Source organism: Kitasatospora sp. NPDC001683 (assembly GCF_053596495.1).
In genome coordinates, this window is sequence record NZ_JBSFGK010000053.1 from 1 (window position 1) to 55,075 (window position 55,075).

Genomic DNA, 55,075 nt, shown 5'->3' on the forward strand with positions numbered 1-55,075 from the left:
GGGGGCCGGGGGCTCCCGTCCGGGCGGCGGCCCCGACAGCAAGGGTCGGGGTTGGCGCTGGAACCGGTGACCGCGCCGTGCGGCGCCGGACCGGGATGCCCGTGGTGGGCGGCCCGGTCCTGGGGGTGCCGGGCCCGGCCCGAGGAGTGCTCGGGCCGGGGCCGGCGGTGCCGGGTCTAGATGGTGACCGATTCCCGGGCCGGGGCCGGTTCGGGGGCGGCGGTGTGCAGCTTGCTGCCCTCGACGTCGACGTCCGGTATCAGCCGGTCGAGCCAGCGCGGGAGCCACCAGGCGCGGCGGTCGAGCAGGGCGAGGACGGCCGGGACGATCGTCATCCGGACCATGAAGGCGTCGAAGGCGACGGCGGCGGCGAGGCCCAGGCCCATCATCTTGATCATCGGCTCGCTCATCCCGATGAAGCCCGCGAAGACGGCGATCATGATGAAGGCGGCCGCGGTGACCACCCGGGCGTTGTGTCGGAAGCCGGTGACGATGGCCTCGCCGGGCTGCTCGCCGTGGACGAAGCCCTCGCGGATCCGGGTGACCAGGAACACCTCGTAGTCCATCGCGAGGCCGAAGACCACGCCGATCATGAAGATCGGCATCATGCTCATCACCGGGCCGGTCTGCTCCACGCCGATCAGCTTGGCCAGCCAGCCCCACTGGAAGACCGCGACGACCGCGCCGAGCGCGGCGGCCACCGAGAGCAGGAAGCCGAGCGCGGCCTTGAGCGGGACGAGGACGGAGCGGAAGACCACCATCAGCAGCAGGACCGCCAGGCCGACGACCACCGCGAGGTAGGGCAGCAGCGCGTCGGTGAGCTTCTGCGAGACGTCGATGTTCATCGCCGTCGTACCGCTGACCAGGACCGTCGCCCCGGTGGATTTCTTGAGTCCGGCGGCCTGGCCGCGGATGGTGTGGACCAGGTCCTTGGTCGCGGCCTCGGCCGGGCCGGTCGCCGGGATGGCGTTGAGCAGGGCGGTGTCCCCCGCCTTGTTGAACATCGGCGGCGTCACGGTGGCCACCCCGGGCACGCCGGAGACGGCCTTGGCGACCTCGCCTGCGGCGGCCTTCGGGTCCGCTGTGCCCTTGACGTCCACCAGGACGCTCAGCGGGCCGTTGAAGCCGGGGCCGAAGCCCTCGGACAGCAGGTCGTAGGCGCGGCGCTGGGTGGTGGAGGTGGGCTTGGCCTCGTCGCCGGGCAGGCCGAGCCGCAGGTCGAGCGCGGGGGCGGCGAGCACGCCGAGGCCGACCACGCCGAGCAGCAGCACCGCGAGCGGGCGGCGGGTCACGAACCGGGCCCAGCGGGCGCCGCCGTTCTCCTTCGCCCCGGCCGGCTGGACCGCGACGCCGGCCTTCTCGGCCTTGCGGACCTTGCGGGGCAGCACCTTGCGGCCGAGGAAGCCGAGTAGGGCGGGCACCAGGGTGAGCGCGACCAGCACGGCGATGACGACCGTCCCGGCGGCGGCCATGCCCATCTTGGCGAGCATCGGGATGCCGACCACGGAGAGCCCGGCGAGGGCGATCACCACGGTGAGCCCGGCGAAGACCACTGCGGAGCCGGCGGTGCCGACGGCCCGGCCGGCCGCCTCCTGCGGGGTGCGGCCCTCGGAGAGCTCGGCCCGGTAGCGGGAGACGATGAACACGGCGTAGTCGATGCCGACGGCGAGGCCGAGCATCATGGCCAGCGTGCCGGTGGTCGAGGAGAGGCCGAGCGTGCTGCCGAGTGCGGTGATCAGCGACATGCCGAGGCCGACGCCGATCACGGCGGTGAGCAGCGGCAGGCCGGCGGCGACCAACGAGCCGAAGGTGATCATCAGGACGACCGCGGACAGCGCCATGCCGATCGCCTCGCTGCTGCCGCCCGCCTCGGGCTTGGCCATCAGCGCGTTGCCGCCGATCTCGACCTTGAGCCCGGCGTCGCGTCCGTGCTGGGCGGCCTGCTGGAGCGCGTCGGTGGCGCCCTTGGACACCTCGCCCGCCTTGGCGGAGTAGCTGACGGTGGCGTAGGCCGTCGTCCCGTCCTTGGAGACGGCGCCCTTCGTCTTGAACGGGTCCACCGCGCTGGTGACCTGCTCGCCGTGGGCGAGTTCGCCGACCGTCTTCTCCACGATCTGCTGGTTCGGCGCGGCGGTGATCTTCTGGCCGGAGGGCGCGACGAACACCAGGCGGGCCGAGGCGCCGTCGGCGTGGCCGCCGGGGAAGCGCTCGTTCATCAGGTCGAAGGCCTTCTGCGCCTCCGTTCCGGGCATCGAGAAGCCGTCGTCGGGTGCGGCGGGCGCCTTGGCCGCCAGGACTCCGCCGACCGCCAGCACGGCGACCCACAGGAGGGCCACCAGCCAGCGCCGGGCGAAGGCCCCTCGGCCCAGGCGGTAGAGGAACGTTGCCACGGGAGAACGGACTCCTTCGGATCGGGAAGCAGGTGCCGACGGGGACGGATGCGGGTGCGGATCCACGAAGGCGGTCCGCTCGCAGCATGACCAATCCTCGATCGCCGACCCCTGCTCCGTCGTCGTCCCTGCGCAGGCAGTTTGCGTACTGCGGACGCAGTACGGCCCTCCTCCGTGCGGCGGAGCGCACGCCCTGCGCCGGGAGCAGCCGGGGGCGGCCCGGTGGCCTGCGGCGGGAGTAGTGGCGGGTCACCCGTGCGGAGGTGACGACGGGCCGCGACCGCCCGGGCGAAGTAGCGTGATGGACCTCTGGCCCGACCGTTTCCACCCGGTTCGGGCTAACCCGTCCCGATCGGTGCTGATCCCAGCCCGCCGCCGGAGGTGCCCCATGGGCGTTCCAGCCGCCCGCATCGTGTTCGACGAGAACGACCGCGCGGCCGTCGCCGACGCGGTGACCGAGATGCTCACCACCGGTGCCCTGACCCTCGGCCCGTGGACCGAGCGCTTCGAGCAGGCCTTCGCCGCCGAGCACGGCGCCTCGCACGCCGTCGCGGTGAGCAGCGGCACGGCGGCGCTGGAGGTGATCCTGCGCACCGTCGACGTCCGCGGCCGGGACGTGGTCGTCCCCGCCGTCACCTTCTACGCGACGGCCGGCGCGGTGCTCCACGCGGGCGGCCGTCCGGTGTTCGCCGACGTCGACCCGGCCACCCTCGCGCTCTCCCCCGAGACCCTCGCGGCGGCCCTCACCCCGGATACCGCGGCCGTCGTACTCGTCCACATCGGTGGACTGGTCACCCCGCAGGTGGGCGCGCTGCGCGCGCTCTGCGACCGGCACGGCGTCCCGCTGATCGAGGACGCCGCGCACGCCCACGGCAGCAGCCACGACGGCCGCGCCGCCGGGACCTTCGGCCTGGCCGGGGCCTTCTCCTTCTACCCGACCAAGGTCACCACCAGCGGCGAGGGCGGGATGATCCTCACCGAGTCGCCGGAGCTGCGCGACGAGGCCCGGATCTTCCGTGACCAGGGCAAGGGCTCCTTCACCACCAACCACCACGTCCGGCTCGGCTACGCCTGGCGGATGAGCGAGCTGCACGCGGCCGTCGGCACCGTGCACCTGCGCCGGCTCAAGGAGTTCATCGAGACCCGCCGGGCCGTCGCCCGCCGGTACGACACGGCACTGGCCGCACTGGACGGACTGGAGCCGGTGCTCGAACCGCCCGGCTGCCGCGGCAACTACTACAAGTACGTGGCGTTGCTCCCCCGCGGCGTGGACCGTGCCGCCTTCAAGCGGGCGGTGGCCGAGGAGCACGGGGTGCGGCTGTCCGGCGAGGTCTACGACCTGCCGCTGCACCTGCAGCCGGTCCTCGCCCCGTACCGGCGCGGGCCGCTGCCGGCGGCCGAGGACGTCTGCGCCCGGCAGATCTGCCTGCCGGTGCACTCCGACATGACCGAGGACGAGACCGAGCAGGTGATCGAGGCCGTCTCGGCCGTGCACCGGCGGCTGGCCGGGTAGCGGAGCGAAGGGAGCAAGACCGTGCGGATAGCCGTCACCGGGGGCTGCGGGTTCATCGGCTCACACGTCGTGGACCACCTGATCGCGGCCGGTCACGAGGTCCTCGCCGTGGACACCACCGACAAGTACCTCAACCCCGATGCCGAACACGCCCGGATCGACGTCCTCGACCTGCCGGCGCTGACCTCCGCGCTGACCGGCTGCGAGGTCGTCTACCACCTCGCCGCGATGGCCGACGTCGAACAGGTCTCCGCCGACCCGGTCGGGGCCGTGCGGACCAACATCGACGGCACCGAGGCCGTCCTGGAGGCCGCCCGGCGCGGCGGGCTCAGCCGCACCGTCCTGGCGAGCACCGTGTGGGTCTACGGCGCCGCAATCGCCGACGGGCAACTCGACGGCGAGGAACAGGAGTTGGACGAACACGTGCCGATCGAGCTGGAACACAGCGGGCACCTGTACGTGACCACCAAGCTGGCCGCCGAGATGCTGGTGCACAGCTACCGCGAGCTGTACGAGCAGCACTTCACCATCCTGCGCTTCGGCATCCCGTACGGTCCGCGGATGCGCGACGAGCTGGTCGTCGCCCGGTTCGTCCAGGCGGCGCTCGCCGGACGGCCGATCACCATCGCCGGGGACGGCCGGCAGAGCCGCAACTTCGTGTACGTCGAGGACCTCGCCGACGCCCACGTCCGGGCCCTGTCCCCCGCCGCCGAGGACCGGACCTTCGCCCTGCAGGGCTCCACGGCCGTCTCGGTGCGCGACATCGCCGACACCGTCGACCGGCTGTTCGGGCCGATCAGCATCGAGCACATCGACGGCCGCAAGGCCGACTACACCGGGCGGCGGATCTCCTCCGCCCAGGCCAAGCGACTGCTCGGCTGGTCGCCGCGGACCAACTTCGCCGACGGCGTGCGCCGCTACGCCGACTGGTACCGGGCCACCGCCGGCACCCCGACCGCCGGCTGACCGGGACCGCCCGATGCCGCACGCCCTGCTGGTCTCCGGCTCGCTCGGCCAGGGCCACGACGTGATGGCCCAGGCCTGCGCCGACACCCTGCGGGAACGCGGCTGGACCACCTGCACGGTGGACGCCATGGCCCTGCTCGGGCAGCACTCCGGCGCCGCCGGCGAGGCCGTCTTCCGCCGGCTGCTCGACCTCCCCGGGGTCTACGACGCCTTCCACTTCTCGGCGCTGCGCCCGGGCGCGCGGATCGCGCTGCTCGCCGACGCGGCGGCCCGCAGGCGGCTCGTACCGGCGCTGCGCGAGCTGGTCGCGGCGCAGCGGCCGCAGCTGGTGGTCTCGGTGTTCGCCACCGCCACCTCGGCGGTCAACCGGTTGCCGCGGCGCGGCTTCCGGCACCTCGTGTTCTGCACCGACGTGACGCCGCACCGGCTCTGGGTGCAGCAGGGCACGGACCTGTTCCTGGTCACCTCCGAGGTCGCCGCCTGCGCCGTGCGCCGCTACCGGCCGGACGCCGAGGTCGCCGTCCTGCCCGCCCCGCTGCGGCAGCCGTTCTACCGGCCGCCGGGCCGGGCCGAGGCCCGGGACGAGTTCGGCGTGCCACCGGACGGCCCGTGCGTGCTGCTGATGTCCGGCGCCTGGGGGCTCGGGCCGATCGCCCGCACCGCCGCCTCGCTGGCCGCCGCCGGCCCGCACGTGCTCGCCGTGGCCGGGCGCAACCGGGAGCTGGAACGGCGGCTGCGGGCGGCCGCCCGCCGGGAACCACGACTGCACCCCTTCGGCTACACCGACCGGATCCCGGCCCTGATGGCCGCCGCCGACCTGGTCGTCACCAGCTCCGGCGACACCTGCAACGAGGCCCGGGCGCTCGGGCGCCGGCTGCTGCTGCTCGACGTCGTCCAGGGCCACGGGCGGGACAACCTCCAGCACGAGCTGGAGCTCGGTCACGCCGACGTCGCCACCGCGCGGCCGCCCGAGGTGGTGCGCAACGCGCTGGCCGCCCTCGGCCGGCCGGAGCCCGAACCCTCGCTCGGCGCGGCTCCGGAGGCCTGGCAGAAGGGGTTCGGGGCGGCGCTGGAGCGGGTGGGGTTGGGGTAGGGCCGGTCCGGTGGATCTCGCCGGGCGCGCGAGGCCGGGCAGGCCCTGCCCGGGGCGACCTTCCGCCCTACCGTGCGGCGGAGGCGAGGGGCGGCACGGCGTGGTCGCGCAGCGGGCCGAGGGTGAGGGCGTGGGCCCGGCAGTGGGCGGCGATCAGCGGGAGGGCGGCGAGGGTGGCGCGCCAGGAGCCGGGGGCGGAGGCGCAGTCCGAGTCGTGCAGGAGGAGGGTGGCGCCGGCGGTGAGGCCGGGGCGGGCGGTCGCGTAGACGGAGTCGCCGGTGGCCTCGGCCGTCCAGTCGCGGCCCCAGGCGGTCCACAGCACGCTGCGCAGGCCGAGGCGGCGGGCGGCCAGCGCCGGACCGGCGGTGAGCACTCCGTACGGCGGGCGGTACCAGCGCGGGCGGGTGCCGCACAGGTCGGTCACCGCCTCGCTGGCGCGGCGCAGTTCGCGCAGGTCGCGGGCCGGGGCCGGGTACCACTGCGGCCGGTGGTGCCAGCCGTGCACGGCGACCTCGTGGCCGCGCAGCACCAGTTCGCGGCCGAGGCCGGGGGCGCGTTCCAGCATCGCGCCGAGCAGGAAGAAGGTGGCGCGGGCGCCGAGTTCGTCGAGGGCGTCCAGGACGTACGGGGTGCTGCGCGGGTCGGGGCCGTCGTCGAAGGTGAGGGCGAGGTGGCCCGGGGTGGTGCCGTACCCGGCGGTGCGGCGGGCCACGGTGCGGCGCAGCGGCCGCAGGCGGACCGCCGCCGGGGCGAGGTGCAGGAACTCGACGCCCGTCGCGAGGGCGAGCGCGGCCGCGGGTGTGCGGCTCACCCGGAGCCTTCGAGGGCTCACCCGAAGCGGGAGGCCATCCGGCGGAACACGCCGGGCGCGACCCCGTGGATCCGGGCCGGGAAGCCGAGCCAGTGCGGGACGTAGAGGCGGTCCCGCTCGGTGGTCATGGTGGCGACCACGGTCTCCGCGACCCGTTCCGCCGAGACCGGCCGCGGGCGTTCGCGCTGGTAGGGGGTGCCCCGACGGTCGAAGAACGGGGTGTCCACCGCGCCGGGCAGGACGAGCCGCACGCCGACGCCGGTGCCGCGCAGTTCGTACCAGAGGCTCTCGGCGAACATCGCCAGCCCGCCCTTGGTGGCCGAGTAGCCGGACTCGTCGCGCACGCCGACCTGACCGGCCATCGAGCCGAGCAGCACGATCCGGCCGTGGCGGCGCTCCAGCATGCCGGGCAGCAGCATCCGGACCAGGCGCAGCGGAGCAGCGAAGTTGACCTCGATCATCCGGTCGAGGGTGTCGGAGGGGGTCTCGGCGAACGGGCCGCGCCAGCCGAGGCCGGCGCTGGCGACCAGCGCGTCCACCCGGCCGGCGGCGGCGAGCGCGGCCTCGGCGAGGCGGGCGGGGCCGTCCGGTTTGCTCAGGTCCTCGGGCAGGGCGCGTCCGCCGGTGCGGTCGGCGAGGGCGTCGAGGCGGGTGCGGTCGGTGCCGGAGAGCAGGGTCTGCCAGCCGGCTTCGGCCAGCCGGGTGGCGGTGGCGAGGCCGATGCCCGAGGAGGCGCCGGTGATCAGTACGACGGGGCGGTCGTTCGGCCCTGACCGCCGGGACCGCGCCCGGGCTCGCTCAGCCATCGCGGCGTCCTCCGCCATCGCTCACCTGCCGCTCCGTGGGCGTCCTACCGTCCGATTTGTCCGGCAAGTCACCTTCGCACGGCAGATCCGTCCGGGCTACCGGGGCGGGCTCGGCACTCTCGTACGAGACCGACAGTTCGGCGGACTCGCCCTCCAGTTCGCCGAAGCGCGAGAGCAGGAACGTTCCGCCCACCGCGACCGCGAAGCCGGTCAGCGCGCACCAGGCGAACCCGGGGCGGGCGGAATCCCCCAGTGAGACCACCCCCACCAGGGCCGGACCGAAGGTCTCGGCCACCGTCCCGGCGGCGGTCGCCGCCGTCACCGTGCCGCGCTGGAGGGCGAGGGCGTACGCCAGATAGCCGCCCAGCCCGCCGAGTACCAGGGCGTAGGCGGCCGGGTCGGTGAAGACGGCGGCCAGGCCGGACGCGTCCAGCACGCGCACGGCCAGGCTGGTGATCCCGAAGCCCACGCCCGCGAGCAGGCCCAGACCGGCCGCGATGGCGGTGCCGTCCCGGCGCACCAGCACCAGCGTGGCCAGCAGCATCACGACGGTGGTGGCGAGCAGCGCCCAGTGGAACGCCTCCGGGGCGTACTCCCGGCCCTCCCGACCGGAACCCAGCGCCAGCAGGCTGAGGCCGACGACGACCGCGAGGATGCCCGCGGCGTCACCCCGGCGCAGCCGTGCCCCCAGCAGCCAGACGGCGGCCAGCGCGGTGACGGCGAGGCTGGAACTCGTGACGGCCTGCACGAGGAACAGCGGGAGGCTGCGCAGGGCGACGATGCTCAGCACGAAACCGAGGATGTCGAGGGCGGTGCCGAGGATGAACTGCCAGGACCGCAGCAGCGCGGCCAGCAGCCCCGCCCGCACCCGGTCCGTGCGCGGCGCCGAGCGCGCTCCGCGCGCCTGGAACACCGCCCCGAAGCCGAAGCAGACGGTGGCGAGCAGCGCGGTGGTGAGTCCCAGCAGCATGCGTCTCCCTCGCGGGGCGGCGTCGGTCCACCACCAGTCTGGGGCCGGGGCGGCGGGGGTGCATGGGTGGGAGGGGAGGGGCTGGGGCGGCGGGGGTTGGACGGGTGAGATGAGAGAGGCCGGGGCGGTGGGGTGCGCGCACGGGACGAGAGAGGTCGGGTCGGCGGGAGTGGACGGGGTCAGGGGCGGAGCGCCACGGCGGCGTAGCCGGCCGCGTCGGCGGCGGGGACGGGGGGCTCGTCGGGGTCGGGCCGCCAGTGCGGGAGGGGGACGACGCCGGGGTCGAGGAGGGTCCAGCCGTCGAAGAAGCGGGCGAACTCGGCCCGGGTGCGGGCCTGGAGGGCGGTGCCGGCGGCCTCGTAGATGCCGACGATGCGGCTGACCTCCTCGGGGGCGAAGTCTGGCGTGATGTGGGTCATCACCAGGGCGCTGCCGGGGGCGAGCACGGACTTGAGGAATTCGACCAGCTCGTAGGCGCCTCGGGCGTCGGGGACGAAGTGGAGCAGGGCGTTGAGGGAGAGGGCGACCGGGCGGGTGAGGTCGATGGTCCCGTGCAGCCCGGGTGCGGCGAGCAGGCCGCCGGGGTCGGTGACGTCGGCTTCGACGTACGCGGTGCGTCCCTCGGGGGAGCTGGTGAGCAGCGCCTGGGCGTGGGTGAGCACGATCGGGTCGTTGTCGGCGTAGACGACCCGGGCGCGGGGCCGGATGCTCTGGGCGACCTCGTGGAGGTTGGGCGAGGTGGGGATGCCGGTGCCGATGTCGAGGAACTGGTCGATGCCCGCCCGGGCGAGGGTGCGGGTCGAGCGGTGCATGAAGGCGCGGTTGGCGCGGGCCGCCTCGCGCACCCAGGAGGCGGAGGCGAGGACGTGGCCGGCGGCCTCGCGGTCGGCGGCGAAGTTGGTGAAGCCGCCGAGGTAGTAGTCGTACATCCGGGCCGAGTGCGGCACGTTCAGCCGCAGGTCGACCCCGTCGTAGCGGCTCATCCGACTCCCCCTCGGCCCCGTGCACACCGTCCGACTCGTGCCCAGCGTATCCGGCGGCCAATCCTCTCCCCCAGGCCCAAACCACCCTTTCATCACATGGAATGACAATCTGTATTTGCCGTGCGCCCTGGAGTGACGGGGCCGATGGAATGAGGATGGGCGCGGACAGCCCGACCCTCGGGTGGCCCGGCGCGCAGCCGACGGCCACGGAAAGCAGGCTCGATGACGATCGACAGGGGTGCCCCCGCGCGGACGGCGGTGCTGGTGGAGGAGGGCCTGCGCCTGGACCTCACCTACGCCGCGTTCTGTGAGACTCACGAACCCGCTTGGCACGCCCTCGCGTTGACCAGGATAGGCAGCCAGGCCGACGCCGCGCTGGTGGTCGAGGCGGTCAAGGCGGATCTCGCCCGCTGCTGGCCGCAGGTGCTGCGGTTCGAGGAACCGGCCGCGTACGCCTGGCGGTTGGCGAACCGGCACGTCGGGGACTGGGTGGCCGCCGACGAGCCCGTCGAGGTGGAGGCGGTCACCTTCGCGGCCGTGATCGGGGCGTTCAAGCAGGTCGCCGACGGGCTGCTGCACAGTGAGGCGGACGAGGTCCGGCTGTACGCGGCGATCCTCGAACTGCCGGACCGCCAGCGGGACGTGGTGATCCTGCGCTATCTGCTGGGCCTGCACGCCAAGGTGATCGCGGCCTATCTGGGACGGCCGGTGGCGACGGTGCACTCCAATCTGCGGCACGCCCGGGAGCGGCTGGCACGCCGGCTCGGGGTGGGCGAACTACCGGACCGGGAGGGCGAGTCGTGACCACCGACGAGAAGACCGGGGCGGTCGGCGGGGCGTGCACCACCGACGAGGGGCGCGCGGCAGTCCACGTGCCCCGACCCGAACGCGCCCACGCCGAGCGGATCGCGGCCCTGCGGCAGGCCCGGCTCACCGCCGCGCCGGCCCACCTGCCCTCGGAGCACGAGCAAGCCGCCTTCGAACTGGGCCTGGTGGTCGCCCTGGTGCTGGGCGCGCCGTGCGCCTCCCAGGGACTGGACCTGCTGGTCAACGCGCGCCGGATCCAGCCGGAGGGGGCGGAGGTGTTCGGCGCGCTGCTGTACGCCACCGGCAGGGAGGAGGCCGCCGAGTTCTGGTGGCGCTTCGCGGCGGGCTCGGGCAGCGGGACGGCCGCGTACTGCCTCCACCTGCACCATCTGAAGCTCGGCGAGACCGACGACGCCGACTACTGGCGGGCCTGGTCCGAACAGCTGTCGACGGCCGAACGCCCGCGCGGGCCACGGACGTTGCGGGTGAAACGACCGCTGCTGCCGGAGGACGTGCGGCGCGAAATCCTCTCCCGGGTGCACCGGGGGCTGGCGCCCCAGCTGCCGCCCGCGCTGGTCGCGGTGATCGACCGGCTGCCGCTGCAGGGCGGGGACGACGAGGAGACCCAGGAGGTGCCGAGTCCGTGGGGGCTCACCTCCGGGGCGACCTCGGCGTGCTCCTGGGACCTGCCGTGGACGTTCGACGGGGCGGACCGGGAGGACGGCGAGGACCCGTTGGGGTGAGCGCGTCCCGCCGGCCCTGCCGTCCCACGTTCAGGTGAGGGCCGCGAGCCGGGCGCCGGCCCCGGAAGCTCACCCGGTAGTGCCGCGTCGAGGCAGTGGTCCAGTCCAATGTGACCATCCGGAAAGGCCGTTCGCGCAGCACGAGGGCGAGGCCCGACGATAGAATGCGCTGCATGGGAGAGCGCCCCGGCGCACCCACCGCGCCGCCCCTCGTCCTGGTCACCGACCGCGACTCCCGGCTGATCGACCCGACCCGGGCCTACCACCTCGGCCGCGACCCGACCAGCGAGATCGTGCTGGACGACCCCCGGGTCTCCTGGCACCACGCGGTGCTGCGCACGGCCGAGGGCCACTGGCTGCTGGAGGACGTCGGCAGCACCAACGGCACCTACGACCAGGGCCGGCGGGTCGACCGCGAGGACGTCGGCCCGGGCACCAGCCTGCGCTTCGGCGACCCGGCCACCGGCCCGTCCGCGATCTTCGCCGGCCTGCCTTGCCCCGCCCCCGACGAGCGCCCGACCCTACTCGTCCCGCAGAGCTCGGGCGTCTTCCGCAGCCCGAGCTCGGTCCTGGAACTGCCCGGGGCCACCGTACGGATCGGCCGCTCGCAGGACAACGACCTGGTCCTGGACGACCTGCTGGTCTCCCGGCGCCACGCCGAACTGCGCGAACTGCCGGGCGGCGGGCACGAGATCGTCGACCTGGACAGCCACAACGGCACCTACCTCAACGGCCGCCCGGTGCGCCGCGCCCCGCTCGGCCCGGCCGACATCGTCGGCATCGGCCACTCCGCGCTCTGCCTGGTCGACGGCCGCTTGGTCGAGTACACCGACACCGGCGAGATCTCCCTGGACGTCCAGCACCTGGTGGTGCGGGTCGGCCCGGACCACCGGGTGCTGCTGGACGACGTCGGCTTCCCGCTCGCCGAGAAGGCGCTGCTCGCGGTGGCCGGCCCCAGCGGCGCCGGCAAGTCCACCCTGCTCAACGCGCTCACCGGGCTGCGCCCCGCCGACCAGGGCACCGTGCTGTACGACGGGCGCGACCTGTACCGCGACTACGCCGAGTTGCGCCGCCGGATCGGCCTCGTCCCCCAGGACGACATCCTGCACACCCAGCTGACCGTCCGCCGCGCCCTGTCCTACGCCGCCGAACTGCGCTTCCCCGGCGACACCGCGCCGCACGAGCGCGAGGCCCGGGTCTCCGAGGTGATCCACGAACTGGGTCTGGAGGAGCGGGACCAGCAGGTGATCGCCAGCCTCTCCGGCGGCCAGCGCAAACGGGTCAGCATCGCCCTGGAACTGCTCACCAAGCCGTCGCTGCTGTTCCTCGACGAGCCGACCTCCGGTCTGGACCCGGGCATGGAGCGCTCGGTGATGCGCATGCTGCGCGGGCTGGCCGACGACGGCCGGACCGTGGTCGTGGTGACGCACAGCGTGCTGAGCCTCAACGTGTGCGACCGCCTGCTGGTGCTCGCCCCCGGCGGCCGGACGGCCTACTACGGTCCGCCGACCGAGGCGCTGGCGTACTTCGGCCAGGAGGAGTGGCCGGAGGCCTTCGAGGCGTTCGAGAGCGACTCCGCGGGGGTCTGCCAGCAGCGGTTCCGCACCTCGCCGCAGTACCGGCGGTACGTGACGGCCGAAGCGGCGCACCCCGCACACCCACCGGCGCCGGCCGCTCCCGTGATCGGCCGGGAGAAGCCGCAGAGCTGGCTCTCCCAGCTGGGCACCCTGGTGCGCCGGTACGCCGCGGTGCTCGCCGCCGACCGGCTGTTCCTCACCGTGATGATCGCGCTGCCGTTCATCATCGGCGTGATGTGCCGGGTGATGGCCGGCTCGCGGCTCACCGACGAGAACTCCATCAACTGCCTGCTCACGCTCTGTCTCGGCGGTGTGCTGATCGGCTCGGCCAACGCGGTGCGCGAGGTGGTCAAGGAGCGCGCGATCTACCGGCGGGAACGCGTGGTCGGGCTGTCCAGATCGGCGTACCTGGTCTCGAAGGTGGTGGTGCTCGGCACGATCACGGTGGCCCAGTCCGCGGTGCTGACCGTGGTCGGCCTGGCCGGGGTGACGCTCTCCGCACAGCCACGGCCGAACGCCCCGCCGCCGGTGACCACCGGCGTGCTGATGCCCCAGGTGCCCGAGCTGATCATCGCGATCGCACTGCTCGCCTTCACCTCGATGACGCTGGGCCTGGTGGTCTCCGCGTTCGTCGACAAGGAGGAGACCACGATGCCGCTGCTGGTGCTCCTCGCGATCGTCCAGGTCGTCTTCAGCGGCCTGATGCTCAAGCTGCACGGCGTGCCCGGACTGGAGCAGTTCGCCTGGCTGATCCCGTCCCGGTGGGGCCTGTCCGCCATGGCCCGCACGGTCGACCTCAGCCGCCTCACCGTCCCGACCCCGATCACCGCCGACCCGATGTTCCGCCACGAGCGCGGCGGCTGGCTGCTCAGCATGGTCGCGCTGCCCGTCCTCGCGCTGGCGTACGGGCTGGCGGTGCTCGCCCTGCTGCGGCGGCACGAGCCGACGATCATGCGCAAGTAGCCGCCCCGGCCACCGCCGGTAGAGTGGAAACCGACCTGCGGTGACAGTGCCGCACGCAGCCCCGGCCCCTCGGCACCGGCCCCTCGGCTCCGACTCCCGGCTCCGGCTCGCGCGGCGGAGGGAATCCACCCGCCCATGGACGAGTTCGCGTTCCGCCCCACCCACGTCGCCCCACCGAACGGCATGGCGACCTGGACGGCCCCGGATCCCGCACGCCCGTCCGCCCGGCTCGACCCGCTGCTCCCGGTCCGGCTGATCGTGCGGCAGGGCGACTGGGCCCAGGTCCTCTGCTCCAACGGCTGGACCGCCTGGGTGGACGGCCGGCTGCTGGTCGCGCTCCCCCAGCCGCCGCCCGGTGCGAGCGGCCCGCCCGCCCGCACCGCCGACCCGCGCCCCGCGCTCGCCGAGGTCGAGGCCGCGCTCTCCCGGCACCGCGCCCTGCTGGAGGACCTCGCCGCGGGCACCCTGGACCTGGAGTCCTTCCGGGAGCGGACCCGCGGCCTGCGGATCGGCCTGCTGACGGACGGCGAGGCGCTCTGGGTGTTCGACCCGGTGCACGACCGCTGGTGCTACTGCGACGGGCTGCAGCTGCAGACGTACGCGGCCACCGACCGGCCGTCGCCCGCACCGGTGTCCACCCCGGTCTCCCCGGTGCCCCCGACGACGTCGCCGACGCCGACGCCGCCTCCGGCGGCGTCTCCGGCGGCGTCTCCGGTGCACAGCCCGTACGCGCCCACCCGGACCGGCGAGCCGTGATCCCCGACGAACCGCCCTCGGCGCCCAGCCTGCCGGCCGGCCTGGTCGGACGGAAGGTGGCCGGCTACCGGCTGGAGAAGGAGATCGGGCGCGGCGGGATGGCCGTGGTCTACCGGGCCAAGGACCTGCGGCTCGGCCGGACCGTCGCGGTCAAGCTGCTGGCCCCCGAGCTGGCCCGCAACGAGGTGTTCCGCCAGCGGTTCATGCACGAGTCCGAGGCCGCCGCGGGGATCGACCACCCGCACATCATCCCGGTGTTCGAGGCCGGGGAGCACGACGGCATCCTGTACCTGGCGATGCGCTTCGTCGAGGGCGGCGACCTGCGGGCCCTGATCAACCGGGACGGCCCGGTGCCGATCGAGCGCGCCACCCGGCTGGCGCTGCAGATCGCCTCCGCCCTGGACGCCGCGCACGACCACGAGCTGGTGCACCGGGACGTCAAGCCGGGCAACGTCCTGGTCGCCGCCGGTACCGACAGCGAGCACCCCGAGCACCTGTACCTGGCGGATTTCGGGCTGACCAAGAAGTCCCTCTCGCTCAGCGGGCTGACCAGCGTCGGCCAGATCGTCGGGACGCTGGACTACGCCGCGCCCGAGCAGATCTCCGGCAAGCCGCTGGACGGGCGCTGCGACCAGTACAGCCTCGGCTGCGTGGTCTACGAGCTGCTTGCGGGCACCCCGCCGTTCCGCCGGGAGAGCGACCTCGCCCTGCTCTGGGCGCACCTCAACGACCCGCCGCCCGGGCTGCTCGGGCCGCGGCCGGACCTCCCGGAGGCGGTCGAGGCGGTCGTCGCCCGGGCCCTCGCCAAGGAGCCCGGGGAGCGGTACCCCAGCTGCCTGCGGTTCGTCGACGAGCTGCGGGCGGCCATCGGGCCCGCTCCGTGGAGCGGGAGCGGGCCGCCCACCCGGGCCGTCCCGGCCGTCGCCCGGGCCCCCGGCGCCCCGGCCCCGGTACCGGAGCCGCCCGCCTGGGCCGGCCCGGTCGTCCACCCACCGTTCCGGGACTGACAGGGAGCCATCGACCATGAACGCCGTGAGCCAGGTCTTCGCCATGCTCGCCGCCGCGATCCACCTCGTGGTGTGGCCGCTGGAGAGCTACCTGTACGGGCACCCTCGGGTGCGCTACCTGCTCACCGGCAGCACGGCGGACGCCCCGGAGGTCCGGCTGTGGCGCTTCAACGTCGGCTTCTACAACCTGTTCCTGGCCCTCGGTCTGGTCGCGGGCCTGGTCCTGCTGCACACCGGGCACTCCGGATCGGGGCGGCCGGTGATCCTGTACGTCGCCGCGTTCATGGTGGCCGGCGGGATCACCCTGGTCGTCTCGGAGCCGAAGCTGTGGCGCGGCGCCCTCGGCCAGGCCGTCCCCGCGGCGGTCATCCTGATCGCCGAGGCGGTCTGAGGGCGTCCGGGGGCGGGGCCGTCCTCGGCCGGGCCCTCAGCCGCCCGCGTCCTGCGTGACCTCCCCGCGGCGCCGCACCCGCGAGGCGAGCAGCGCTCCGATCAGCCCGGTCACCAGCCCCCAACCCACCGCCAACGGCACCGCCGGCCACAGGGCCGGGCGCAGCGTCAGGCTGCCGCTGCCCAGCGTCGCCAGCGGATTGCTGCCGCCGAGGACCGCGCCGAGCAGGTCCCCCAGACCGCCCTGACCGAGCCCGACACCCAGGACGGACAGCCCGTAGTCGGCGTCCATCCGGGTCCACAGGCCGACCAGCAGCACGGTGACGGCGGTGGCCAGGGCGAAGCGGACGGCGTGCTGCCCGAGCCGGACGCTGCGCGGGGAGCGGTGGGCGGCGAGGAAGGCGGCGGCGAGCAGCATCACGGCGGCCACCGGCAGCAGCCACCAGCTGCGCGGGTCGTGGTCGGCCAGGGTGCCGAGGTCGATGGTCGCCTCCTTGCCGCCGGGCGCGCGCAGCACCGCGCTCAGCGGCTCCGGGACGGGCAGGCCGAGCCCGCCGACCAGCCGGCCGTGCCACGCGGCGCCGAGGCCGATGCCGAAGGCCAGCCAGACCAGGTCGGGCAGGGCGAGCAGCAGCACGGCCATGGTCCGCCGGGGGTCGTCGTGCGTGATCGCGATGATGATCCCGGCGACCGCGCCGATCACCACGTACGCCAGCAACACCAGCCAGAGGGCGAACGCGGCCGGGCGGACGGCGAGTTGGTAGGCCAGTAGACCGCGCGGCAGCGGTGCCCGCCGGGACACCGCGAAGGCCGCCGCGAGCACCAGCAGCAGCCAGGCCAGCCCGATGCCGATCGTGGTGGGGCCGTCCGCGTGGAAGCCGACCTCGGGGGTGAGCCCGAGCGCACCGCCGATGGTCTGCACCAGGCTGCCGCCGAGCTGGATCACGAAGGTGTGCTTGGCGGTGACGGTGATCACCACCAGGGCGATCAGCCAGAGCACCACCGTGCGGGCGATCCGGCCGAGCAGTTCACCGCCGCCGGCGACCGCGCGGAAGCGCAGTTGGCGCAGGAACACCTCGGCCATCACCACCGCGCCGACCAGTGAGACGGACAGCGGCATCGCATCGACCCCGGCGTCCACGGCGGCGAAGTTTCCCGCCCCGCCGTCGAGTTGGACGGATCCGCCGACGGCCAGCGCCAGCGTCGCGGCGAGCACGGGCGGGAAGCCGCCCTCCGGAAGGTCGTCGGCGCCGGCCAGCCAGAGGCCGAGCGCGGCCACCGCCGCCATCGCGACGAGCCCGGCCAGCACGACCGCGAGTGCGTCCAGCCAGCCGCGGACGGCGCCGGGCGGGCCGGCGGCCCCGGTGGTGGGCTGCTGCATGCCGCCTCCCTCTGTTCGAACGGGGCTGATCCGGTCCCAGGGTGTGATCCGCTCCTGGGGCTTGATCCGTTCCCGGGGTGTGATCCGTTCCAGGGGTGTGATCCGTTCCAGGGTGACCGACCGCCGCCGGACACGCTCGGCGACGGCGGTGGCACCTGCTGTTGCGGCGAACGGGGCACCGGGGGAGAAATGGAAGCCAGTGGCAGGAGTTTTCCCGTGCCGGCCGTTCGCGCCGGCCGCCTGCGAAACGGAGCCTCGATGAGTTCCCAACCGCCTCCCTCCGGGCCGCCGAGCGAACCGCCGTACGGCCCGCCGTCCGGTCCCCCTTCCGGCCCGCTGGCCCGCCCGCCCGCCGGTGGCGGCGCCGCCGGACCGCCGTCCGTGCCACCACCGCCCTCGGGCCCGTCCGGGTCGTCCGCCGGTGGTGCGGGCGGTGGCCCGCACAGGCCGTGGTGGCGCTCCAGGAGGGGCCTGTCGGTCGCCGCGGCGGTGGTGGTGGCGGCCGTGGTGGCCACCGTGCTGGTCGTCAACAACCAGGGCGGCAAGCACGAGGCCATCCCGAGCGCCGATGAGGTCGCCCTGCAGGCCCCGGCCGATCCCGGGCCCGCCCCGTTCACCCCTTCGGTGGAAACCCAGGGCGTGAGCGCTCCCGCGCCCACCACAGCACCGCCCACCACAGCATCGGCCACCACAGCACCGGCCACCACGGCGCCGGCCACCACGTCCACCACCGCGCGGACCCAGCCGGGCGGTTCACCGAAGAGCGGCTCCCCGGCCGTCCTGCACAGCGTGCAGGGCAGCTCGGCCGGGCTGTACGGCGGGACGATGAGCAAGCCCAGCTGTGACACCGAACGGCTGATCGGCATGGTGGGCAGCGGCGACGCCGGTCGGGCCTGGGCCTCGGCGGCGGGCATCGACCAGTCCGCCGTCCCGTCCTACCTGCGCTCGCTGACCTCGGCGTACCTGCGGGTGGACACCCGGGTGACCAACCACAGCTACAAGAGCGGCGCCGTGGTGCAGTACCAGTCGGCGCTGCAGGCTGGCACCGCCGTCCTGGTGGACTCCCAGGGCGTGCCCCGGGTGCGCTGTGCCTGCGGCAACCCGTTGAAGCCGGCGACACTGGTGAGCAACGCCAAGTACACCGGGAAGGCGTGGACGGGCTTCCAGCCGACCACGCTGATCGTGGTGGCGCCGGCCCCGCAGCCGGTGACCGAGATCATCCTGGTGAACATCGAGACGGGCGGCTGGTTCTCCCGGCTGACCGGGCGGATCGACGTGGTGGACAAGCACGTCGATCAGCCCAGGGGCCCGCTGGCGCCGGGCATCCCGCCGCCCGTCCCGTGGAAGCCGACCACTCCGACGGCGACGGCGTCGACGTCGGCGAAGGGATCCACCTCCGCGTCCGGGTCCACGTCGGCGAAGGGGTCCACCTCCGCATCAGGGTCCACGTCGGCGTCGGGGTCCACGTCGGCGGCCTCCTCCGGCGCGACCTCCTCGGGTGCGACCTCCTCCGGCGCGACCTCCTCGGGTGCGACCTCCTCCGGCGCGACCTCCTCGGGTGCGACCTCCTCGGGTGCGACGACGTCCGGGTCCACGACTTCCGGCTCGACGACATCGGGCTCGACAACCTCCTCGGGCACGCCGTCCGGAACGACCGCCTCGTCGAGCACGTCCACGTCGACCGGATCCGCGTCCGCGTCCGGGTCCTCGGCGAGCACCACGACCACCCGAGCCCCGACGGCAACGGAGACCACGACCACCCGAGCCCCGACGGCAACGGAGACCATGACCGCCAGGAGCCCGACGGCCACGGAGACCACCGCTTCCCGACCTCCGACGGCCACGGAGACCACCGTTTCCCGGCCTCCGACGACCACCGAGACCACGACCACCGGGACGGGCACGACCACCGGGACGCGCACGACACCCTGACCGCATGAACTCCTCGCTGCCACCGGCCATCGCGAACGCCGGTGGCAGCGGCGCGTCTCAGGCGCCCGCCCCGGGCAGCAGCACCTCGGCCTCCGCCGGACCGAGCACCCGTCCGTCCGCCGCGCGCACCTCCACGGGCGCGACCGGCGCGCCCGACGCGCGGTCGACCAGTCGGGCCCGGGGCTCTCCCTCGGCGAAGAACCACTGGTCACCCCACTGCCGCAGGGCGGTGATCACCGGGAACAGGGCACGCCCCTGCTCGGTGAGCAGGTACCCCTGGTACGGACCGCCGTCGGCGGCCGGGGCGAGTTCGAACACGCCGTTGGCGACCAGGTCGGCCAGCCGGGCCGACAGGATGTCCTTGGCCAGCCCCAGGTTCTTCTGGAACTGTCCGAAGCGGCGCAGCCCGTCGAAGGCGTCACGGACGTGCCGGGTCAAGTCCGGGGATGCGCCCGGATATCCGCGCTTCCGCTCGTACAAGCGGTTCGACACTGTGGAGTTCCCGAAGGACGGCGACGGATGCCGCTGGGATTCTGCCGATGTCCCAGGTGCCCATGCGCGTTCCCCTCGTGTTCGTGTGCGATGAATGCTTGCACGCCCCACTGACACTGACCCGGCGTCAACTCCACGCATTAATCGGTGGCCAACGATGCGGCGGACCGGCAGAGTGCCGTCGTGATCAGCAGAGGACTGGACGAGGACGGGTACATCGCGCGGGAGGGTTCGCTGGACCGCGTCACGGCGGAGTTCGCGCCGGTGGTCGACGCCGCCCGGGAGCGGATCGCCGCCGCGTTCGGCCCCGCCCGGCTGCACGGCGCCTACCTGTACGGCAGCATCCCGCGGGGCACCGCGGTCCCCGGTGTCTCCGACCTCGACCTGCTGCTCGCCCTGCGCCGCCGGCCCACCCCGGACGACCGCGCCGAGGCCGACGTCCTGGAGGCCGCCCTCGATTCGGCCTTCCCCCAGGTCAACGGCGTCGGCGTGCTCCTGTTCGACACGGACACGCTGCTCAGCGAGTTGGAGCGGTACGACCTGGGATGGTTCGTCGCCTGCCTCTGCACCCCGTTGCTCGGCGAGGACCTCGCCGGGCGGCTCCCCCGCTACCGCCCGAGCCCCCTGCTCGCCCGCGAGACCAACGGCGACCTCGCGCTCGTCCTCCCCCGCTGGCGCGAACGACTCGCGGCCGCCGCCACCCCGGGCGTCGCCGCCCAGGACGCCGATCTCGCAGCGCTCAGCCGCACCGTCTCGCGCCGGATCGTCCGCACCGGCTTCACCCTGGTCATGCCCCGCTGGAACGGCTGGACCAGCGACCTCACCGTCTCCGCCGAGGCCTTCGCCGCCCACTACCCCGACCGCGCCGAGCAGATGCGCCTCGCCGCGGCCGTCGCCCGCACACCCACCACCGACCGCGCCGTCCTGACCGTGCTCATCGACGACCTGGCCCGCTGGCTCGCCGCCGAGTACTCCGCGGTCCACGGCGAGAAGGCACCGCGCCCATGACCGGCCACCCCCTCGTCCGCGAGGTCTTCCCCGATCTCGTCCACGAGCTGGTCGCGCTCCTGGAGCAGGAGGGTGAGCCCGAACTCGCCGTCCACGCCCGGGATCTGCGCCTGGTCGCGGACTGCGGCTGCGGCGACGACTTCTGCCAGAGCTTCCACACGGAGCCCCACCGGGCCGGACAGCCGTACGGCCCGGGCCATCGCTGCGTGCCGCTGCTACCCGCGAAGGGCACCCTCTTCCTGGACGTCGTCGACGGCCGGATCATGTACGTCGAGGTGCTCGGCCATGAGCCCCTGCGGGACCTGCGCGTCCACCAGCCCGAGCAGCCCGACCGACCCGGCCGGACCGACGAGCGCCCGGCCGGTGAACGCCCGTCACCCGGAATGACCGATCAGTCGACGCAGGGGATCCCGCCGGCCTTCACCGCCGGCCCCTGCATCGGCAACCCGGCGGCCGGGTCGGCCGAGCCGTCGGCCGGAGCCGAGGCACCCGCCGAGGGCGCGGTCGGGGTGGGGGTCGGGGTGCGGGTGGCGGCGAGGGTGACCAGGACGTGGCCCGCCGCGACCGCCGAGGACGGGACGGCGGTGACGCCGTAGCGGGCGGCGACCGCCTGGGCGTCGGCCTTGGCGCCGCTGCCGTACGTCACCGCGGTGGCCCGGGTCCGCGCCGGGGCCTCCCCGATCCTTCCCGCCTGGTAGCCGAGTTCGACCAGCGCCTTGGACTCGGTGGCGGCCGCGCCCGCACCGGCCGCCGCGTTGACGTCGACCACGGACTTGGGTGCGGCGCTCGGCGAGGGCGTGGGCGTGGCCGTCTCGCTCGGGGCATTGCCGGGCGCCGTGGCCGGGACGGCGGGCGCCTGTTCGTGGTTGAACAGCTGCCGGACGATCCTCTTGATCAGGTCCGGGTTGACGGTGTTGACCTCCTGCCCGCCGATGGTCTTGAACCCGGTGATCGGCAGGGTGTTGAACTCGACGTTGCCACCGGTGAGGTTGGGCGCCTGCTGGGCGAAGTCGAGGACGTTCCACTCGTTGTCGATCACGACGTCCTTCTTCACCACCTCGAACAGCTTCTGCATCTGCCCGAAGTCGTTGAGGATGCCCTGCTGCTTGAGCCGGTACTCGACCGAGGAGATGAACGCCTGCTGCCGGTGGGTGCGGTCGAGGTCGCCGTTGGTCAGGTGGTGGCGCTGGCGGACGAAGGACAGCGCCTGGGCGGCGTCGAGCGAGCTGATCCCGGCGGGCAGCTTGAGGCCGGTGCCGCCGCCCTCGTGGGTGGCGGTCCGGGCGATGATCGGATCGTCGACCGGGTGGTTGAGGCAGACCTGGATCGGTTCGACCGCCTTGGCGATGTCGTAGAAGCCGATCAGGTTGACCTCGGCGAAGTGGTCGATCGGGACGTCCAGGAAGCTCTGCACGGTCTGGATGGTGGCCGAGCGGCCCGCCTCCCGGCTCTGCCGTTCCAGCTCCGCCCTGGAGAGGGCCTTGCCGGCGAGCTTCGCCTCGGCGGCCTCCTTGGCGATGCCGTAGGCCTCCTTGATCTTGTGCATCCTGCCGTCGGCGCCGACGGTCTGCACGTAGTCGTCACGCGGGACGGACAGCGCGGTGACCTTGCCGCCGTTGGCCGGGATGTGCAGCACGATCAGGGCGTTGGTGTTGTAGCCGCCGATCTCACTGGAGCCGGCGTGCAGTTCGTCCTCGACGAACTGCTTGGGCAGGTCGTTGCCGTCCATGTCCTTGCGGCTGTCGAGGCCGATCAGCAGCAGGTTGACGGACTTGTCCAGATGCGGCGGGGCGTTCTTCTTGGCGTCGGCCAGCGCGGTGGACTTGAACACGCCGTCGTCCAGGCTGCGGTACTCGTACCAGGTGAAGCCGCTGGCGCCGAGCACGGCGACCGACACGGCACAGGCCAGGGTGCGGCCGGCGACGGTCAGCGGGGCCGGGCCACGGCCCGGAACCCGCCCGCGCGGGCGGTTGCTGAGCTCAGCCACGGCGCCCCCTTCCGCTCGGGGCACCCGCCCGGGCGGGCCTGCGGCGCTCGAGCACCGCCCGGACCACGATCACCAGCAGCACGACCGCCACCGCCTCCGCCATCACCGGGAACGCCCCGACCATCCAGCGCACCGCGCCGGTGCCCAGGCCCTTGCCCTGGTACTTGTCGGGATTGCACAGGTATTCGACCCCCGAGGCGGTCAGCAGCACCACCACCGGGGCGGCGGTCACCACCCACCAACGGCCGGCACGGCTGCACAGCAGGGCGGCGAGACCGGTGCCGAGCACCGCGCCGACCGCGAACAGGATGCCGGCCCCGGGGCCGCTCAGCTCGTCCGCGATCCCGCCGACCAGCGGCAGCCCGACCGCCGTGAGCGCGGCGAGCGGACCGCCACGCCGGCGGGCCTGCTGCCTGCGGCGCGAGGCCCCGCCGCGCTGGGCGCGGGCCTCCCGTGCCGGGTCGGCGTCGCCGCCGGCCGCGCGGGAGCGCTGGGCGGGCACGGCGGGGTCCTCGGTGCGAGGTCCCGCGTCCTGGTACGACGTTCTCGCCCGCTGGCCGGCCATGCGCACTTCCCTCGATCGTTTCGGCTGCGGCGGCGCGACCACGCCACCGCTCGTGCCGGGACGCCACCGGTCCCGTGGCAGTTCCCACCGTCTACAGGCCTGTAGAGGTTGATGTGGAGCATACAAACCCATATCAGCAAAGTCACCCGCCGCCGTTCCGCCGCGACCGAACGTTTCGGGGCTCTCGTTACGATGACCATGATCCCCGCCACAGGATGACCATGATCCCCGCCACGTCGGCACACCTACAGGAACGCATCAGAGGAGCAGAGCGTCACCATGTTTGAGAGTCTGAAGAACCTCGCGGACAAGGCCACCGACCTCGCCCGCGAGCACAGCGACGTGCTCGGGCAGGGCCTGGAGAAGGTCGGCGAGGTGATCGACGACCGCACGGACGGCAAGTACAGCGGGCAGATCGACACCGGTGTCGAGAAGGCGAAGGACTTCCTGCGCAACCTCGACGGCGAGCAGAAGACCGCCGAATAGGGTCGGACGGGCCTCCCACGAGGCACGGCCGACCGTACGGTGATCGAACTGGATGACGGGCGAACGGGGAGGGGCCGACAGCGGTGAGTGAGGAGCAGAAGGGGTCCCGCTGGGGGCGCTGGATCGTGATCGGTGTGCTGGCGGCGGCCGGGTGGGGCATCGTCCGCGGGGGCGGCCACGAGCCCGCCACCTCCTCGGCCGCGCCCTCCTCGTCCCCGTCCACCACCGCCGCGGCGCCCTCCGCCGCCTCCCCGGGCGCGTCGTCCGCACCGCCGTCGAAGCCCTCCGGCAGCTACGAACCGGCCGACTACGCGGCGCCCGTGCGCCAGTACGCCGGCGAGGCCGGGGTCAACCCCCAGCTGCTGATGGCGATCCTCTACAACGAGGCGTACAAACCCCACGACCCCGAGTTCGAACGGGCGTGGCAGCGCAACAAGCCGGACGCCGCCTTCGGCATCGCCAACATGCACCGGGCCGCCTTCGACGACACCAAGCCGGGCCGCCCGTTCGCCTCCCGCCGCTGGGAGGAGCTGCCGGACGACCGCAACCTGGCGATCCAGGCCGCCGCCTGGCACCTCCACGACCTCGCCGGCCAGCTCCCCGCCCGGGTCAGCGCCCCGCTGGACAAGGACGAGCTGCTCGCCCTCGGCTACAACGCCGGGGCGGGCAACATGCTCGCCTTCGCCCGGGGCGTCAAGATCGGTCCGCAGGCGCAGTCCTACCTGGACCGGCTGCACGACAACTGGGCGCGCTCCGGCGAGGCCGTGAGGTGACGACCGGTCCGGTCAGCTGACGCCGAGTTCGGCGGCCCACTTGGTGCGCCAGGCCAGCGCGTCGGCGACACCCTCGGCGAGGGTGCGTTGCGGTGCCCAGCCGAGCAGATCGCGGGCGGCGTCCACGGAGGCGTAGCAGCCGATCACGTCACCCGGGCGGGGCCCGGCCTCGCGGACGTCCAGCTCGGTGCCGACGGCCTGTTCGAAGGCGGCGACCAGCTCCCGGACGGTGGTGCCCTCGCCCGTTCCGACGTTGATCGCCCGGTAGCGGTCGGCGGCGTCGGGGGCGATCACCTCGTCGAACCGGAGCAGCGCCGCGACGTGCGCCTCCGCCAGGTCCTGCACGTGGATGTAGTCGCGGATGCCGGACCCGTCCCGGGTCGGCCAGTCGACACCGGTGACGGTGAACGGGGTGCCGTAGGTGTGCGCCTCGATCAGCTTGCCGAGGGCGTGGCTGGGGTTGAGGTTCTGCAGGCCGGTGCGCAGCTGGGAGTCGGCGCCGATCGGGTTGAAGTACCGCAGGGCGATGACCCGTTGCTGCTCGGCCCCCTCGCCCCGGGTCCAGTCCTGGAGCACCTGCTCCATCATCAGCTTGGTGCGCGCGTACGGGCTGTTCGCCTCGACCGCGGAGCTCTCGTCGACCTTGGCGTCCGGGGTCGGCGCGTAGATCGAGGCGGAGCTGCTGAACACCACCCGGGTGCAGCCGTGGCGCTGCAGGGCGTCGAGCAGTTCGACGGTCTTGGCGACGTTCTCCCGGTAGTAGAACAGCGGCTTGGCCACCGACTCCGGGACGATGATCCGGGCCGCGCAGTGCACGGTCGCGTCGATGTCCGGGTGCTCGGTGAAGATCCGCTCCAGCAGGGCGGCGTCGGCGATGTCGCCCTGGTAGAACACGCGGTTCCGCACGAACTCGGCGCGGCCCTTGGACAGGTCGTCCAGGACGACCGGGGTGATGCCCCGGTCGAGCAGGACGGAGGCCACCGTGCTGCCGATGAAGCCGGCACCGCCGGTGATCAGGACCTTCCTCATGCGCGGTTGCTCCCTTGCGATCGGCCGGGTGTCCGGTGACGCCCGGTGATCGTTGGGACGTACGCGGTACACGGCCGGTTCCCGTTCGGCGGTGCGGTGTTGATCACCGGGGCGCGGGCGCCGGTTCCCGGTCCGTCAGCGGCGGGCTCGGGCGCGGGCGCGCAGCCGGAAGCCGACGGCGACCAGGACGACGACCGCGGTGGCGGTGGCGGTGGCGGCCCAGGTGGTGGCGTCGTCGGTGGTCCCGTGGACGGGCGCGGCGGCGGTGGCCGTCATGGCCGCCGCTGGAGCGCCGGTCTCGGGTGCGGCGGGGGCGGCCGCCCCGGCGGCTGCGCCCATCGGCGCCGGGTCGCTGATCGCGGCCGCCTCGACGTCGAGTTCGCGCTCGCCGTGGCCGAGCGAGGGGAAGGCGCAGTCGACCACGACCTTCCAGTGCCCGGCGGGCAGCAGTTCCCGAGTGGTGTACGTCCCCGGCCGATCCGGCACGGCGACCAACCGCCAGGGGCCGATGGTCCGGCCGTCCGCGGCGGTCGCGGACAGCGTGCCCGCGAAGTCCTCGGTGACCGGGTCGTGGTCGTTCTCCCAGGTGGCGACGGCACTGATCCGGCCGTTCCGCTGCCCGGCCACCTCCAGGTGGACGGTGTCGCCGTGGGCGGCGGCGGGTGCGGCGGCGGGCAGGACGGCCGCGGCGGCGAGGGCGAGCGCGGCGAGCAGCGGGCGGGTGCGGATGACCATGACGGGCGTTCCTCGGGCGGAGACGGTGAGGGTGCGGGGAGCGGCGGCGCCGGGTGCGGCCGCCATCGGGTGATGGCGGCCGCACCCGTGGTGCGAGCGGTGGAGCGGGGTTTCCGGACCTACGAGGTCTTCACCAGCGACCAGTTCTGGTACGGCCGGCCGTTCGGCTGCTGGAGCTCCAGCAGCCAACCACCGTAGTACCAGCGGTCGCTGAGCCCGAGCACCAGGGTGGAGCCGTCCGCCGTGAGGGTGAACCCGCCGTCACCGGCTGCGAGTTGCCAGTTCTGCGCGCCGGCGTCCGAGCACGGCTGCTGCGCCACGTACTGTCCGGCGACCGGCGTGCCGCCGAGTTGCAGGCACTTGCCGGACCGCACCGACTTGATCCGCACCGCACCGTTCCCGGCGTCCTCGAAGGACCACTTCTGGTTGGCGTAGCCGGTGCGCTGGTAGCCGATCGCCACGGTGCCGTCGTTCATCGAGCTGCCCCACAGGTCGGCGGCCTGGCCGGTGAGGCCGTTGACCATCGTGTAGTGGGTGCCGGGCTGCGGGCGGCCGGCGTCGGCCAGGGTGTGGAAGCTCGCCTGGCGACCGGGCTTGCCGACCGTTCCGGCCGCGTCGCGGACGGCGACGGCCACCGTGTAGCCGGTGCCGGGGGCCAGCCGGACCACGCCGACCACGGTCGAGCGGACGGTGCCGATGGTCTGGCCGTTCAGCTGGACGTCGTAGCCGGCGGCGGACGGGACGGGGTTCCAGCTCAGCATGACCGAGTTCTGGGTGATCTGGCTGACCGTCACGTCAGGACCGGTGCTGCCCGTGGGCGGGGTCGCGGTCGGCGACGGGGACCCGGTCGGCGTGGCGGTGGGGCTGCCGGTGGGCGTCGGGGACGGCGAGGGCGTGCGGGTGGGCGTGCCGGTGGCCGTCGGGCTCGAGGTCGGGGTCGGGGTGGGCGTGGGGTTCGGGCCGGTGCCGTTGCCCGCGATGAGGAAGCGGTTGTTCGCGACGTTCCAGTGCGTGGCCAGGTAACTACCGGGCGCGGGGTTCGTGTTGTAGTAGTCGTCGTGGTTGCAGTCGAGCCGGTCGTCATGGGCGCGGTCCGGGCAGACGGTCCGCATCTGCGGATAGTAGGGGGCGTCCGAGTAGCACATGATGTCCCACTCGTCCGTGCAGTGGCCCGCCTTGCTGGAGTTCGGCGCGCTGTTGTTCACCGCGCCCAGGTTGTGGCCGAGTTCGTGGGCGGCGGTGGAGCCGCTCCAGCAGCCGGCGTCGGTGCGACCGTACGAGGGGCCGAAGTTGCTGAGGTTGTCCTGCCCGGCGCGCTCGTCGCCGGCGAAGGTGCCGATCCCGCAGTACACCTTGGCGTCGGTGAACATCATGTACTTGCGGTCCTTGCGGTTGAACCCCTGCGCGGCCAGGGCGCGGTTGCTCGCGTTGAAGTCCTGGATCTCGGCGTCCGAGATCTGCACGTTCAACACCGAGGCGGTGCAGTCCGGTTCGGTGACGAAGCGGACGTGCCGCACCCCGCCGGTCTCGGCGGCGCTGGCGTTGTAGATGACGTCGACGTCGGCGGCCCACTTCTTGAACGAGGACAGGTACTGGGCGTACCGGTCGTTGCCCGGGGTGTGCACGTACACCACCTGGACGCGGTTGCCGCTGCTGCCGTCGCCCTCGCAGACCAGGCCCGATCCGGCGGCCGGGGCCGCGGCGCCCTGCGGGTCGGCGGCGGTGCCGGAGGCGGCGGCGGGGGCGGAGGCGGCGGCGGAGCCACCGAGCAGCGCCTTCTGGGTGGCGTCGAGGACGGGCGCGCCGCCCTTCAACAGATCGGCGGCCGCGGGCGGTTGGGAGCCGGCCGCCGGGGTGAGCGCGGGCGCCTGGGCGGCCGGGGCCGCGACCGGCGGGACGTCCTTGCGCATGTCCACGTCCTTGGGCGGCGCGTCCGGGCCGTGGCTGCACTGGGTGCTGCCGGTGACCTCCAGCATGTTGCCGCAGCGGTCACTGGTCGGCAGGTTCAACCCGGCGTAGACCAGGCCGCGTTCGGGCTGGTCCTTGGGTATCGCCTTCGGCGGGGCGACCTTCTCGTCCCGCTTCGGGGCGGGCGCCTTGGTGGCGCCCTCGGCGGTGCCGGTCTCCCCCGGCCCACCGTCGTCCGCGACCGCGTCGACCGGCGCGTCCGCCGCCGTGACGGTGGCGCGCACCGCCCCCGGCTCCAGCACGGTGCGCAGGCCCAGTGTGCCCGCGACCAGTCCGGCCGCCACCGCCACGGCGACCAGGGCACTCCTGCGGGTGAGCCTGCGGCGCCTGCGCCGACGGAGCTCGCTGCTCCGGTGTCCCATCGCGTTCCTCTCCTCGTGTGACGGTCCGCGCCCGGTGATGCGGGGCTCGGACCTTCCGACACAAGGGAGAGCGAGGGGGACGGCCGGGAATAACAGAAACCTCTTGCGAAATTTCCAGACTCGTTCGAAACGGGCCGCGCGGAGACCGGCTTCGTGGAGACGGGCCGCGCAGGGACTGGCCTCGCGGGGACGAGCCGCGCGGGGACGGGCCGCGCGGAGAAGGGTTCAGCGGAGGCGCACGGGCACGAAGGTGCCGGGGAGCGCACTCGGGGGGTGCACGCTCCCCGGCATGGGGTGGTGGCGGCCACCCGGCCGGAGCCCCGGGGCCCGCGGCTCCGTCGGCCGTGACGAACGCCAGGCCTCTCGACAGGTCGTGACCAGTGCCCTGAACAGGGAAGTTTCCGCCCCGGACATGCCATCGCCGTCGGACACATGGCGACCCGTCATCTAGCGGAAGCGCTCAGGCCGCGACCTCGATCCGGGCCACCCCGCCGACCGCCGACCGGGCCGCGCGCCCGGTCGCACCGCAACCGCCGTGCAGCCGGGCCAGCCCGGCGGCGAGCACCGCGCGGTCCCCGGCCAGCCACAGTCGCAGCGCGGCGGACAGCGCGGCACTGGCCGGGCCGGTGGCCGGCCCACCGGTGCGCACCAGCCGCTCGCCCAGCAGCGGCAGCAGGTCCGCGACCGGGGCGGGCAGCCAGAGGGTCACCGCGCAGGGCGCAGGCCGGGCGAGGACCCGCAGCAGCGGCAGCACCGAACCGTCGTCGCTCAGCGCCGGGATGACCTCCAGCAGCCCGTCGACCGCGACCCCGGAGACGTCGCCGCCGTGACCGCGCGCCAGGTCCCGCAGCAGCGCCCGTTCGGCGGCGGCGATCCGGACGGTCAGCATGACCTCGCCATCGCAGTCCATGGTCCCGGCCCCCTTCCTTCTCCACCGACCATGCTGGGCCTCGCACGGCCGCGCGGGCGAGGGTCCAAAGACCCCGCGGTCCGGGTAGTGCACGAACCTCAGGGCATGGACATCCCCGCCGGCCAGGCCGATGCCATGGGCCGTACTGTCGGCCGGGGCGGCGGTGCACGGCGGGCGGACTCCGGGCGGATCAGCCATTGGAGTGATCCCTGCGCGTTCGACGCAACGCCCGTCCGACCGGCGCGTTTCCTATGGCGTGCGCCCTCTGCCCCGGGTGCACGCGGGAACCGCGCTCGCCGGTCCCCCGCCTCCCGGCCGGCCGGCCGGTGCCTTCCCCCGGTACCGCCCGCACCGGTCCTCCTGGTGAGAGGAAGTGTCATGGCCCTGCCGACCAATGCCCTGCTGGCAGAGACACGGAAACGGATCGTCCCCCCGAGAACCACGCCGCCCCCCGTCCCCACCGTCCGCGCCGCCGTCCCCCCGCTCGCCCCCGGCGCGCTGCCCGGCCTCGGCCACGCCGCCGCCCTGCTGCGCGACCCGCTCGGCTTCCTCGGCTCGCTGGCCCGCCTCGGCGGCGTGGTCCGCATCAGGCTCGGGCCGCGCACCGTCTGCGTGGTGACCGACGCCCGGCTGGTCCACACCCTGCTCGTCGCGCTCGCCCACGACTGTCCGCGCGGCGCCGTCCAGGACACCCTCAAGACGGCCTTCGGCGACGGCCTGCTGATGTCCGAGGGCCAGGCCCACCGCGACCGCCGCCGGATCATCCAGCCCGCCTTCGGCCCGGACCGGATGGCCGGGTACCTGGCCGTGATGCACCAGGTCACCGAGGAGCGGGCCGGGCGCTGGCGGTCCGGCCAAGTCCTCGACGTGGCCAAGGAGATGAATCACCTGGCGCTGGAGATCGTCACCCGCTCGCTGTTCGGCGCCCGGCTCAGCGAGGACGCCACCCTCGCCTTCCACCGGGCCCTGCCGGACCTGGTCAAGGGCCAGATCGTCCAGTCCCTCTACCCCCACCCGGCGTTCGCCCGGCTGCCGCTGCCCGTCAACCGGCGCTTCGACGCCGCCGTCCGGGTGCTCAACCAGGTGGTCGATCAGGCCGTCAACGGCCGTGCCGGCAAGGCCCGTTCGGCGCAGCGCGGGAACACCCTGCCGGCCCTGCTGCGGGCCGCCACCGATCCGGCCACCGGCCGTGCGCTCACCGAGGCCGACGTCCGCTCCGAGGCCATCACCATGTTCGGCGCCGGTACGGAGACCGTCTCCACCACCCTCACCTGGCTGTTGGACGAACTCCTGCGCCACCCCGAGGTGGAGGCCCGCGTCCTCGCCGAGCTGGACGAACACCTCCCTGCCGGTACCACTCCCACTCCCGAGGCACTCAGCCGGCTCACCTACACCCGCAGCGTCACCCAGGAGGTGGTGCGACTGCACGCGCCCAACGCCTTCCTGATGCGCACCGCCCAGGTGCCGGTGGACCTCGGCCCGTACCGGATCCCGGCCGGCACCGAACTGCTGTACAGCCTCACCGCACTGCACCGCGACCCGGTCCGCTACGACGAACCGCTGAGCTTCCGGCCCGAGCGCTGGCAGGACGGCGGCGGACTCGGACGGCCCTCCTTCCTGCCGTTCGGGGCGGGCAAGCACAAGTGCATCGGCGAAGCCTTCGCCTGGGCCGAGCTGACCGTCGCGGCCGCCGCGATCCTGCGCCGCTGGCGGCCGGTGACCGTGCCGGGGGCCCGGGCCCGCGAGGTGGTGTGGACGACCGTCCAGGCCCAGGGCCTGAAGGTCCGGCTGGCGCCTCGCACGCCGACCACCGTGGCGACGGACGAAGGCCCCGCGGCGACGGAGCCGGACCGGCCGCTCCCCGCCCGGTGCCCGTTCACCGGCACGGCAGCCACCCCCGTGCCGGCTCCACGGCCGCCCGCCGAACTGCGCGCCGCCGCCGACCGGCACGCCGACTGGGCGGTCCGCCACGGCCTGCTCGCCCCGGCCGAGCTGCCCGGCTACCAGGCCTACGGGCTGCACGAGCTGATCGGCCACGCCTTCCCGCGCGCCCGGGGCACCGAACTGGACCTGCTGGTCGACGTACTGGGCTGGTTCACCGTCCTGGACGACCGCTTCGACGGGCCGCCCGGGCGCCGTCCCGCGGAGGCCCACGCGCTGGTCGACCCGCTGATCTCCGCCCTCGACGGCGACGCGCGCCCGGACACCCCGGACGACCGGCTACTCACCGCCTGGCGGGAACTCTGGCACCGCCAGAGCGAGTCGACCTCCGCGGCCTGGCGCGCCAGGGCGGCCCGCGAGTGGCGAGCCTGCCTGGCCACCTTCCCCGCCGAGGCCGAGCACCGCGCCCGCGGCACCGTCCCCGCCCTCGGCCTCGGCCTCACGGACACCATGCGGCTGCGCCGCCACGGCAGCTGCCTCTACCCCTTCATGAACATACTGGAACGGGTCCACGGCGCCGACGCCCCCGCCGCCCTGCACGCGGAGCCCGCACTGCACCGCCTGCGGGCCAACACCGCCGACGCCGCGACGCTGATCAACGACCTCTACTCGCTGGAGCGGGAGGAACGGCAGAGCGCGGCCGCCTTCAACACCGTCCTGACCCTGCAGCGGGTCCGCGGCTGCACCCGCAGCCGGGCCGTCCGAGCGGTCCGCGCCCGGGTCGCCCGGCTGCGCCAGGAGAACGAGGAACTGCGCCGCGACCTGGGCCGCCGGCACCCGGCGGGGCGCTGGTACCTGGACGGCACCCGGGAACTGGTCGCCGGCGTCCAGGCCTGGACCAGCACCAGTGACCGCTACCTGGTACCGGGCGAGCGGGGGCGTTGATTCCCCCGGGGGCCGCGCTACTTGCGGCCGCCGAGCGCGAACAGCAACAGGACGAAGCCCGCGAACAGGTGGGTGGCGAAGATGTAGATCCCCGCGCGGACCAGCATCGCCTTGCGGCGGCGCTTCTCCTCGCTCGTACCGTCGCCCTTCACCGGGCTGTCGGCGCTGTCGCTCATGGTGCGGCTCTCCTCGGAGTCGGACGCGGGCGCGGGCCGGTGGGCACGGCCGCGAGCTTCGGACTGCGCCTTCCGGGCCGCAGGTCGCGGGCTTCGGGCTGCAGGCTGCGGACTGCTGGTTCCGGGCTCAGCGGGGAGACCGGCCGCCGGGAGCGCGCAGCTCGGTGAGCAGCGCGCCCTGGTCGGTGATCAACTCGGTGAGGATCCGGCGCGCCGCGCGCAGCAGCTCGGCGACGTCCGGGGTGCTGAGCGCGTACACCACCGTGTTGCCCTCGCGGGTGGCCGTGACCAGCTGGGTGCGGCGCAGCACCGCGAGCTGCTGGGAGAGGTTGGACGGCTCGACCTCGATCTCCGCCAGCAGCTCGCGCACCGGTCGGGGTCCGTCCTGGAGCAGCTCCAGGACCCGGATCCGGACCGGGTGGCCGAGAGTGCGGAAGAACTCCGCCTTGGCCTGGTACAGCGGGACCGGCATCGCCCGTTCCCTCCCTCGAATCCGGCTGGGTGGTCATAGGGCCGGGCGGGTTCACGCGCGGCCGACAGGCATCATCGCGACAGATGAAGATTTCTTCAAGTCGTCACAGCGGAAGGTGACAACTCCCACACGGGCGGCCACATCCCGTTCAGCAAGGTGTTCCACACATGACATCTCGTTCCCCGGTCAAAGGACGTCGCCTCCGCACCGCCACCGCGGCGCTGATCGCCGTCGCCGCCCTCCTGGGCGTCGCACCGGCACCCGAGCCCCTGCTCGGTTCCGAGATCCGCCGGATCCCGACCGAGGAGCGCGTCCATGGGCGGCACTTTGCCGGTCGGGACCGACACCGGGCCCGCGCCCGGCCTCCTGTGCCGATGACCTGCCCGGCGCCGCTCCGCCCGGCTTCCGGCGGGCCCGACGGGCAGGCGGTCCCCAGGGAGCCGGACGCCTCTCCTCGAGGCGACCTGGGCTGGTGCGGGACAGCTCGGCCCTGCCGCCCGGTCAGCCCAGGCCGTCCCGCAGGGCGTCCACCCGGGCCACGGCTTCGGCGAAGGCCTCGCGGTCGAGGCTGCCGGAGTCGAGGGCGGCCGCCAGGGCGGCGGTGGCGTCCTCGCCCTGCTGGGGGTCGCGGGCGGAGCAGAGGATGAGGTCCATGCCGGCTGCCGCGGCGGCGACGGCGCGGGGGCCGGCGGGGCCGTACGGGGTGAGGGCGTCGGCTTCGAGGGCGTCGGTGACGGTGACGCCCCGGAAGCCGAGGCGGTCGCGGAGCTCGCCCTGGATCACGGTGGGCGAGAATCCGGCCGGACGGTCGGGGTCGAGGGCCGGATAGACGGCCCAGGAGGCCATCACCAGGCGCACGCCCGCGGCGATGGCGGCGCGGTACGGGGCTTCGCCGCGGGTGCGCAGCTGGGCGAGCGGGACGGGGAGGGTGACGGGGCGGGCATCGGTGTTCTCGTCGCGGGCGGCTGAGCCGAGGCCGGGGAAGTGCTTGGCGGTGGCCGCCACGCCCTGGCTCTGCTGGGCGGCGAGGAACGCGCTGCCCAGTTCGCCCACCCGGGTGGGGTCCTGGCCGTAGGAGCGCTCGGAGTGGTCGATGAAGTTGTCCGGGGTGTCGTAGACGTCGAGCACCGGGGCGAGGTTGACGTTCAGCCCGGCGTCGGCGAGGGTCCCGGCGGCGCCGGTGCCGGAGTCCACGGCGGCGGCGAGCGGGTCCGGGGCCGTTCCGGTGCGCCGGGCGGAGAGTTCGGGTGCGCCGGGCAGCCGGCGGACCTTGCCGCCCTCCTGGTCGGTCATCAGCAGCAGCGGGCGCGGGTGCGGAGCCTCGGCGGCTGCCTGCTTCAACTTCCCGACTGCTTCGGCGAGTTGTTCAGGACTGGTGATGTTCTCACCGAACAGAATGACCCCGGCGGCCCGACCCTTCCGGATCGCGTCCAGCGTCTCGGGCGGCGGGGTCGGGCCCGGGTAGGAGAGCACGATCCGACGCCCCGCGAGCTGCCGGGAGTCCTGGTGCCGGACGGTCATCGCTGCGGTCCTCTCGGCGTGGGCGCCGATGCGGTGCGTCACCGATCCGGCGGGGGCAGGCCCGGCGGGGACCGGCCCCAGCGTGGCTCCCAGCACCAGCAGCACCGAGGTCAACCGGGCGACCTGCCGGAACGGGGCCATCACGCCTCCAGGGTCGGCAACGGCATACGGTCCGCCAGCGTACCCAGGGACCGGCCGTCCGGCAGCCCGGAAAACGCCGTGACCGCCCCATGCGCTCCTAGGTTGGGCGGATGTTCGAACGAGGAGGCGGTGAACGCGCTCGGCCCTTCCGGGTTCCGCGGCCGTGCCGTGGACAGCGGCTTCGGTTGCCTCTTCGACAGCACGGCCACGGCTTCGCCGGGCGCGCTGCTGGGCGAGGACGGCGAGGTGCTCAGGCGGGCCTTCGCGCGGGACCGGAGCGGGCCGAACCCGGTCGACCTCACCGAGCCGGGCTCCGGCGCGGGCCTGGTCGCGTTCCGCACCGGCTTCGGCGAGGGGCTCTACCCGACCTGGGTGGCCACGGCGCCGGCGGCCGGACGGTCGGCCTGGGCACCGAGTTCGTGATCGTCCCGGCGGCGGGCCGTGACTACGGCGAGGACGGCTGACGCCCCACGCGCCGCACCAACTCCCCCAGGACGGCCACCCCTTCGGTGATCCCGCCCGGTGAGCCGGCCGCGTAGCCGAGGACCAGACCGGGCGGGCACCGGAGCCGGGCGTGCCAGGACAAGGGCTGGACCTTGACCCCGCGGGCGAGGGCCAGAGTGGCCAACTCGGTGTCACTGCAAGCGAGTTCCTCCGGCAGGGTGAGCATCAGGTGCAGTCCGGCGGCCGCGCCGTGCACCGTGGCGGTGGGCAGGTGGGTGCGGATGGCGGCGATCATCGCGTCCCGGCGGCGGCGGTGGCGGCGGCGCAACAGCCGTAGGTGGCGCTCGAGTTCGCCGGACTCCATCAGTCGGGCGAGCACCAGTTGGGGCAGCACCGGGTTGCCGAGATCGGCGAAGCGCTTGGCGTCGAGCACGGCCCCGCGCAGTCGCGGGGGCACCAGCAGCCAGCCGGTGCGCAGGGCGGGGGCGAGCAGTTTGGAGATGCTGCCCGCGTAACAGACCCGGTCGGGCAGTTCGGCCCGCAGGGCGGGGAGGGGCGGGCGGTCGTAGCGGTGTTCGGCGTCGTAGTCGTCCTCGATGACCAGCCCTCCTTCGCCTGCCCAGCGCAGCAGTTCGCGGCGCCGCTCACCGCCGAGGACGACGCCGGTCGGGTACTGGTGGGCGGGGGTGAGCAGGACGGCGGGGGCACCGGTGGCGCGCAGCGCGTCGACCCGGATGCCCTCGGAGTCGACCGGGACGGGCGGGGTGGCGGCGAGCCAGTGGGCGAGGTGCTGGCGGGCGCCGAGCGAGCCCGGGTCCTCGACGGCGACCTCGGTGATGCCCGCCCGTCCGAGGGAGCGGCCGAGCAGGGCGAGCGCCTGGGCCGTCCCGGCGACGACCAGCACCTCCTCGGGATCGGCCCGGATGCCCCGGTTGCGGGCCAGCCAGTGGGCGACGGCCTGCCGTAGGGCGGGGGTGCCGCGGACGTCGCCGTAGCCGAGGTCATGGGCGACCAGGCCGTCGAGGACTGCCCGTTCGGCCCGCAGCCAGGCGGCGCGAGGGAAGGCGGCGAGGTCGGGCACGCCGGGGGTGAGGTCGATCCGGGCGGGGGTGCCGCGCAGGTGGTCGAACACGTCGGGGTCGGGGTCGTCCCGGAACAGCGCGGGCGCCGGGCGACCCGGCGGGGCGTTCCCCGGGGCCTCGCACGGTACGGCGGGTGTCAGGGCGACCACGACGGTGCCGCCCCTGCCCCGCCCGGCGAGCTGGCCCGACTCGGCGAGCCGCCGGTAGGCGTCGGTCACCACCCCTCGGGAGACGCCGAGTTCGGCCGCCAGTACCCGGCTGGCGGGCAGTCGGCTGCCCGCCGGGAGACGGCCGTCGGCGACGGCCTCGCGCAGCCGGCGGGCCAGCCAGTCGGTGAGGCCGCCGGGCGGGGCCTCGGCGGCGTCGAGCTGGAGGAAGTCCGCCCCGGTCTCCCCGGGCCTGCCCGGTTCCCCGGACCTCCCGGCCTCTTTGGACCTGTCGACCTCAGTGCCTTTGGACCTGTTCACCGGTCCATAGTGGCGCGAGGGTTGAGCCATGACCACCGAGACCAAACCCGCCCCTGCCTCCCACGTCCCCGCCCCCTACGTCCACGGCTACTCCGACGCCGAGGCGCAGCGCCTCGGCGACCAGGCCGACACCCTCGCCGAGCTGCTGCACGCGGGCACGCTCTACCCGGCGGGCAGCCGGGTGCTGGAGGCGGGCTGCGGGGTCGGGGCACAGACGGCGCACCTGCTGGCCGCCAGCCCCGGCGTGCTGCTGACGGCGGCGGACGTCTCCGCCGAGTCGCTGGCGCAGGCCCGGGCCCGGATCGCCGCCGCGGCACCGACCGCCCAGGTCGTCTGGCACCACGGCGACCTGCACCAACTGCCCTTCCCGGACGGCGCGTTCGACCACGTCTTCCTGTGCTTCGTGCTGGAGCACCTGCCCGACCCGACGGCCGGCCTGGCCGCGTTGCGGCGGGTGCTGCGGCCGGGCGGGACGATCACGGTGATCGAGGGCGACCACGGCTCGGCCTTCTTCCACCCGGAGACCCCGGCCGCCCGCCGCACCATCGACCACCTGGTGCGGCTCCAGGCCGGGGCGGGCGGCGACGCCCTGCTGGGCCGTCGGCTGTACCCGCTGCTGACGGCGGCCGGCTTCGCGGACGTGGCTGTCCGTCCCCGTACGGTCTACGCCGACGGAGGCCGCCCGGCGCTGGTGGACGGCTTCACCCGGCGGACCTTCGTCGCGATGGTGGAGGCCGTCCGGGCGGAGGCCCTGGCCGCCGGTCTGACCACCGCCGAGGCCTTCGACCAGGGCATCGCCGAACTGCGCCGGGCGGCCGAGCCGGGCGGGACGTTCCACTACACCTTCTTCAAGGCGGTGGCGGTCAACCCGTAGTCGGCAGGATCCAGCGGCGAGGTCGGACCGCCCTACGGCAGGCCGAGTTCCGCCTTCCGGTCCATGATCACGTCCATGTAGACCCGGATGCTGGGCAGCCGCTCCGGTGACGCGTCGCGGATGGCCTTGATCGCGTGGACGTGGCGCCCCGCGGTGAGGTGTTCGTCCACCGCGCGCCGGGCCTCGGCGGGCAGTGCGGACCAGATCGGATCGTCCATGGCCGCCATCCAAGAGGACGGCGGCCGGGCCCGGCAAACGATTAATCAGCGGTCAGCCGGAGACCTCCCCGAGGTTCGCGAGCAGGGCGCGCATCCCCTGGACGAGCGCGGTCCGCTGCGCCTCGTCGAGGCCGGCCAGCATGCGGTGCTCGTTGGCGACGTGGTCGGGCAGCGCGCGGTCGATCAGGGCGTGGCCCTCGGGGGTGAGCTCGACGTAGCAGCTGCGGCGGTCCTGGTCGCTGCGGATGCGGGTGACCAGGCCGCGGGCCTCCAGTCGGTCCAGGCGCTGGGTGATCGCGCCGGAGGTGACCATGGCGGACTCCATCAGGCCGGTGGGGGTGAGGCGGTACGGCGGTCCGCTGCGCTTGAGGGTGGCCAGGACGTCGAAGGAGGGGGCATCCAGGCCGTGCTCGGCGAAGGTGCGGTTGAGCTCGGCGTCCACCAGGCGGTAGAGGCGTTTGAGCCGGCCGAACACCTCCATCGGGGAGACGTCCAGGTCAGGGCGCTCGGCGCCCCATTGCGCGACGACACGGTCGAGATGATCTGCCACGGGTTCAGGGTAGGCGACGCCGGGACGATTCCTTAGCGGTGAGGTAACTGTGAGCCACGTCACCGGTGGAATTCACTGAAAGATACCTTAGCGCTGAGATACATTGGCTTAGTGCTAAGCAATCGCCTCGCCGTCGTGCTGGTGACGGCCCTCGCCCCCGCCGTCTGGGGGACGACCTACGCCGTCACCACCGAGATGCTCCCGCCCGACCGTCCGCTCCTCGCCGCCGTCATCCGCTGCCTGCCCGCCGGACTGCTGCTGATCGCCCTCACCCGCACCCTGCCGAAGGGCAGCTGGTGGTGGCGCGCGCTCGTCCTCGGCGCGCTCAACATCGGCGGCTTCCAGGCCCTGCTGTTCATCGCCGCCTACCGCCTGCCCGGCGGGATCGCGGCCACCGTCGGCGCCGTCCAGCCGCTGATCACCGCCGCCCTCTCGGCCGCCCTGCTCGGTGACCGGCTCACCCTGCGCACCGTGCTGTCCGGCATCGCGGGCGTGGCGGGCGTCAGCCTGCTGGTGCTGCGCGCCAACGCCCGGCTGGACGCGATCGGGCTGGCCGCCGCGCTCGGCGGCGCGGTGGTGATGGCCTTCGGGGTGGTGCTCTCCAAGCGCTGGGTCTCCCCCGCGCCACTGCTCGCCACCACCGGCTGGCAGCTCACCGCCGGCGGTCTGCTGCTGGTGCCGGTCACCCTGCTGAGCGAGGGCGCCCCGCCCACCCACTACACCGTCGACAACGTGCTCGGCTACGCCTACCTCTGCCTGATCGGCGCGGCCCTCACTTACGCGATCTGGTTCCGCGGACTGCGCGCGCTGCCGCCGACCTCGCTCTCCTTCCTCTCCCTGCTCAGCCCGGTGGTGGCCACGCTGGTCGGCTGGCTGACGCTCGGACAGGACCTCAGTCCGCTGCAGGCGCTGGGCGCGGTGGTCGTGCTCGGTTCGCTGATCGTCGCCCAGACCCAGCGGGCCCGGCCCCTTACCACGGCCGCGGCGCCCGCCGGCCCCGCTCCGGCGGGCACGGCACCCGCGGACCCGGCACCCGGCGTCCGGCCGAGCGCGCTGCACGAGAACGCCTGACCCCACACCAACCGCTCCACCGCAGTCCCGCTCCAAGAAACCAAGGAGAAACCTTCATGCGTATCACCGTGTTCGGCGCCACTGGCAACGTCGGCCGGCGGGTCGTGACCGAGGCGCTCGCCCGCGGCCACGAGGTCACCGCCGTCGTCCGCGACCCGGCCAAGCCGCACGGCCTGCCCGCCACCGTCACCCTCGCCGTAGGCGACGCGAGCAACCCCGAGGACGTCGCCCGGATCTCCGCCGGGCAGGACGTGGTGATCACCGCCACCCGTCCGGCGCCCGGCAGCGAGCACGAACTGGCCGCCGCCACCCGGGGCCTGCTGACCGGCCTGGCCGGTACGGGCGTGCGCCTGCTCGCGGTCGGCGGCGCAGGCAGCCTGACCGTGCCCGGCACCGACGGCACGATCCTGGTGGAGTCCCCCGGCTTCCCCGACGAGATCCGGCCGATCGCGCTGGCCTGCGGCGAGCAGCTGGAGCTCTACCGCGCCGACGAGAAGGTCGACTGGACGTACCTGAGCCCGGCCGCCCTGCTCGAGCCCGGGGAGCGCACCGGCCGCTTCCGGCTCGGCCGGGACGAGCTGCTGGTCGACGCCGAGGGCAACTCGGCGATCTCGATGGAGGACCTCGCCGTCGTGCTGCTCGACGAGGCCGAGCAGCCCGTCCACCGGCGCACCCGCTTCACCGCGGGCTACTGACCGGTCCTGACGGCACCTGACAGCCGTGGTGCTGGATGCCCCCCGGAGGTGTATCCAGCACCACCCCGGAGACGGTGTCCAGCATCATCGCGCGTCAGGTGTCGCGTCGGACACGATCGTTCCCGTGAACACCACCGCATCCCGCACCCGCCGCGCGGCCGCCGTCCTCGCCACCGCGGTCCTCGCCGGCCTCGCCCTGCCCGCCACGGCGAACGCCGACTCCGGCCGCAACCCGGGCGACGCCGGGCGCGTACCCGCCCGCTACGCCGGCCAGAAGCTCGACTGGCAGCCCTGCGCGGGGCAGCCGGCGCTCGACTGCGCCACCATGGCCGTCCCGCGCGACTGGCACCACCCCGACGCCGGGCCGGACCTGTCCATCGCCGTCTCCCGGCACCGCACCGCCGACCGGGCGCACCGGCGAGGGACGCTGATGGAGGCCGCGGGCGGTCCGGGCGGACAGGGCCTGCTGCGGCCGATGGAGCTCGTCCAGGGCGCCCCCCAGGTGGCCGCCGGGTACGACATCGTCAGCTTCGACCAGCGCGGCGTCGGGCGCAGCACCCACGCCCAGTGCCAGACCCCGGAGGAGTTCCAGGAGTTCCTGGCCGGGGACTGGCGCGACCAGTCCCCCGAGGCGATCGACCGGACCGTCGCCAACTCCCGCAAGCTGGTGTCCGGTTGCGTGGAGCACAGCGGCGATCTGCTGCCCTACCTGACCACCGAGCAGACCGTCCGGGACATGGACCTGTTCCGCTCGCTGCTCGGCGAGGAGAAGATCAGCTACTACGGCGCCTCCTACGCCACCATGATCGGCGCCTACTACGGCACGCTCTTCCCGCACCGGGTCGAGCGGATGGTGCTGGACAGCAACATCGGCTTCGAGGGCACCTGGGAGCAGTTCGAGCTGGGCCAGCCGATGAGCTTCCAGCGCCGGTTCGAGCAGGACTTCCTGCCCTGGATGGCCGCCCGGGACGCCACCTACCACTGGGGCACGACGCCGGAGGAGGTCAAGGCGCGCTGGGAGCAGCGGCGCGCCGCGCTGCACGGCCAGCCCATCACCGACGGCTCGTTGACGCTCGGCCCGAACCAGCTGGACAACGGCACCATCAGCGCGATCTACAGCGAGAAGGCCTTTCCGTTCCTGGCCCGCGCGCTGACCGCGCTGGACGACTGGCAGGGCGCCGATCCGGCCGCCAAGCAGACCGCCCGCCAGCTGTTCGGCCAGTACCTCAGCCCGGAGTTCCTCGCCGAGTACTTCTCGGTGACGTGCGGGGACACCAAGTGGACCAAGGACATGGACACCTGGATCGAGCGCGGCGCGGAGAACACCGCCCGCTACCCACTGCTCGGTGCCCGCACCCTCGCCTTCAGCTCGGTCTGCGCGGCCTGGCCGACGGACCCGGCGCCGAAGGTCAAGGTCACCGGCGCGCACCTGCCACCGGTGCTGATGCTCAACTCGCTGCACGACCCGGCCACGTACTACGAGGCCGCGCTCGGTGCGCACCGCGCGCTGCGCGGCTCGAGGCTGGTCACCGTCACCAGCAACGGCAACCACGGCCAGTACCCGGGCTCCGACCCGTGCGTCACCGACACCGTCGAGCGCTACCTGCTGGACGGGCAGGTGCCCGAGCACGACCTCACCTGCCCGGCCGCACCGGCCGGTTGAGCCACCGGCCCGTCAACCGCGGCCCTTCAACCGCAGCTCGTCAACCGCGCAGAAGTGACCGGAACCTGGTGCGCAGCCAGGCGGCGCCGACGGCCAGTCCGGCGAAGCCGCCCACGGCCAGCTTGATCCCGGCCTTGGCCACGATCCAGCCGACCCCGGGGACGGCCCAGCCCAGCCAGTGGAACACGGCCAGCAGCGCCGCGCAGCCGCAGAGGGCGGCCAGCACGGTGGCACCGACGGCGGCGGCCCGGGACAGCTCGCGCGGGCCGCCATCGCCCCTGTTCTCGTCGCCGGCGACCGAAGTGGCGGCCTCTGCGGCCTGGTTGGGTGCGCCGTCCGCCGCGCCGCCGGTCATCTCGTTCGTACCCCCATCACCCATGGGGTGATGATACGGCTTCAGCGGCAGGAGTGGTGGGTGTCGCCGAGGTGCTCGCCGGTCTCCTCGTCGGGGAAGCTGACGGCCATGGTGACGCGGTACTCGAAGACGTCGTGGCGGTGGCCCGGCACCCGGGCCCAGGCGAGCGAGTGCACTTCGGCCTCGGGGGCCTGCCGGCACCAGGCGGCCGCCTCCTCCAGTGCGCGGGCGGCCGAACGCCCGGTGCACACCACGGCGGTGTAGGCGGCGACCGCGACGTCGCCGCCGGTGGTGCGGCCGCTGCGCGACACCGCCCGGACGGCGGCGGCGGCCTGGGTCAGGTCACGGGCCAGATCGTCCACCACCCGAGGGGGTGCCGGCAGGACCACCGCTCCCTCGACGACGGTCTCCGGCAGGTTGGCGCTCACGGTTTCGGCCTCCATCCGCATGGTCACGCGGCACAGCATGCCGGACGGGGTTTCCTGGCATGCCCACTTTCACCTGAACGTCATCCATCCAGGGGCGAGTTGGGGACGTCCCCTGGCGTCGGCCCGCCCGTCCTGCTAGGGAGTGCCCGGCGCGGCGGTGGACGTCCGGGCAGGTCAGACGGGTCGGCCACGGGCGCCGCCGGGGAGCCCGAAACGACGCCCACGCACCACCCCGTACCTCGAACCGCCGCTCCGACCGCCGGGGCGCCCGGACTTCTGGTGTTGGGATCCCGGCCAACTCCCTTACGCCGCCGGCGAGATGAGAAGGTCGTGAATACCATGGCAAGGTTTCGGCCCCGTCGGACCCCGGCTGAGCTGCCGTCTTGACCTCTCGGTGGGCCGCGGGCCACCTGCGGTCCATCCTGTCCCTGTCAGATCGTCGTGATACTAATCGTCCGGGCGGCGGGTGCCGCCGAGCGGTTGGCGGGCACGATGACGACGGGTCAACCGTTCCGGGAGGGTCCGGACGGCGACGGGGAGGGGCAGCAGATGGCGGCGAGGTTCGGCAACGCCAAGGGTGGGCGGAAGGTGCGGCTCGGCAAGCGGGTCACGGGGACGGCGGCGGCCTTCGCCGCGCTGGCCGCGCTGACCGGCTCTCAGGTGTCGGGCCTCGGCCTCGCACAGGTCGCGGCCGCCGACGCCGGCCCGGCGCAGGACGGCACCGCCGCGCAGAGCCCGGGCTCCTCCTCCACTCCGTTCGGCGGCCCCTCGACCGGCATCCCCGGCGTCCCCGGCACCGCGGCCGACGGCGGCAGCCCCGTCCAGCTGCCGCAGCCGCCCGGCACCCAGCCCGGCCTGCCCGCGGCCGGCCCGTTCGCCGCCACCGGCGCCTCGCTGCCCGCCACCGTCTTCGCCGCCTACCGCCAGGCGGAGGCCTCGCTGGCGCAGCGCTCGCCGGGCTGCCACCTGCCCTGGCAGCTGCTGGCGGCGATCGGTCAGGTCGAGTCCGGCCAGGCCGACGGCGGCCAGGTGGACGCCTCCGGGCGGACGCTCACCCCGATCCTCGGCCCGGTGCTCGACGGCAACGGCTTCGCCGCGATACCCGACACCGACGGCGGACGCTACGACGGCGACCCGCGCTGGGACCGCGCGGTCGGCCCGATGCAGTTCATCCCGTCGACGTGGGCCTCCTGGGGCGTGGACGCCACCGGCAAGGGCACGGCCGATCCGAACAACATCTTCGACGCGGCCGAGACCGCCGGCCGCTACCTGTGCGCGGGCGGCCGGGACCTCTCCGACCCGTCCCAGCTGGACCGGGCGATCCTCAGCTACAACGACTCGACCGAGTACCTGCGCACCGTCCGCAACTGGATGGCCCACTTCGGCAGCGGCCTGGTGACCACCGTCCCGGACCTCCCCGGCGTCCCGAGCGTGCCGAGCACCTCGCCCTCGCCGTTCCTCCAGCCGTCCGGCACGACGGCGGGCGCCTCGGGCGGCACCCCGACGGGCAACGACGGCACGGGCACCGGCCCGACGCCGACCACCCAGCCGACCGTGCCGCCGGTGACGCCGACCCAGTCGCCGACGCCGACGCCGTCCGCGCAGCCGACCACCACGCCGACGCCCACCGGCTCGCCCTCGTCCTCCGCGAGCCCGACGGCCACACCGACGACGACCCCGACCGGCACGCCGAGCGGCAGCGCGTCCCCGACGGCCACCCCCACCAGCACGCCGTCCGGCACCCCGACCGGCACGCCGACGTCCTGCCCGAGCCCGACCGCGACGCCCACCGACGCCGCCACGCCCACCGGCACGCCCACCGGCACGCCGTCCCCGACGGCCACCGCGACCGGCACCCCGGCACCGACGGGCACCCCGTCCGCCACGCCGACCGCTCCCGGCTGCCCGACGCCGACCCCGAGCGGCACCCCCGGCGCCACCCCGTCCGCCGGATCGAGCGCCACGCCCAGCGCCTCGCTGTCGCCCTCGCCCTCTCCCTCGGCGACCCTGAAGAAGTAGTCACCACCGCGCCGAAACCGCACCGAACCGCCGACGGCGGCAGAACGGCCCCACGGCCACCCTGCCGCCGTCGCGGCATCGGTCGACACCGATCCGGACTTCAGCGCCACCCGCGGCCGGATCAGCCCCGAAGCCGCCACCTGCCTACGCCGGGACACCGGCTACGAGCCCGTCCACGCCCTCGGCCGGGCCCGTGACCGGATGCATCGCGTGGCTGCGCGCCGGAAACGGCCGATGAAGCCCTCAGGCACGGTAAGCGCGCTTGGATCGGCGGCTCATCTCCGTATTCTGGAAGGCCACGCACTCCCAACGCCCTTCCCGGCGGTGCAGCGTGAAGGTCTGGAACTTGTCGAAGTCGATCCGGCCACCCTTGCCGATGCCGCCGACGGTGATCACCACCGCCGTGGACTCGTCCGGCATCCGCACGTCGATCGGCTTGACCGCCATGCGCGTGCCCTTCTGCCACCGGGTGAACACCTCATGATGCGTCTGCTCGATGGCGGCGCGCCCGAACACGGCATCCCCCATGAAGATCACGTATGAGGCATTCTCCGCGAACTGTGCCGCGTAGCCGGTCGCGTCCCCCGCGTCCCAGGCACACCGGATCCGTTCGAGGAACTCCTCGACCGTGTCCTTGCTCGTGGCGGTCATCGTCGTCTCCTGTCGTCGGGTGCCTCGCAGCAGCGCCGCAATCCGTTTCCACTGAAACTATTCCGACTGAAACGATCTCGCAAGGCCTCGCCCGTCACCGGATCGAACACAACCAGGCCGCAAAGGCCGATCACCACACCCGGGCGGGCCGCCCTTCGGGCTCGACGGCGACGTTGGCGTAGACGATGCCGAGCAGCCGGCGCAGCTCGGACCTGTCCTCGACCGTCAGCCCTGCGGTCAGCCGCCGCTCCGACGCGCCGGCGAGCCCGATCAGCTTCTCCAGTTCCACCCGGCCCTCCTCCCGCAGGCGGACCAGTTTCACCCGGGCGTCGGTCGGCGACTCGCGCCGCTCCACCAGGCCCCTCTCGATCAGCAGCGAGAGCAGCCCCACAAGACGGCTGGCCGGGATGCCCAGCGAGGAGGCGAGCTGCTGCTGCGCATGCTCCTCACCGTCACGCAGCCCGCGCAGCACGGCGAAGTGCCGCGGATGCAGATTCTCCGCGGCCAGGGCGGACTCGAACGCGAGAGCCGCCGCATTACCCACCGAAGCGATCACGAAGCCGAGTGGCTCGTCCGCCCCGGCGCTCCGCGTAGCAGGTCCTTTCCTCATCCGGGCAAGGTAGCAGCTGACCGTTCCCACCGAAACAGTCCTCCCTGGCCCTACGCCACCCCGGCCCTCAGCGTGATCGGGCAGGCTCGGTGTGCTGGCGTCGCCGCCGGTTTGTGAGTGTGATGGGGCGTGAGGATCCTTTCGCCGCGCCTCCGCGACGGCGCGCGAGAACTGCGCGGGAGATGAGACGGAGCGGGCTCAGCGTGGGGTGGTCGCCGGGACGTCGAAGTAGTGGCCCTGGCCGAGGTCGTCGATGAGGCCGGGCTGGACGGGCTTCCAGCCGAGGAGGTCGCGGGTCAGCGCGCTCGAGGACGGGTTGTCGGCTATGGCGGGGGCGCCGAGGAAGCCGAAGTGGGCGTCGGCCTGCGTCGACGGGATGCTGACCACGGGCAGGTTCATCTGGCGGCCGATGGCCTCGGCGATCTCCCGGAAGGGGATCCCCTGGTCGTCGACGGCGTGCAGCCGTGACCCGGGCGGCGCGGATTCCAGCGCCAGCCGGTACAGGTGTGCCGCGTCGAGCGTGTGCACGGCGGGCCAGCGGTTGGCCCCGTCGCCGATGTAGGCGGCGACGCCGTTAGCCCGGGCGATGGAGATCAGGGTCGGGATGAAGCCGTTGTGGTCGAGCGTGCTGTGCACGGTCGGCGCAAGCCGGATGACGGACGAGCGGATGCCGCGTTCCGCGAGTGCGACCGCTGCGTTCTCGGCGTCGATCCGCGGCCCTGCGTCGAGTGCCTCGGCTTCGGTGGCGGCGCCTTCCAGCCCCGCGAAGGCGAGCAGCATTGTTCCCGACGTGGTCACCAAGGGCTTGCCGGTGCCGGCGAGCGCGTCCCCGAGCGTCCGGATGGCGCGCAGATCCGCTGCGACCGCGCTGTCGAAGTCGCCGGCGAACATGGCGTCGTGCTTGAAGGCCAGGTGGATGACGCCGTCGGCCGCGGCGGCGGCCGCGGCGAGGCCGTCGAGATCGTCGAGGTCGCCTCGGTGCACCTCGGCACCGGCAGCCGTCAACGCGGCGGCGGACTTGTCCGAGCGGGCCAGGCCGACGACCTGGTGCCCCGCTTCGAGGAGTTCGGGGACGACGGCGGAGCCGAGGTGTCCGGAGGCTCCGGTGACGAATACACGCATGGTGTGCGCCTTCCTGCCGCGGGCTCCCACCTTGGGCGGGGCACCTGATGTCAGTCTGTGACATCACCGTAGCACCCATGACAGTCACTGTCATCGTTCTGATGTCAGCTTCTGTCGTCGTTGGGTAGGATCGGAGAATGAGCCGATGGAAACCCGACGCACGAGGCCGCCTGGAGAAGGCGGCGCTGGAGCTCTACAACCGCAAGGGTTTCGACGCCACCACCGTCACGGAGATCGCAGCCCGCGCAGGACTCACCGAGCGGACCTTCTACCGGCACTTCGCCGACAAACGGGAAGTCCTCTTCCCGGGCGACAACCCCCTCGCCGACATCCTCGCGGGCGCCGCCGCCACCGCCCCCGTCCCGCTCCCGCCGCTGGAGGTGATCGCCCACGCCCTGGCCCAAGCCGCCCCCGTCCTCGAGGAACGCGGAGACCTGGCACGGCAACGCCAGGTCGTCATCGCCGCCAACCCCGAACTCCAGGAACGCGAACTGGCCAAACTCGCCGCGCTGGTCTCCACACTCGCCCAGGCGCTGCGCGAACGCGGTCTGGAGACCACCGCCGCAGCGCTCGCGGCCGAAATCGGGATTGCCGTGTTCAAGGTCGCCTTCGAGCGCTGGGTCAACGACCCCGACCGGCACACCCTCGCCCACTGGGTTCGGGAAACCCTAGCCACCGCCAGGCATCTCACTGCACCTGCCGAACCTGTCGCCGCGACCGGCGACGTGACCTTCACGGGCCAGCGGGGACCGGCATGAGTGCGGTCGGCACCCTGACCGAGCGGCCCGCGGTGGCTCTGTTCACCGCTTGAGGCAGTTGGTCACGGCTCCGGGAGGCGCTGCAGCCGCGCCATGTCCGATGCGTCGCAGCCGTGGCTGTCCGGTCGGCTGACGCCGTCCCCGGTGGGCCGGATCGGGTCCGGCCCACCGACGGTTCAGTGAGCCCGGCGATCTTGCCCTGCCTACCGACCAGGCCGAGCGTCTCGCCGCCGGCCGCCGCCAACGGCGCATCGCCGCCGCCCCCGAGCCCCTTCGGCCCGCCGTCGCCGTGTTCGACGCCTCACGAATGAGAGCCCAGGACCGGGCCCGCCGTGCCGGCAACCCGCCCTGCAGCCACCACACCCTGGAAACCGCCCTCGCCACCATGCGCGACCTGGCCTTCTTCCTCACTGCCTCCCGGGGCAAGAGTGACTGGGCCCTGGTCGAGGTCCGCGACATCGAAGCGTTCCTGACCACTCTGCCCAGGGCCCGCGAGAGGCGGCTGACGACACAGTGTCCGCCGGTGCGGATCTCGGGCCCGGGACCGGCAGCCGACTTGGCGTTCCGCCCCCAGACGATGTCCTCATCGACCGTCCACTCCACGTGGCACTCGCAATCACACCCGGGCCGCCGACGGCCGCTCCGGCGCGGTGCTGGAGGCTTGCAGGGCCTCGGCCGTCGCGGTCCGCCGACAGCCCGCCGCCTGGCTAGGAGCGTGTCTCAGTAACCGGCAACCCGCGCGCGCCTTGTGATCATTCATGCGGGAGATCCCGATATGCGTGATGGGGACGGGCCGTTCGAGCTGGTTGTCACGCTGTGGAACAGCCTGATCGAACAGGGCCCTGCCCTCGACCGCCCCTGCCATAGTGGGCACATGAATTTGATCAAATATGGCCACGCCTGTGTGCGCCTGGAGGCCGACGACCGGGTGCTGGTGATCGACCCGGGGACGTTCTCGGAGGCCGACGCGCTCGACGGGGTCGACGAGGTGCTGGTGACGCACGAGCACCCCGACCACCTCGACATCGCCAAGCTCGTGGCGGCGAGTCAGCGCAACTCCGCGTTCCGGGTGTACCTGCCGTCGGCAGCGATCGAGTCGGCCCCCGAGCTGGGCGGCACGGCGGTCGCCGTCGAGGCGGGGCAGCGGTTCACGGCGGCCGGGTTCGCCGTCGACGTCGTGGGCGGGGCACACGCCGAGATCTACGACGGCCTGCCCGGCTGTGCCAACGTCGGTTTCGTCGTCGACGGCATGGTCTACCACCCGGGCGACTCGCTGTTCGTCCCGCCGTCGCCGGTGGAGACGCTGCTCGTACCGGCTGCCGCGCCCTGGCTCAAGCTCTCCGAGGCGCTGGACTTCGTGCGGGCGGTGCGGCCGAAGCGGGCGTTCCCGATCCACGACGCCACGCTCAACGAGCTCGGCCAGGAGTACTTCGACGGCTGGTTGGACTTCAAGGGCGGCACCGAGTACGCGCGCATCCCGGTCGGGGAGTCCGTGGCAATCCGCTAGGAGCGTGTCTCAACAACCGCCAACCCCCGTGTCTCGTGATCTTTCGTGCGGGATGATCCCGGTATGCGTGGTGAGGATGGGCTGTTCGAGGTCGAGCCGGTCGAGGCGAAGCGGCCGCAGCGCCGTCCTGCGGCGGTGGACAAGACCTTCCGGGCATTCGACCCGCATCAGGTCCTGCTGTTGCCACCGTCGCTGGACGACTGGCTGCCGGAGGGCCACCTCGCCCGGTTCGTCGCGGACCTGGTCGACGAGGTGCTGGACCTGGGTCCGGTTCTCGCTGACTACACCGAGAAAAGCGGCTACCCGCCCTACAATCCGAGGCTGATGGTGCGCCTGCTGATCTACGGCTACACCACCGGCGTCCGCTCCTCCCGGGTGATCGAGCGCAGGTGCGTCGACGACGTCGCGTTCCGGGGCCTGGCCGCCGGCCAGGCCCCGGACTTCCGCTCGATCGCCCGGTTCCGCCGCCGCCACCTTCACGCGCTCGCGGACCTGTTCACTCAATCCCTGCACCTCGCCATGAGGCTCGGCATGGTCAAGATGGGCCGCGTCGCCCTGGACGGCACCAAGCTCGAAGCCAACGCCTCCAAACACAAGGCGATGAGCTGCGTCCGGCGTGGGCTTCGGCCTGTCGGGTGCGCTGTCCACCGGTGACGGGGGCGTGTTCCTGCGGCTGACCGGCGCGGCGCTGGCCTTCGCGCCGGCCCTGTGGGTGACGGTGGGTTTCGCCGCCGCCGTCTACGGCTGGCTGCCCAGGGCGATGCCGTTGGCCGGGATCGTCCCGGGGTACGCGTTCGTGATCGGCTACCTGGGCCCGCTGCTGAAGTTCCCCGCGGGCCTGGACCGGTTCTCGCCGTTCGGCCAGGTGCCCCGGATCCCGGCGGCCCGGATGGACTGGACGCCGCTCGCCGTGCTGACCCTGGTCGCGGCGGCGCTGATCGCGCTGGCCCTGGCCGGGTTCCGGCGCCGGGACGTCGAGTAGTGTCGCGGCGCCGGGCCCGGGCACGGCCGCCGGGACGCGGGTCAGAGGTGCTTGAGCAGTTCCGGCATCAGGTCCTGGAAGGTGCGCCCGCTGGCCGGCTGGCCGATCGCGGCCATCTGCCAACCGCCGGGCGTGCGCTGCACCTTGGCCATGATCTGGGCGGTGTACGGGCCGCCGCCGGTGAGGGTGTAGCGGGCCAGTTCGGTGCCGGTGGTCTCGTCCACCAGCCGACAGAAGGCGGCCTCGACCTCCTGGAAGGTCTGTCCGGTGAAGGAGTTGACCGTGAACAGGATCTGGTCGACCTCGGCGCCCACCCTGGTCAGGTCGACCGTGATCGACTCGTCGTCGGTCGCGTCGCCCGCGCCGCCGACCAGGTTGTCCCCACTGTGCCGGACCGAGCCGTCGTCGCTGGTGAGGTGCTGGAACCAGACCACGTCGACGGACCTCCCCCGGGAGAACAGCACCGCCGAGGCGTCCAGGTCGATCTCCCGGCCGGCGGACAGCAGCTTGGCCAGGAAGCCCTTGCGCTGCACGGCCTTCCAGCCCAGGCCCATCCGGACCAGGCTCAACTGCCCACCGTCCGGCTTCTCCAGGCTGATCTTCTGCCCCTTGGCCAGCGAAACGGTCATCGTGCCCTCCTGGTTCCTGCCGCCGTCCGTGCCGCGAACCTATCGCACGCAGGAAAACCTATGATCATCGGACAGCGACTCGGAGGACCCCTACCCAGCGGTCCCCCGGGCCTCACTTCCGGCCGTGCTCCGCACCCTGACCGATTCGCCGGCCGCAGGTGGATCAGGCGTCGCCGTCCAGCAGGTGCTGGCGCACCTCCTGGAAGGTCCAGGCCCCGCCGGCCGGCCGGGAGAACACCCAGACCAGGTCGAACCGGTCCGGCCAGCTGGTCGGCACCCCGCTGCCGGCGGCGCCGAGCGCCTCGACGATCCGCGGGATCCGGGAGTGCTCCCAGCAGATCAGCACCGGCTGCGTCCCGGCGAGCGCGGCGCCGGCCAGTTCGGACTCCTGGGACTCCGCGTAGGTGGTGTCCACGGTCAGCCCGAGCTTGGCTGCCAGCGGGGTGACGGTCTGGCGCATCCGGTGCGCCCCGGCCATCGGGCCCTGGTCGGTGGCGGCGTAGATCCGGGCCGGGGTGCGCAGTCCAGCCGCGGGCGGGGCGAACAGGGTGGGCAGCGCCTTGGCCCGGTCCCAGCCGCGCTGGGTGAGGGACTTGTCGTCGTGCTTGCCGTTCTCGTCCAGGCCGGGCTGGCTGCCGTCGGGCTTCTCGCCGTGCCGGATGATCATCACGAAGGCCGCGCCGCCCGGGTCGCTGGCCTTGGCCGCCGGGCCGCTCCGGTCCTTCTTCTGGCCCGAGGAGCAGCCGGCCAGCACCAGCGGGGCGACGGCCATCAGGCCGGTGAGCAGCGAGCGGCGGGTGGGTCGGGACATCACTCGGCACTCCGCTCCAGTCGCACCAGCGCGTCGACCGCGACGCCCGTCAGGCCGCCCTTGTGTCCGGGCTCGCCGACCGTACGGTGGACGCGTTCGGCCCGGACGGTGCGCAGGCCGTACTCGGCGAGGTCGGCGAGGACGTCCTCGGGGGTGAACAGCACGGCCGGGTCCTGCGGGCCGCCGACGCCGTCGGTGAGGTTGGTCAGGTCGTGCCCGATGACCAGCAGGGTGCCCCCGGGAGCGAGCGCGTCGGCGGCGCGGTGCAGCGCGGCCCGGCGGTCCTCGGCGGGGAGCTGGAGGTAGGCGACCAGGACGAGGTCGTAGGCGGCGGGGTCCTCGTCGGTGCGGGCGTCGCCGTGCCGCCAGGTCAGGCGGTCGGCGACCTCGTCGGGCAGTTCGGCGGTGAGCCGTTCGGCGCGTTCCAGGGCAACGGCGGAGAAGTCGAGGCCGGTGACCTCCCAGCCCTGGGTGGCCAGCCAGATGGCGTTGCGTCCCTCTCCGGCGCCCAGGTCGAGGGCGCGGCCGGGGGTGCTGCCGGTCAGTTCGCGGACCACCCACCGGTTGGGCGCGGCGCCCCACACCAGTTCGCTCGCGGCGTAGCGGTCGTCCCAGCCCTGACTGTCCATGCGCTCCTCCGTTCGGCGGGCCCGTTCCGTCCCGTTCAACCTACCGGCCCGCCTCCCTCCCCCGCCCGGGGTCGTCCAGAGGGTGGACACCGTGCACCGGTGGCCCCCGTCCGGGACCACCGGTGCACGGCGTCGACCGGTCCCGGCTCAGCTCTTGAGGTTGAGCGAGGGGAAGAGGTCCACGAAGGGCTGGGTGGTGACCGAGACGCTCCGGGCGAACGGATCGTCGAAGTCCCAGATCATGAACAGCAGGAAGGCGATCAGCACGCTGAAGCAGCCCGCCAGGATCAGCTCCCTCGGCGTGCGCCTGATCTGCAGCGCGAACAGCATCCCGATGGTGACCACCGCCCCGCCGATCAGGCCGAACCAGACCACGCCCGGCATGGTCGGCCCGGCGCTCTGACCGCGCTGGTTGCGGGCGTCGGAGGCCTGGCCGATCCGGTCCATGATCGGCTGGTAGGCCTGGGACTCCAGGTCCGAGGCCGGCGCCCGGGTGGCCACCTCGTTCTGGACCTTGTCCAGCAACTGGTTGCCCTGGTCGGTGATCTCGCCGTTCTTGGACATGTGGTCCCACTCGACGTTCACCACATACGTGACGTAGGCGTCGATGTCGGCGCGGACCTGGTCGCGGAACTCGGCCGGGTAGACCACCATCCGGTCGCTCACCTCCCGCAGCGACTGCGCCTCGCGGAACAGGTCGTCCTGGGCGGCACCACGCGCCTCCCAGACACCCGCGATGGCGAGACCGAGGACGATCGCGTAGACCACGCCGATCATCATCGTGATGTACTCGATGACGTCGGGCGTCTCGTCGACGTTCTCCTCGACGCCCGCGCGGCGCCTCAGCACCACCACCGCCACCACAACGGCACAGGCCGCCGCCATGGCGATGACCAGCGCCACCCACTCGGACATGGGAACTCCCTTCTCTGGCTTGGCTTGTGACGTGAACGGGGAAGTAGGGGGCTCGACGGGCTCGTCGAGCCCCGGAGTCATCGGGAACCCGAGGTCCCCGGTCGGCCGGAGCCGGTTGCCATCCGGCCGGAGCCGGTTGCCGTCAGGACCCGGAGCGGCCGCGGCCTCGGCCACGACCCGGGCGCAGCGCGGCCGCCGCGAGGATGCCGGGGACGAAGATCAGCAGCATCGTGGTGGTCGTCGAGGCACCGTGGTGGTGCTGGGCGACGGGCAGCGGTTGGGAGGCCCGCACCTTGAACACCGGGTGCGCCGGGGGCGTCGGCCACAGCGGGCTCGGCCGGACCGGACTCGGCGCCGCGGGGCTGGGGTCCGCCACGGTGGGGGCCGCCACGGTGGGGGCCGCGGGTGCGGGGGCTGCGGTCGCAGGCGCGGCGGGAGGCGCCGGGGGCGGCGCGGCCGGCCCGGGAGCGGGCGCCGGGGGCGAGGGCGCCGGAGGCGTGGGCGGCGGGGTCGGGCTGGGGGGTGGTGCGCTCGGCGACGGCGTCGGGGTGGGAGTAGGCGTGTGGGTCGGGGTCGGGGTCGGTGTCGGGGTGGGGCTCGGGCAGGGGTGCGGGTGGTGATGGTGGTGATGCCCCTCGTGCCCATCGTGGTCACCATCACCGTCGTGGTCACCGTGCCCACGGTCACCGTCGTGCCCTCCATGCCCTCCGTGGTGGCGGCCGACGTCGGGGGCGACGGTGACGTCGACCTGGACGTCCACGTCCACGTCCACTCCGACGTCGACGCTCCCGCCCGGGCCCACCGAGGTCGACACGTCGGTGTCGCTGCACACGCAGATGTCCACGGCCGAGCCGTGCGGGTGCCCGCCGGGGCGCTCGGCGCCCGAGGCGGTGGCACCGCCGACCAGTGCGCACATCGCCACCACGCCGACCGCCGCACCGATCAGCCGCACCCGCCGTCCGGGTGCGGCGAACCCGCCGTGTTGCGGTATCCGCCGGAAACGCCGACGCTGCGGCATGGGCTCCACACACCTCTCGGGTCGCCTGGGGAGGACGGAACGGAACGGACTCGGGCTGATCAGCCGACGGGAACGGGCGCCATCCGTCGGATCCGGACCGATGCCGGCACCGGGACCGATCGGGCACGACCAGGCGCGTTCGGACGCGGTCAGGCGGACGGCCCACCTCGAGGGCGGGCCGTCCGTCGTCATGTGAAACGATCTTCGCGCCCTCCGGTTACGGCCTGCGCCGGCTGCTCTCCGGGCTCAGCGGCGGCGGTGCGCGATCTCGACGTTCTCGAGCACGCCGACCGCGTCCGGCACCAGGATCGCGCACGAGTAGTAGGCGCTGACCAGGTAGGAGATGATCGCCTTCTCGTCGATCCCCATGAACCGGACCGAGAGCGAGGGCTGGTACTCGTCCGGGAGGCCGGTCTGGTGCAGGCCGATGACGCCCTGGTTGTCCTCGCCGGTACGGATCACCAGGATGGAGCTGGTGTTCTCCTTGGTGATCGGGATCTTGCTGCACGGCAGGATCGGCACCCCGCGCCACGCCGGCACCTGCTGCCCGCCGAGGTCGACGTGGTGCGGGTAGATGCCCCGGGCGTTGAACTCCCGGCCGATCGCGGCGATGGTGCGCGGGTGGGCCAGCAGGTAGTCGGGGTCGCGGCGGCGGTTGAGCAGCTCGTCCAGGTCGTCCGGGGTGGGCGGGCCGGAGTGGGTCTGGATCCGCTGGTCGAAGTCGGCGTTGTGGAGCAGGCCGAACTCCGGGTTGTTGATCATCTCGTGCTCCTGGCGCTCGCGCAGGGCCTCGATGGTCAGCCGGAGCTGGTGCTCGATCTGGTTCATCGGCTGGTTGTACAGGTCCGCGACGCGGCTGTGGACCTTGAGGATGGTCTGCGCGACGCTCAGCTCGTACTCACGCGGCTTGAGCTCGTAGTCCACGAAGGCGCCGGGGAGTTCGTACTCGCCGTGGTGGCCGGCCGACATGGCGATCTCGGCCTCGCCGCGCTCGTTCTGGGCCTGCAGCGGCAGGGCGAGGAACGACTCCAGGTGCTC

At 73.6% G+C, this 55,075-nt stretch carries 52 protein-coding genes and 4 pseudogenes (1 of these 56 cut by a window edge); 25 read left to right on the forward strand and 31 right to left on the reverse strand.

Features of this window, described 5'->3' with window-relative positions; all coding sequences use genetic code 11:
* Positions 1 to 176: 176 nt before the first annotated feature.
* On the reverse strand, positions 177 to 2,390 hold the full coding sequence (locus ACWCYO_RS25825; protein ID WP_449785527.1) for an MMPL family transporter: 2,214 nt from the start codon (positions 2,388 to 2,390) through the stop codon (positions 177 to 179).
* Between the two features lie 388 nt (positions 2,391 to 2,778).
* On the opposite strand from ACWCYO_RS25825, the gene ACWCYO_RS25830 reads away from it, so the two are divergent.
* Genes ACWCYO_RS25830 through ACWCYO_RS25840 form a run of 3 tightly spaced genes read left to right on the forward strand, consistent with a single transcriptional unit; the run spans position 2,779 to position 5,962 of the window.
* Positions 2,779 to 3,903 (forward strand): DegT/DnrJ/EryC1/StrS family aminotransferase, encoded by a 1,125-nt coding sequence (locus ACWCYO_RS25830; RefSeq protein ID WP_270149914.1) that lies wholly within the window; start codon positions 2,779 to 2,781, stop codon positions 3,901 to 3,903.
* A 21-nt stretch (positions 3,904 to 3,924) separates the two neighbouring features.
* Positions 3,925 to 4,869, forward strand: a complete 945-nt coding sequence (locus ACWCYO_RS25835; protein ID WP_270149912.1) for an NAD-dependent epimerase/dehydratase family protein — start codon at positions 3,925 to 3,927, stop codon at positions 4,867 to 4,869.
* A gap of 13 nt (positions 4,870 to 4,882) precedes the next feature.
* On the forward strand, positions 4,883 to 5,962 hold the full coding sequence (locus ACWCYO_RS25840; protein WP_270149910.1) for a glycosyltransferase family protein: 1,080 nt from the start codon (positions 4,883 to 4,885) through the stop codon (positions 5,960 to 5,962).
* A 67-nt stretch (positions 5,963 to 6,029) separates the two neighbouring features.
* Here the strand turns inward: ACWCYO_RS25840 and ACWCYO_RS25845 are convergent, their stop codons facing one another.
* From ACWCYO_RS25845 to ACWCYO_RS25860, 4 genes are all read right to left on the reverse strand, one after another.
* Positions 6,030 to 6,773, reverse strand: coding sequence for a polysaccharide deacetylase family protein (locus ACWCYO_RS25845; protein WP_270149908.1), 744 nt, complete (start codon positions 6,771 to 6,773; stop codon positions 6,030 to 6,032).
* Positions 6,774 to 6,790: 17 nt separating this feature from the next.
* Complete coding sequence (locus ACWCYO_RS25850; RefSeq protein ID WP_270149907.1) at positions 6,791 to 7,579, reverse strand: SDR family NAD(P)-dependent oxidoreductase; 789 nt, start codon at positions 7,577 to 7,579, stop codon at positions 6,791 to 6,793.
* Entirely contained in the window at positions 7,572 to 8,549 is a 978-nt protein-coding gene (locus ACWCYO_RS25855; protein WP_270149906.1) for a hypothetical protein, read from the reverse strand. Before ACWCYO_RS25855 ends, ACWCYO_RS25850 begins: the two co-directional genes overlap by 8 nt.
* A gap of 179 nt (positions 8,550 to 8,728) precedes the next feature.
* Positions 8,729 to 9,532 (reverse strand): SAM-dependent methyltransferase, encoded by an 804-nt coding sequence (locus ACWCYO_RS25860; protein ID WP_270149904.1) that lies wholly within the window; start codon positions 9,530 to 9,532, stop codon positions 8,729 to 8,731.
* Positions 9,533 to 9,754: 222 nt separating this feature from the next.
* Here ACWCYO_RS25860 and ACWCYO_RS25865 point away from each other — a divergent pair, with 222 nt between their 5' ends.
* The 6 genes from ACWCYO_RS25865 to ACWCYO_RS25890 all read left to right on the forward strand — a co-directional run bounded on the left by ACWCYO_RS25865 (position 9,755) and on the right by ACWCYO_RS25890 (position 15,776).
* Positions 9,755 to 10,336: an RNA polymerase sigma factor gene (locus ACWCYO_RS25865; RefSeq protein WP_270149902.1), complete on the forward strand. Its 582-nt coding sequence runs from the start codon at positions 9,755 to 9,757 to the stop codon at positions 10,334 to 10,336.
* On the forward strand, positions 10,333 to 11,082 hold the full coding sequence (locus ACWCYO_RS25870; RefSeq protein ID WP_449785528.1) for a hypothetical protein: 750 nt from the start codon (positions 10,333 to 10,335) through the stop codon (positions 11,080 to 11,082). The genes ACWCYO_RS25865 and ACWCYO_RS25870 overlap by 4 nt, the downstream gene beginning before the upstream one ends.
* A gap of 173 nt (positions 11,083 to 11,255) precedes the next feature.
* A complete protein-coding gene (locus ACWCYO_RS25875; RefSeq protein ID WP_449785529.1) occupies positions 11,256 to 13,622 on the forward strand; it encodes an FHA domain-containing protein in 2,367 nt (788 codons plus the stop codon).
* Positions 13,623 to 13,757: 135 nt separating this feature from the next.
* A complete protein-coding gene (locus ACWCYO_RS25880; RefSeq protein WP_449785530.1) occupies positions 13,758 to 14,378 on the forward strand; it encodes a hypothetical protein in 621 nt (206 codons plus the stop codon).
* The gene (locus ACWCYO_RS25885) at positions 14,375 to 15,385 is read left to right on the forward strand and encodes a serine/threonine-protein kinase (RefSeq protein ID WP_449785531.1); all 1,011 of its coding nucleotides are present in this window, start codon (positions 14,375 to 14,377) and stop codon (positions 15,383 to 15,385) included. Before ACWCYO_RS25880 ends, ACWCYO_RS25885 begins: the two co-directional genes overlap by 4 nt.
* Before the next feature lie 16 nt (positions 15,386 to 15,401).
* Positions 15,402 to 15,776, forward strand: coding sequence for a DUF1304 domain-containing protein (locus ACWCYO_RS25890; protein ID WP_270149897.1), 375 nt, complete (start codon positions 15,402 to 15,404; stop codon positions 15,774 to 15,776).
* Positions 15,777 to 15,812: 36 nt separating this feature from the next.
* On the opposite strand, the gene ACWCYO_RS25895 is transcribed toward ACWCYO_RS25890, so the two are convergent.
* Positions 15,813 to 17,156: a streptophobe family protein gene (locus tag ACWCYO_RS25895; protein WP_449785532.1), complete on the reverse strand. Its 1,344-nt coding sequence runs from the start codon at positions 17,154 to 17,156 to the stop codon at positions 15,813 to 15,815.
* Between the two features lie 825 nt (positions 17,157 to 17,981).
* Between ACWCYO_RS25895 and ACWCYO_RS25900 the strand changes: the two are divergent.
* A pseudogene (locus tag ACWCYO_RS25900) lies at positions 17,982 to 18,362 on the forward strand (DUF6777 domain-containing protein); the annotation flags it as partial.
* A gap of 89 nt (positions 18,363 to 18,451) precedes the next feature.
* Here the strand turns inward: ACWCYO_RS25900 and ACWCYO_RS25905 are convergent.
* Complete coding sequence (locus tag ACWCYO_RS25905; RefSeq protein WP_449785553.1) at positions 18,452 to 19,078, reverse strand: hypothetical protein; 627 nt, start codon at positions 19,076 to 19,078, stop codon at positions 18,452 to 18,454.
* 67 nt (positions 19,079 to 19,145) lie between these two features.
* A complete protein-coding gene (locus ACWCYO_RS25910; protein WP_449785533.1) occupies positions 19,146 to 19,526 on the reverse strand; it encodes a winged helix-turn-helix transcriptional regulator in 381 nt (126 codons plus the stop codon).
* Here ACWCYO_RS25910 and ACWCYO_RS25915 point away from each other — a divergent pair.
* Together ACWCYO_RS25915 and ACWCYO_RS25920 are read left to right on the forward strand one after the other, a co-directional pair.
* Positions 19,519 to 19,623: pseudogene (locus tag ACWCYO_RS25915) on the forward strand (RNA-guided endonuclease TnpB family protein); the annotation flags it as partial. The gene ACWCYO_RS25910 and the pseudogene ACWCYO_RS25915 sit on opposite strands and share 8 nt — an antisense overlap.
* 140 nt (positions 19,624 to 19,763) lie before the next feature.
* On the forward strand, positions 19,764 to 20,588 hold the full coding sequence (locus ACWCYO_RS25920) for a nucleotidyltransferase (RefSeq protein ID WP_270149891.1): 825 nt from the start codon (positions 19,764 to 19,766) through the stop codon (positions 20,586 to 20,588).
* Between the two features lie 391 nt (positions 20,589 to 20,979).
* Here the strand turns inward: ACWCYO_RS25920 and ACWCYO_RS25925 are convergent, their stop codons facing one another.
* Both ACWCYO_RS25925 and ACWCYO_RS25930 read right to left on the reverse strand, forming a co-directional pair.
* Complete coding sequence (locus ACWCYO_RS25925; protein WP_449785534.1) at positions 20,980 to 22,575, reverse strand: LCP family protein; 1,596 nt, start codon at positions 22,573 to 22,575, stop codon at positions 20,980 to 20,982.
* Positions 22,568 to 23,140 (reverse strand): DUF6542 domain-containing protein, encoded by a 573-nt coding sequence (locus ACWCYO_RS25930; RefSeq protein ID WP_270149887.1) that lies wholly within the window; start codon positions 23,138 to 23,140, stop codon positions 22,568 to 22,570. Before ACWCYO_RS25930 ends, ACWCYO_RS25925 begins: the two co-directional genes overlap by 8 nt.
* 279 nt (positions 23,141 to 23,419) lie before the next feature.
* On the opposite strand from ACWCYO_RS25930, the gene ACWCYO_RS25935 reads away from it, so the two are divergent.
* Positions 23,420 to 23,626 carry an antitoxin gene (locus tag ACWCYO_RS25935; RefSeq protein WP_270149886.1) on the forward strand — a complete coding sequence of 69 codons (207 nt, stop codon included), beginning with the start codon at positions 23,420 to 23,422 and terminating at the stop codon, positions 23,624 to 23,626.
* Between the two features lie 83 nt (positions 23,627 to 23,709).
* Positions 23,710 to 24,399 (forward strand): lytic transglycosylase domain-containing protein, encoded by a 690-nt coding sequence (locus ACWCYO_RS25940; protein ID WP_449785535.1) that lies wholly within the window; start codon positions 23,710 to 23,712, stop codon positions 24,397 to 24,399.
* A gap of 12 nt (positions 24,400 to 24,411) precedes the next feature.
* Here ACWCYO_RS25940 and galE read toward each other — a convergent pair whose 3' ends face one another.
* From galE to ACWCYO_RS25960, 4 genes are all read right to left on the reverse strand, one after another.
* The gene (galE, locus tag ACWCYO_RS25945; protein ID WP_270149884.1) at positions 24,412 to 25,428 is read right to left on the reverse strand and encodes a UDP-glucose 4-epimerase GalE; all 1,017 of its coding nucleotides are present in this window, start codon (positions 25,426 to 25,428) and stop codon (positions 24,412 to 24,414) included.
* Positions 25,429 to 25,563: 135 nt separating this feature from the next.
* Positions 25,564 to 26,229: a hypothetical protein gene (locus tag ACWCYO_RS25950; RefSeq protein ID WP_449785536.1), complete on the reverse strand. Its 666-nt coding sequence runs from the start codon at positions 26,227 to 26,229 to the stop codon at positions 25,564 to 25,566.
* A gap of 53 nt (positions 26,230 to 26,282) precedes the next feature.
* The gene (locus tag ACWCYO_RS25955; protein ID WP_449785537.1) at positions 26,283 to 28,493 is read right to left on the reverse strand and encodes an RICIN domain-containing protein; all 2,211 of its coding nucleotides are present in this window, start codon (positions 28,491 to 28,493) and stop codon (positions 26,283 to 26,285) included.
* A gap of 460 nt (positions 28,494 to 28,953) precedes the next feature.
* A complete protein-coding gene (locus ACWCYO_RS25960; protein ID WP_449785538.1) occupies positions 28,954 to 29,403 on the reverse strand; it encodes a hypothetical protein in 450 nt (149 codons plus the stop codon).
* Between the two features lie 378 nt (positions 29,404 to 29,781).
* Here ACWCYO_RS25960 and ACWCYO_RS25965 point away from each other — a divergent pair, with 378 nt between their 5' ends.
* Entirely contained in the window at positions 29,782 to 32,229 is a 2,448-nt protein-coding gene (locus ACWCYO_RS25965; RefSeq protein ID WP_449785539.1) for a cytochrome P450, read from the forward strand.
* Positions 32,230 to 32,246: 17 nt separating this feature from the next.
* Here ACWCYO_RS25965 and ACWCYO_RS25970 read toward each other — a convergent pair whose 3' ends face one another.
* The 3 genes from ACWCYO_RS25970 to ACWCYO_RS25980 form a co-directional block, all read right to left on the reverse strand.
* A complete protein-coding gene (locus ACWCYO_RS25970) occupies positions 32,247 to 32,405 on the reverse strand; it encodes a DUF6126 family protein (protein WP_270149878.1) in 159 nt (52 codons plus the stop codon).
* 127 nt (positions 32,406 to 32,532) lie between these two features.
* The gene (locus tag ACWCYO_RS25975; protein ID WP_270149876.1) at positions 32,533 to 32,877 is read right to left on the reverse strand and encodes an ArsR/SmtB family transcription factor; all 345 of its coding nucleotides are present in this window, start codon (positions 32,875 to 32,877) and stop codon (positions 32,533 to 32,535) included.
* A gap of 501 nt (positions 32,878 to 33,378) precedes the next feature.
* Positions 33,379 to 34,539: a glycoside hydrolase family 3 N-terminal domain-containing protein gene (locus ACWCYO_RS25980; protein ID WP_449785552.1), complete on the reverse strand. Its 1,161-nt coding sequence runs from the start codon at positions 34,537 to 34,539 to the stop codon at positions 33,379 to 33,381.
* 78 nt (positions 34,540 to 34,617) lie between these two features.
* On the opposite strand from ACWCYO_RS25980, the gene ACWCYO_RS25985 reads away from it, so the two are divergent.
* Positions 34,618 to 34,962 (forward strand): DUF4241 domain-containing protein, encoded by a 345-nt coding sequence (locus tag ACWCYO_RS25985; protein WP_449785540.1) that lies wholly within the window; start codon positions 34,618 to 34,620, stop codon positions 34,960 to 34,962.
* 22 nt (positions 34,963 to 34,984) lie between these two features.
* Here the strand turns inward: ACWCYO_RS25985 and pdxR are convergent, their stop codons facing one another.
* Positions 34,985 to 36,532, reverse strand: coding sequence for a MocR-like pyridoxine biosynthesis transcription factor PdxR (gene pdxR, locus ACWCYO_RS25990; protein WP_449785541.1), 1,548 nt, complete (start codon positions 36,530 to 36,532; stop codon positions 34,985 to 34,987).
* Between the two features lie 28 nt (positions 36,533 to 36,560).
* Here pdxR and ACWCYO_RS25995 point away from each other — a divergent pair, with 28 nt between their 5' ends.
* Complete coding sequence (locus ACWCYO_RS25995; RefSeq protein ID WP_449785542.1) at positions 36,561 to 37,406, forward strand: methyltransferase domain-containing protein; 846 nt, start codon at positions 36,561 to 36,563, stop codon at positions 37,404 to 37,406.
* Positions 37,407 to 37,438: 32 nt separating this feature from the next.
* Here the strand turns inward: ACWCYO_RS25995 and ACWCYO_RS26000 are convergent, their stop codons facing one another.
* Complete coding sequence (locus ACWCYO_RS26000; protein ID WP_270149872.1) at positions 37,439 to 37,624, reverse strand: hypothetical protein; 186 nt, start codon at positions 37,622 to 37,624, stop codon at positions 37,439 to 37,441.
* 52 nt (positions 37,625 to 37,676) lie between these two features.
* Positions 37,677 to 38,174 (reverse strand): MarR family winged helix-turn-helix transcriptional regulator, encoded by a 498-nt coding sequence (locus tag ACWCYO_RS26005; protein ID WP_270149870.1) that lies wholly within the window; start codon positions 38,172 to 38,174, stop codon positions 37,677 to 37,679.
* Between the two features lie 111 nt (positions 38,175 to 38,285).
* Between ACWCYO_RS26005 and ACWCYO_RS26010 the strand changes: the two genes are divergently transcribed.
* The 3 genes from ACWCYO_RS26010 (at position 38,286) to ACWCYO_RS26020 (ending at position 41,603) form a co-directional block, all read left to right on the forward strand.
* On the forward strand, positions 38,286 to 39,245 hold the full coding sequence (locus tag ACWCYO_RS26010) for an EamA family transporter (RefSeq protein WP_449785543.1): 960 nt from the start codon (positions 38,286 to 38,288) through the stop codon (positions 39,243 to 39,245).
* A gap of 56 nt (positions 39,246 to 39,301) precedes the next feature.
* On the forward strand, positions 39,302 to 39,940 hold the full coding sequence (locus ACWCYO_RS26015) for an NAD(P)-dependent oxidoreductase (protein WP_270149867.1): 639 nt from the start codon (positions 39,302 to 39,304) through the stop codon (positions 39,938 to 39,940).
* A 124-nt stretch (positions 39,941 to 40,064) separates the two neighbouring features.
* Entirely contained in the window at positions 40,065 to 41,603 is a 1,539-nt protein-coding gene (locus ACWCYO_RS26020; RefSeq protein ID WP_449785544.1) for an alpha/beta hydrolase, read from the forward strand.
* 40 nt (positions 41,604 to 41,643) lie between these two features.
* Here the strand turns inward: ACWCYO_RS26020 and ACWCYO_RS26025 are convergent, their stop codons facing one another.
* Both ACWCYO_RS26025 and ACWCYO_RS26030 read right to left on the reverse strand, forming a co-directional pair.
* Positions 41,644 to 41,982, reverse strand: coding sequence for a hypothetical protein (locus ACWCYO_RS26025; protein WP_270149864.1), 339 nt, complete (start codon positions 41,980 to 41,982; stop codon positions 41,644 to 41,646).
* 17 nt (positions 41,983 to 41,999) lie between these two features.
* Positions 42,000 to 42,413, reverse strand: coding sequence for a hypothetical protein (locus ACWCYO_RS26030; protein WP_270149863.1), 414 nt, complete (start codon positions 42,411 to 42,413; stop codon positions 42,000 to 42,002).
* 522 nt (positions 42,414 to 42,935) lie between these two features.
* Here ACWCYO_RS26030 and ACWCYO_RS26035 point away from each other — a divergent pair.
* Positions 42,936 to 44,405 carry a hypothetical protein gene (locus ACWCYO_RS26035; protein WP_449785545.1) on the forward strand — a complete coding sequence of 490 codons (1,470 nt, stop codon included), beginning with the start codon at positions 42,936 to 42,938 and terminating at the stop codon, positions 44,403 to 44,405.
* 243 nt (positions 44,406 to 44,648) lie between these two features.
* Here the strand turns inward: ACWCYO_RS26035 and ACWCYO_RS26040 are convergent, their stop codons facing one another.
* The 3 genes from ACWCYO_RS26040 to ACWCYO_RS26050 form a co-directional block, all read right to left on the reverse strand.
* Positions 44,649 to 45,056 (reverse strand): SgcJ/EcaC family oxidoreductase, encoded by a 408-nt coding sequence (locus ACWCYO_RS26040; RefSeq protein ID WP_270149860.1) that lies wholly within the window; start codon positions 45,054 to 45,056, stop codon positions 44,649 to 44,651.
* A 130-nt stretch (positions 45,057 to 45,186) separates the two neighbouring features.
* Positions 45,187 to 45,612, reverse strand: coding sequence for a MarR family winged helix-turn-helix transcriptional regulator (locus ACWCYO_RS26045; protein WP_270149858.1), 426 nt, complete (start codon positions 45,610 to 45,612; stop codon positions 45,187 to 45,189).
* Between the two features lie 252 nt (positions 45,613 to 45,864).
* Positions 45,865 to 46,788, reverse strand: a complete 924-nt coding sequence (locus ACWCYO_RS26050; protein ID WP_449785546.1) for an SDR family oxidoreductase — start codon at positions 46,786 to 46,788, stop codon at positions 45,865 to 45,867.
* Positions 46,789 to 46,925: 137 nt separating this feature from the next.
* Between ACWCYO_RS26050 and ACWCYO_RS26055 the strand changes: the two genes are divergently transcribed.
* From ACWCYO_RS26055 to ACWCYO_RS26070, 4 genes and pseudogenes are all read left to right on the forward strand, one after another.
* Positions 46,926 to 47,546 carry a TetR family transcriptional regulator gene (locus ACWCYO_RS26055; RefSeq protein WP_449785547.1) on the forward strand — a complete coding sequence of 207 codons (621 nt, stop codon included), beginning with the start codon at positions 46,926 to 46,928 and terminating at the stop codon, positions 47,544 to 47,546.
* A gap of 874 nt (positions 47,547 to 48,420) precedes the next feature.
* On the forward strand, positions 48,421 to 49,053 hold the full coding sequence (locus tag ACWCYO_RS26060) for an MBL fold metallo-hydrolase (protein WP_270149854.1): 633 nt from the start codon (positions 48,421 to 48,423) through the stop codon (positions 49,051 to 49,053).
* Between the two features lie 135 nt (positions 49,054 to 49,188).
* Positions 49,189 to 49,659 (forward strand): annotated as a pseudogene (locus ACWCYO_RS26065) (transposase); the annotation flags it as partial.
* A gap of 4 nt (positions 49,660 to 49,663) precedes the next feature.
* A pseudogene (locus ACWCYO_RS26070) lies at positions 49,664 to 50,035 on the forward strand (ABC transporter permease); the annotation flags it as partial.
* Between the two features lie 41 nt (positions 50,036 to 50,076).
* On the opposite strand, the gene ACWCYO_RS26075 reads toward ACWCYO_RS26070, so the two are convergent.
* The 6 genes from ACWCYO_RS26075 to ACWCYO_RS26100 all read right to left on the reverse strand — a co-directional run.
* On the reverse strand, positions 50,077 to 50,664 hold the full coding sequence (locus ACWCYO_RS26075; RefSeq protein ID WP_270149853.1) for a TerD family protein: 588 nt from the start codon (positions 50,662 to 50,664) through the stop codon (positions 50,077 to 50,079).
* Between the two features lie 163 nt (positions 50,665 to 50,827).
* Complete coding sequence (locus ACWCYO_RS26080) at positions 50,828 to 51,475, reverse strand: hypothetical protein (RefSeq protein ID WP_449785548.1); 648 nt, start codon at positions 51,473 to 51,475, stop codon at positions 50,828 to 50,830.
* Complete coding sequence (locus ACWCYO_RS26085) at positions 51,475 to 52,104, reverse strand: class I SAM-dependent methyltransferase (protein ID WP_270149850.1); 630 nt, start codon at positions 52,102 to 52,104, stop codon at positions 51,475 to 51,477. Before ACWCYO_RS26085 ends, ACWCYO_RS26080 begins: the two co-directional genes overlap by 1 nt.
* Before the next feature lie 147 nt (positions 52,105 to 52,251).
* On the reverse strand, positions 52,252 to 53,019 hold the full coding sequence (locus ACWCYO_RS26090) for a bestrophin-like domain (protein WP_449785549.1): 768 nt from the start codon (positions 53,017 to 53,019) through the stop codon (positions 52,252 to 52,254).
* 142 nt (positions 53,020 to 53,161) lie between these two features.
* Positions 53,162 to 54,037: a hypothetical protein gene (locus ACWCYO_RS26095; RefSeq protein WP_449785550.1), complete on the reverse strand. Its 876-nt coding sequence runs from the start codon at positions 54,035 to 54,037 to the stop codon at positions 53,162 to 53,164.
* Positions 54,038 to 54,283: 246 nt separating this feature from the next.
* Positions 54,284 to 55,075: the 3' portion of a family 2B encapsulin nanocompartment shell protein gene (locus ACWCYO_RS26100; RefSeq protein WP_449785551.1), read on the reverse strand. Its footprint extends 615 nt past the window's final position; 792 of the gene's 1,407 nt are visible here — the last part of the coding sequence; its start codon lies beyond the right edge, outside the window; the stop codon is at positions 54,284 to 54,286.

What these genes read in the sequence shown, in the direction of transcription:
- ACWCYO_RS25975 (WP_270149876.1), bottom strand. Translation starts at nt 32,877, where the DNA reads ATGCCGGTCCCGCTGTACCAGGCCAAGGCGGAGTTCTTCCGCACTCTC.
- ACWCYO_RS25895 (WP_449785532.1), bottom strand. Translation starts at nt 17,156, where the DNA reads ATGCAGCAGCCCACCACCGGGGCCGCCGGCCCGCCCGGCGCCGTCCGC.
- ACWCYO_RS25995 (WP_449785542.1), top strand. Translation starts at nt 36,561, where the DNA reads ATGACCACCGAGACCAAACCCGCCCCTGCCTCCCACGTCCCCGCCCCC.
- ACWCYO_RS25935 (WP_270149886.1), top strand. Translation starts at nt 23,420, where the DNA reads ATGTTTGAGAGTCTGAAGAACCTCGCGGACAAGGCCACCGACCTCGCC.
- ACWCYO_RS25840 (WP_270149910.1), top strand. Translation starts at nt 4,883, where the DNA reads ATGCCGCACGCCCTGCTGGTCTCCGGCTCGCTCGGCCAGGGCCACGAC.
- ACWCYO_RS26085 (WP_270149850.1), bottom strand. Translation starts at nt 52,104, where the DNA reads ATGGACAGTCAGGGCTGGGACGACCGCTACGCCGCGAGCGAACTGGTG.
- ACWCYO_RS25850 (WP_270149907.1), bottom strand. Translation starts at nt 7,579, where the DNA reads ATGGCTGAGCGAGCCCGGGCGCGGTCCCGGCGGTCAGGGCCGAACGAC.
- ACWCYO_RS25965 (WP_449785539.1), top strand. Translation starts at nt 29,782, where the DNA reads ATGGCCCTGCCGACCAATGCCCTGCTGGCAGAGACACGGAAACGGATC.
- ACWCYO_RS25875 (WP_449785529.1), top strand. Translation starts at nt 11,256, where the DNA reads ATGGGAGAGCGCCCCGGCGCACCCACCGCGCCGCCCCTCGTCCTGGTC.
- ACWCYO_RS25930 (WP_270149887.1), bottom strand. Translation starts at nt 23,140, where the DNA reads ATGGCCGGCCAGCGGGCGAGAACGTCGTACCAGGACGCGGGACCTCGC.
- ACWCYO_RS25830 (WP_270149914.1), top strand. Translation starts at nt 2,779, where the DNA reads ATGGGCGTTCCAGCCGCCCGCATCGTGTTCGACGAGAACGACCGCGCG.
- ACWCYO_RS25890 (WP_270149897.1), top strand. Translation starts at nt 15,402, where the DNA reads ATGAACGCCGTGAGCCAGGTCTTCGCCATGCTCGCCGCCGCGATCCAC.
- ACWCYO_RS25880 (WP_449785530.1), top strand. Translation starts at nt 13,758, where the DNA reads ATGGACGAGTTCGCGTTCCGCCCCACCCACGTCGCCCCACCGAACGGC.
- ACWCYO_RS26060 (WP_270149854.1), top strand. Translation starts at nt 48,421, where the DNA reads ATGAATTTGATCAAATATGGCCACGCCTGTGTGCGCCTGGAGGCCGAC.
- ACWCYO_RS25955 (WP_449785537.1), bottom strand. Translation starts at nt 28,493, where the DNA reads ATGGGACACCGGAGCAGCGAGCTCCGTCGGCGCAGGCGCCGCAGGCTC.
- ACWCYO_RS25980 (WP_449785552.1), bottom strand. Translation starts at nt 34,539, where the DNA reads ATGGCCCCGTTCCGGCAGGTCGCCCGGTTGACCTCGGTGCTGCTGGTG.
- ACWCYO_RS25865 (WP_270149902.1), top strand. Translation starts at nt 9,755, where the DNA reads ATGACGATCGACAGGGGTGCCCCCGCGCGGACGGCGGTGCTGGTGGAG.
- ACWCYO_RS25970 (WP_270149878.1), bottom strand. Translation starts at nt 32,405, where the DNA reads ATGAGCGACAGCGCCGACAGCCCGGTGAAGGGCGACGGTACGAGCGAG.
- ACWCYO_RS26080 (WP_449785548.1), bottom strand. Translation starts at nt 51,475, where the DNA reads ATGTCCCGACCCACCCGCCGCTCGCTGCTCACCGGCCTGATGGCCGTC.
- galE (WP_270149884.1), bottom strand. Translation starts at nt 25,428, where the DNA reads ATGAGGAAGGTCCTGATCACCGGCGGTGCCGGCTTCATCGGCAGCACG.
- ACWCYO_RS26055 (WP_449785547.1), top strand. Translation starts at nt 46,926, where the DNA reads ATGAGCCGATGGAAACCCGACGCACGAGGCCGCCTGGAGAAGGCGGCG.
- ACWCYO_RS25960 (WP_449785538.1), bottom strand. Translation starts at nt 29,403, where the DNA reads ATGGACTGCGATGGCGAGGTCATGCTGACCGTCCGGATCGCCGCCGCC.
- ACWCYO_RS26090 (WP_449785549.1), bottom strand. Translation starts at nt 53,019, where the DNA reads ATGTCCGAGTGGGTGGCGCTGGTCATCGCCATGGCGGCGGCCTGTGCC.
- ACWCYO_RS26035 (WP_449785545.1), top strand. Translation starts at nt 42,936, where the DNA reads ATGGCGGCGAGGTTCGGCAACGCCAAGGGTGGGCGGAAGGTGCGGCTC.
- ACWCYO_RS26040 (WP_270149860.1), bottom strand. Translation starts at nt 45,056, where the DNA reads ATGACCGCCACGAGCAAGGACACGGTCGAGGAGTTCCTCGAACGGATC.
- ACWCYO_RS26095 (WP_449785550.1), bottom strand. Translation starts at nt 54,037, where the DNA reads ATGCCGCAGCGTCGGCGTTTCCGGCGGATACCGCAACACGGCGGGTTC.
- ACWCYO_RS26000 (WP_270149872.1), bottom strand. Translation starts at nt 37,624, where the DNA reads ATGGACGATCCGATCTGGTCCGCACTGCCCGCCGAGGCCCGGCGCGCG.
- ACWCYO_RS25860 (WP_270149904.1), bottom strand. Translation starts at nt 9,532, where the DNA reads ATGAGCCGCTACGACGGGGTCGACCTGCGGCTGAACGTGCCGCACTCG.
- ACWCYO_RS25950 (WP_449785536.1), bottom strand. Translation starts at nt 26,229, where the DNA reads ATGGCGGCCGCACCCGGCGCCGCCGCTCCCCGCACCCTCACCGTCTCC.
- ACWCYO_RS26025 (WP_270149864.1), bottom strand. Translation starts at nt 41,982, where the DNA reads ATGGGTGATGGGGGTACGAACGAGATGACCGGCGGCGCGGCGGACGGC.
- ACWCYO_RS26015 (WP_270149867.1), top strand. Translation starts at nt 39,302, where the DNA reads ATGCGTATCACCGTGTTCGGCGCCACTGGCAACGTCGGCCGGCGGGTC.
- ACWCYO_RS26050 (WP_449785546.1), bottom strand. Translation starts at nt 46,788, where the DNA reads ATGCGTGTATTCGTCACCGGAGCCTCCGGACACCTCGGCTCCGCCGTC.
- ACWCYO_RS26075 (WP_270149853.1), bottom strand. Translation starts at nt 50,664, where the DNA reads ATGACCGTTTCGCTGGCCAAGGGGCAGAAGATCAGCCTGGAGAAGCCG.
- ACWCYO_RS25855 (WP_270149906.1), bottom strand. Translation starts at nt 8,549, where the DNA reads ATGCTGCTGGGACTCACCACCGCGCTGCTCGCCACCGTCTGCTTCGGC.